Origin of the sequence: Actinocatenispora rupis (assembly GCF_016861975.1) — a bacterium.
GTDB classification, from domain to species: domain Bacteria; phylum Actinomycetota; class Actinomycetes; order Mycobacteriales; family Micromonosporaceae; genus Actinocatenispora; species Actinocatenispora rupis.
On sequence record NZ_BOMB01000007.1, the window covers coordinates 113,964 to 170,985 of the forward strand.

Here is a 57,022-nt window from a genome sequence, read left to right on the forward strand (position 1 = left end):
GCAGCCCCGCCACGTACGCCGCGAGCCGGACGAGCAGCGCGTCCGGCGTGTTCGCCGTCAGCAGCACCAGCCCGTCGCCGCGCGCCACGCCCAGCCCGCGCAACGCCCGCGCCGTCCGGTACGTGTCGGCGAGCAGCCCGGCGAAGCTCCACGTACGCCCGCCGGCGGTGAGCGCGGTGCGCCCGCCGTTCTGCTCGCCGAGCGCGCCGATCAGGTCCGTCACGTACCGGGCGGGCATGCGTACCTCCGAAAAAGCTAACAGTGTTCATTTAATGCCGTCAGCATAGCCGGTAGCGTGCGGCGCATGGCGGCGGACGCGACACGACCGGCCCGGCGGGGCCGGCCGCGCAAGGAGGAACCCGGGCTCACCGGCCGCGCCGTACTCGACGCCGGCCTCCGCCTCATGGACCGCGACGGCCTCGACGCCGTCACCATGCGCCGCGTCGCCGCCGAGCTCGACGTCCGCGCCGCCTCCCTCTACCGGTACGTCCGGAACAAGGACGAACTGCTCGCCGCGCTCGCCGACGAACTCTTCGCCGACCTCGACCTGACCCGCCACGTCCGCGCCGACTGGCCCGCCGCGCTCACCGCCATGGCCCACGACCTCCGCAGGTACCTGCTGGCGCGCCGCGACTCCGCCCGCCTCATCGCCGGCCGCTTCACCACCGGCCCGCACGGGCTGCGCAACATCGAGGCGCTGCTCGCCGTCCTCCGCGCCGCCGGCCTGTCCGACCACGACACCGCCTTCGCCGGGTACGCCTGCGTCACGTCCCTGTTCGGCCTCGTCGCCGCCGAACAGAACAGCGTCGCCGCCGAGGTCGCCGCCGGTACTCCCGCGCGGGAGTACCTGGACGGGCTGGCCGGGACGCTGCGCGCGATGCCCGCCGACCGGTACCCGAACGTCGTGGCGCTCGCCGACGAACTGACCGCGCCGGATCTCGCGCGCCGCTTCGACTTCGCCGTCGAACGCATGGTCGCCGGGATCGCCGACCTCGCCGATCGCTGATTTTGCCCCGATTTAGCCGTACGACAACGCTCGCCAGTCGCAGGCTTCGTTGCCCAGTGTGATCGCACGTGTCCGGAGGGGTGGCACGCGCGGTCCATCACGGCAGAGGAGTGTCATGAACCGACGTACCATCCGGCGCGGCCCGGCCACCGCGCGCCTGATCCTGCTGACCGCACTCGGCATCGGCACCGCGCTCGCGGCCGCCGGCTGCGCCGGACCGCACGCGTCCGCCGCATCCGCCGGGTACGCGGTGACCGCCGACGCGCTGCACCACGCCACGACACCCGGCGACCACCAGGCCGACCCCGCCACCACCGGTACGCTCGTGCACCCGGCCGCCCACCACCGGCACGCCGGCGCCCGGTCCGGGCACGCCGGCGCGAAGGCCCGGCACCCGCGCGGGGCGCACCACAACCGTTCCCGCCACCACCGGAAAACCGCCCACGCCAAGGGATCCCACCACAAAGCAGCGCACGCCCGGCACGGCAAAACCGCCCAGGCCAGGCCGGTCCACGCAACCCCGGCCGCGCACGGCACCCGGCACCACGCGGTGCCGGGCCACCGGAAAACCGCCCACGCCGCGCCGGTCCACGCGGTGTCGGGGCACCAGAAAAGCGCCAACGTCGCGCCGGTCCACGCCACACCGGCGGGCCGCAGTACTCGGAGCCACGCGGTGTCGGGGCACCGGAAAACCGCCCACGGCAAGGGAATCCGTACGGTCCCCGCACGGTCCGGTACGGCGGGTGCGGGCGCGCACCGTACCGGGGCGCACGTGACGCCGGTGCGGCCGCTGGTCGTGACGGTGCCGACGCTCGGCGGTCCGGTACGCCCGGACAGCCGGTTCGACGCGGCCGGTCTGCCGGTGGTGCTGCGGTACCGGCCGATGGCGCCGGCCGCCGGGACGATGGCGCCGATGGCGGGCTGAGCGGTCCACGCCGCCGGGCGGAACCGTCCGCCCGGCGGCGTACGCTGGGGTTCATCAACCCCGGTCCGATCCTGCCCCGGGGCATTTCTGCGTGCACGCCTGTCTGGGGGAGACACCATGAAGCTCGCCGGCCTGCTGTCCGCTGCGCTCGCCGATCCCGGTCTGCGCCGTGCGCGGGACGCGGCGCGGGCGGAGGGGCCCGCGGCCGAGGGGCTGGAGTTCACCGCCCCGCCGGCGCTGCGCCCGTTCGTGATCGCCGCGATCGCCGCGGAGTCCACCGCGATCGGCGACACCACCGGGGAGTACGCGGGGCGTCCGGTGCTGGCGGTGACCGCGACGGGCCGGGAGGCGGACGATCTGGCGGAGGCGCTGCGGGCGCTGCTGCCGCCGGACACCGTCGTGTCGTACCCGGCGTGGGAGACGCTGCCGCACGAGCGGCTGTCGCCGCGCAGCGACACGGTGGCGCGCCGGTTGTCGGTGCTGCGCCGGCTGGCGCACCCGGCGGCGGACGACCCGACACAGGGCCCGGTCCGGGTGGTGTGCGCGGCGGTGCGTTCGGTGTTGCAGCCGCAGTTGCGCGGGCTGGGCGACCTGGCGCCGGTGGAGCTGCGGCCGGGTGACGCCGCCGACCTGGAGGACGTGGCGCGCCGCCTCACCGACCTGGCGTACGCGCGGGTCGACATGGTGGGCTCGCGCGGCGAGTTCGCCGTCCGGGGCGGCATCCTCGACGTGTTCCCGCCGACGGAGGAGCACCCGCTGCGGGTGGAGTTCTGGGGCGACGAGGTGGACGAGATCCGCTCGTTCGCGGTCGCCGACCAGCGGTCGTTCGAGAAGACGGAGGGCGCGCGGCTGATCGCCGAGCCGTGCCGGGAGCTGCTCCTGACCGACGAGGTACGCGGTGCGGCGGAGCGGCTCGGCGCGGAGCATCCGGGGCTGGCCGAGATGTGCGAGAAGCTGGCGGAGGGCATCCCGGTCGAGGGGATGGAGTCGCTGACGCCGGCGCTGGTCGGGCCGGACAGCCTGGAGCTGCTGGTACAGACGATGCCGGCGGGCACGGTGGTGGTGGCGTGCGACCCGGAGCGGATCCGGGCGCGGGCGCACGATCTGGTGTCCACGTCGGAGGAGTTCCTGGCGGCGTCGTGGGCGGCCGCGGCGGCGGGCGGCGCGACCCCGATCGACCTGAACGCGGCGGCGTTCCACAGCCTCGCGGACGTACACACGGTGGCGACCGGGCTCGGCATGCCGTGGTGGTCGGTGAGCCCGTTCGGTGTGGTGGAGGCGGATGCGGCGCCGTCCATCGCCGACGAGCTGGCCGAGATCGACCCCGAACTGGCACCGTCCACTGTGGACATCGCGCCGGTGGACGCGGTGGCGCTCGGCGCGCAACCCGCCCCGCTGTACCACGGGGACGGTGCGGCGGTGCTGCGCGACGTCCGGCACTGGACCGCCGGTGGGTACGCGGTGGCGCTGGTGTTCGAGGGGCACGGCCCGGCGCAGCGCGCGGTGGAGCTGTTCCACGAGGCGGACCAGGGCGCCGTCCTCGTCGAGGCGATCCCCGAGCCGCCGGCCCCGCTGTCCCTCCTCGTCGGCACCGGCGGGCTGGAGCGCGGGTTCGTCGACGACACCGCGAAACTGGTGGTACTGACCGGAAACGACATCACCGGCGGCAAGGGCGCGTCCACCCGCGACATGCGGAAGATGCCGAGCCGGCGGCGCAACACCATCGACCCGCTGGAGCTGAAGCCGGGCGACTTCGTCGTCCACGAACAGCACGGCATCGGGAAGTACCTGGACATGGTGCGCCGCACGGTGAACGGCGCGGAGCGCGAGTACCTGGTGCTGGAGTACGCGGCGAGCAAGCGCGGGCAGCCGGGCGACCAGCTCTTCGTCCCGACCGACCAGCTCGACCAGCTCACCCGGTACGTCGGGGGCGAGCACCCGACGCTGCACAAGATGGGCGGCGCCGACTGGCAGAAGGCGAAGTCCCGCGCGCGCAAGGCGGTCAAGGAGATCGCCGCCGAACTGATCCGGCTGTACGCGGCGCGGCAGAACTCGCCGGGCCATGCGTTCGGCCCGGACACGCCGTGGCAGCGCGAGCTGGAGGACGCGTTCCCGTTCGCGGAGACGCCGGACCAGCTGGCGGCCATCGACGAGGTCAAGGCCGACATGCGCAAGCAGTACCCGATGGACCGGTTGATCTGCGGCGACGTGGGATACGGCAAGACCGAGATCGCGGTACGCGCGGCGTTCAAGGCGGTGCAGGACGGCAAGCAGGTGGCCGTACTGGTGCCGACCACTTTGCTTGCGCAGCAACACTTCAACACGTTCTCGGAGCGGATGGCGCAGTTCCCGGTGACGATCCGGACGCTGTCCCGCTTCAACACCGCGGCCGACACCGAGCAGACGCTGACCGGGATCGCCGACGGTTCCGCCGACATCGTCCTCGGTACGCACCGGCTGCTGTCGTCGAACACCCGGTTCAAGCGCCTCGGCCTGGTGATCGTCGACGAGGAGCAGCGGTTCGGCGTCGAGCACAAGGAGTACCTGAAGCAGCTGCGGACGCACGTCGACGTGCTGACCATGTCCGCCACGCCGATCCCGCGCACCCTGGAGATGGCGATCACCGGCATCCGCGAGATGTCGGTGATCGCGACGCCGCCGGAGGAGCGGCACCCCGTGCTGACGTTCGTCGGGGCGTACGCGGACAAGCAGGTGGCCGCCGCCGTCCGGCGCGAGCTGCTGCGCGACGGCCAGGTCTTCTACCTGCACAACCGGGTCGAGTCGATCGACAAGGCGGCCCGCCGGATCCGCGAGCTGGTACCGGAGGCGCGGGTCGCGGTGGCGCACGGCCAGCTCGGCGAGGAGCGGCTGGAGAAGATCATGCTGGACTTCTGGAACCGCGACATCGACGTGCTCGTGTGTACGACGATCGTCGAGTCCGGCATCGACATCCCGAACGCCAACACCCTCATCGTCGAACGGGCCGACATGCTCGGTCTGTCGCAGCTGCACCAGATCCGGGGCCGGGTCGGCCGCGGCCGCGAGCGCGCGTACGCCTACTTCCTGTACCCGGGGGAGAAGCCGCTGACCGAGCAGGCGCACGAGCGGCTGGCCACCATCGCGCAGCACACCGAGCTGGGCGCCGGCATGTTCGTGGCGATGAAGGACCTGGAGATCCGCGGCGCCGGGAACCTGCTGGGGGGACAGCAGTCGGGCCACATCGAGGGCGTCGGCTTCGACCTGTACGTGCGGATGGTCGGCGAGGCGGTGCAGGCGTTCAAGGGAGGCAATCAGGAGGAGCTCGACCATGCTTCCAGCGTCAAGGTCGACCTGCCGATCGACGCGCACCTGCCGCACGACTACATCTCCGTCGAGCGGCTGCGGCTGGAGGTGTACCGCAAGCTCGCCGAGGTACGCGACGAGGCCGCGCTCGACGAGGTGCGCGCCGAGCTGACCGACCGGTACGGGGAGATCCCGACGCCGGTGGAGAACCTGCTGCAGGTGGCGCGGTTCCGTTTGCTGGCACGGAGTTACGGGCTGACGGACGTGTCGCTCCAGGGCCGGCACGTGCGGTTCTCGCCGATGCCGCTGCCGGAGTCGAAGCAGCTCCGGCTGAAGCGGCTCTACCCGGACGCGACGTACAAGCCGAACCTGGATACGGTCAGCGTCAACCGTCCGTCGACCCGCCGGGTCGGTGGCGAGCCGATGCGCGACATCGCCCTGCTGAACTGGTGCGGCGAACTGATCACGTCGCTGCTCGACGTACCGGCCCCCGCCGCCACCACGTCCTGACCGCCGCCGGCCGGCCTTTCTGCGGCGTTCGCCGGGCACGTGCCGGTGGCGTCGCGGACGGCGCCGGTCACGCCGGTGGGGCGACCAGGCGGCGGGCCAGCGCGGCGGGCGTGCACCAGTCGACCGGGGCCGGCCCCGGCCGGGCGGTACGGATCGCGTCGGCGAGCGCGGCGGTCCGCGCGTCCGCGTCGACGGTCGTGACGAGGCCGAGCGCGGCGAACCGCTCGGCGTGCAGCCGGTCCACCGGGTTCGGCCCGCCCGTCACCGCCACCGTCGGTACGCCGGCGGCGACCAGCTCGGACAGCGCGCCGAACGTGGCGTTCGCGACGACCACGTCGGCGGCCCGGTGGTACGGGGCGGGATCGTCGACCGCGGTCGGCCCGGACAGTACGAGGAGTCGCGCGTGGCGTACCGGCAGGGCGGCGCGGACCCGGGCGGGCAGCGCGCCGAGCCGGTCCCGGTTGTGCGTCGTGACCGCGCCGGTCGTCACGACCACCACGTACTCCGCCGGGTCGAGGCCGAGCTGTCGCCGCGCCGCCGGCCGGTCCCCCGGGTACGGCTCGGCCACCGGGCCGGTGAACTCGACCCGGTCGGCGAGCGCCGCAGGGACGTCGTGCGCGGCGGCGAGATCCAGCAGTACCAGGCGGTCCGGGGTGGCGAGCAGCGCGTCCCGGTCGGGCGCCCCGATCTCGGCGAAGAACCAGTGGGTGAGCAGCACGCACGGCAGGCCGAGCGCGCGGCACAGCGACGGCGCGGCGAAGATCTCGTGCGCGACGACGAGATCGGTGCCGCGCCGGCCCCGCAGGTACGCGAGGACGCGGAGCGCGGCGGTCGGATCCTGGTCGTGCAGGTCGTCGATGCCGAGGTCGGCGCAGTCGACGCCGCGCCGGGTGCAGTGGTCCAGGCCGCTGCCGTACGAGGCGAGCCGGACCTCGGCGCCGAGCGTCCGCAACGCCGCCGCCACCCGTACGTCGGTGGCGGCGTGGCCGTGCCCGTGCCCGCGGGACAGGTACTCGATGCGCGTGGTCGTTCCCTTCGACGCCGGGCGTCGCCGCACGGCGCGCGGCTGAAACGCACACTTTTTGGACATTGTTCAACTGTGTCATTGTCCAACTGTCGAACAATGACACAGTTGAACAATGTGGCCGAGCGTAATCGTTCAGCTCGGTCAGGGCCGGGGGCTCCCCGACGGGAACCCCCGGCGGCGCGGTCAGCACCACCAGCATGCGGTGGCGTCACCGCAGTCGGGTACCAGTTCACCCTTCACCAGGGTCTCGGCGTTGCCCAGCAGTACGAGCTGCGGGGTTTCGTAGGTCTCCTCCTGCTCCTCCATCGTGGTCACCTCCCTCCGTGCTCGTCGTCCGGTGGCGCAACCACAGTTCCAGGACGACCAGCGCGGTGAGGTGGCCGATGTTCTGCCACTGACCCATCCGCGCGGCGCGCAGGTCCCGGAGTACCGGGTCGCGGTCGACGAGGCCGCGTTCGGCGACCTGCAGGCGGCCGTCGCCGAGGATCCGCGGCCATTCCCGGCGCAGTCCCTCGGCGGCGGACACGCTCAACGAAGCCTTCGTACGACGGGCGAGGATGCCGGCGGGCAGCACGTCGCGCGCCGCCTCCCGGAGTACGAGCTTAGTGATGCGGGTACCGTCGGCGACCCGCAGCTTGTGCTCGCCCGGTACGGACAGCGCGAGTTCGACGACGCGCCGGTCGTAGAACGGCATCCGCAGGTCCAGCCCGCGCGGGTGGAACACCCCGTCGTTGAGTACGGGTGCGACGGACGCGGCGCGGATCCACGCCAGCTCGTGCGCCCGCGACACCGGCCGTACGCCGAGGGTGGTGGTGTCGCGCCAGATCCGCTCGACCGCGGCGCGCCGGCGCGGGTCCGGCGTCACCCAGGGCGGCGCCGGCGGCCGGTACCAGTAGCGGTCGAGGTCGTCGGAGCCGCCGTCCCAGCGGATGCCGACCTGGCCGAGCAGCGGGCCGAGCGCGAGCTTGCGCAGCGCGGAGGAGTACGTGCGGTTCTTGAGGCCGGCGAGTTCTCGGCCGCGGCGCCAGGTGGCGGCGAGCCGGCCGCGGCGTACCAGGTCGGCGAGGAAGTGTTCGCTGCCCGCCCACAGCTCGTCGCCGCCGTGCCCGAACAGCACCGTCGTACACCCGGAATCCGTTGCGGCGTCGGCGAATCCGCGCGTCTCCGCGTACGCCGACCAGCTCACGAACGGTTCGTCCGGCACGGGCGCCGCCCCGCCCGGCGCGATGTCCTGGAAGTGCCAGCAGGCCGCGCCGTCCACGTCGACGGCGGTGACACCGAAGCGTTCCTCCGCCATCCGCCGGTACGCCCGCTCGTCGGCCTCGGTGCCCTCCCCGAACGCCAGCGACATCGCCGCGAACCCGGGCGCCGGCAGCCGGCCCGCGTCGGCGAGCCCGGCGACGAGACCGGTGACGGTGGACGAGTCGAGCCCGCCGGACAGCGTGCACATGACCTTCCCTGCCGACCGGCTCTGCGCGCGGACCGCGGTGGCGAGCGTGGCGCGCAGCTCCTCGCCCAGTTCGGCGACCGGTCCGCGGCGCTCGGGCAGGTCCTCGGGCCGCCAGTACCGCCAGGTGCGGGGGTGGCCGTCCGGCGCGACCGTCAGCGCTTCACCGCGCAGCAGCCGGTGCACCCCGGCGTACGCGGTGCGGTCGGACTGCAGCGGCGCGCCGGTCGGCAGGCACAGCGACGCGAGCAGGTAGTCGTCGTCCAGGTCGGCCCCGGGAGTACCGGCGAGGACCTGGCGGACGGTGGACGCGACGACGACCGTACCGGCGCGCGCGGACCAGAACAGCGTCCGGGACGCCAGGTGGTCGACCGCCCCGAACAGCCGGTCGCCGTCCCACACCAGCAGCGCGAACGAGCCGATCAGGTGCGTCGGGCACGCCGTACCCCACCGCCGGTACGCCGCTGCCACCAGCCGCGCGTCGGTCACCGGCCGGCGCGGGTGGACGCCGAGCACCGCGCGCAGTTCGGCGGGGTTGTCGAGCCGCCCCGCGAACGCGACCCGCAGCCCGTCCGCCGTCACCGGCTGCGCCTCGATCGTGTCCTCCGGCGTGGCGGGCAGTACCGCCGCACCGAGCCCGCAGGGCCCGTCGACCGCCGCCCCCGTCGCCAGGCTCCCCGGGTACCGGCCGGGCGCGGTGACGCGGTCGAGCAGCGCCGCGGGATCCCGGGCGAGTACGGCGGCGATCGTGCTCAACGGCCCACCCCTTCAGCTCACGGCGGTCAACAGGTCACACGTCGGCACGGCACGGCCGGCACGTCTCGGTCGGCGGTCACAGGCGGCACAGCACGCGGTAGAGCCGGTGGATCGGCTGGCTCTCGTTCAGGACCTCGTCGTCGACCTCGACCCAGGCGTGGAAGCGCATCGGCGCCGACCGGCTCACCCCGACGGCCATCGTCGACGGGACACCGTGCCGGCGCAGCACCGAGCACGTCGCGTACGACCGCTCCAGGCAGGCGGTGTCGAGCGGGAGCCGGCGTGCCGCGCGGGCACACTCGGCGGCGAGGGCGTGCACGTCCACGCCGTCGGGTACGGGCCCGGACGGGCGTGGCGGCAGCGCGCCGACCAGTGCGCGCCAGCCGCCCCGCTGCACCAGCCGCCGCCCGCGCATCAGCGCCGGGTACGCCCCGAGCGCGCTCACCGCGGTCCCGTGGACCGGGTCAACAGTCCGGCGGAGACGAGCTGGTCGACGAAGGTGGCGACGTCGCCGGCGGCGCGTTCGGCGGACAGGCCGTACCGGGCGGTGACGGCCGCGGCGGCGGCGGACGCCGAGCCGGTGTCGGCGAGTGCGCGCCAGATGACGCCCGCGCTGTTGTCGAGTCCGAAGATCCGACCGGTGCGGGTGTCCATGACGACCGACTGGGCCGCCTCGTCCGTCACGTACTGAACGTGCTCCGGCACTGCCAGCGACTCGTCCATGTCGGGAGTCTGGTAGAAAAAGGCCACACGAGTCAAGATCTCCCGTAAGAATTCGCCGCACGCGTCCGGCGGTACCCGGCGGCCGCGCCCGCACCGCCGCCGTTCCCGCCCACACATCGCGACCCGCCGCGCACGCCGGAACGCCGCACCACCGGAACGCCCCATCACCGGAACGCCGCGCCGCTGGAACGCTGCGCACGCCGGAACGTCGCGCGACGCCGGAACGTCGCGCCGCCGCGACGTACGCGCGCCGGAACGCCGCACCCCGGCGGTCAGTGCGGGGAGCCGACCGCCTCGCGGACCGGTTCGGCCGCCGCCGCGGGACTGTCCGATTCGGACAGTCCGAACCGGGAATGCAGCCACCGCAACGGTTTCGGCGCCCACCAGTTCGCCCGACCGGCCAGCCGCATGAACGCCGGTACGAGTACGCCGCGGACCAGGGTCGCGTCGACGAGTACCGCGAGGGCCAGGCCGATGCCGAGCATCTTCAGCATCGCGACGTGCGACGCGCCGAACGCCAGCAGCACCATGGCGATCAGCAGCGCCGCCGCGGTGATCAACCGCCCGGTACGTTGCAGCCCGGTGACCACGGCGGTCCGGTTGTCGCCGGACACCACGTACTCCTCGCGGATCCGGGACAGCAGGAACACCTCGTAGTCCATCGACAGGCCGAACGCGATGCAGAACATCAGCACCGGCACCGTCATGTCCAGGTACCCGGTGGTGATCGGGTGGCCGACCAGCCCGCCGAGGTGCCCGTCCTGGAACACGAACACCATCGCGCCGAACGTGGCGGTCAGGCTCAGTACGTTGAGCACGATCGCCTTCAGTGGCATCACGATGCTGCCGGTGAACAGGAACAGCAGCACGATCGTGGCGACCGCGATGATGGCGCCGGCGGCGGGCAGCCGGCCGGTCAGCGCGTGCTTCGTGTCGTACAGGGCGGCGGCCTGGCCGCCGACGAGCGTCTCCCCGCCCGGCGACGGTACGGCGCGGACGTCGGTGACGAGCCGCTGCCCGCCGTCGCTCTCCGGCGCCTTCGTCCCGACGACGGACAGCCAGGCGTCGCCGCCGTGCACGTACCGGGCGCTGGCCGGGGTGGGCGGCGCGACCCGGACGCCGTGGGCGTACGAGCCGGTCGCGGTGTCCACCCGGGCCACGTTGTCCACAGTGGACAGTCGCGCCGCGTACGCCGGCAGCGCGCTCGTCGCGGTGTCCCGGCTGACCACCGACAACGACCGGGTACCCGAACTGTCGAAGTCGTCGCGGAGCTGCTGCGACGCCTGCTGCACCGGCGCGCTGGCCGGCAGCTGCCGGTCGTCCACCAGCCCGAACGAGATGTGCCAGAACGGCGCGCCGAGCACGGCGAGCAGCACCACCACGCCCAGCCCGTACGGGACCGGGCGGCGCATCACGCGGGTCGCGAGGCCGTGCCAGAACCCGCTGTCCGCGCCCCGGGTACGACCGCGCCGCCAGCGGGCCAGCACGTCCCACCGGTTCACCCGGGTACCGAGCACGGCGAGCATCGCCGGGAGTACGAGGAGCGCGCCGGCCGCGGCGAGCAGCACCACCGACACCCCGCCGTACGCGAAGGACTTGAGGAAGTCGAGCGGGAACACGGCCAGCGCGGCCATCCCGAGCGCCACCGTCGCCGCCGAGAACAGCACGGTACGCCCGGCCGTGCGCATCGTCGCGACGATCGCCGCCGACACCGTCGCCCGGTCGCCCCCGCCGCCGCGCGCCGCCAGCTCCTCCCGGTACCGGGTGAGGATGAAGAGGCTGTAGTCGATCGCCAGGCCCAGCCCCAGCGCCGTCGTCAGGTTCAGCGCGTACGTCGAGACCGAGGTGACGTGCGTGAGCAGTTGCAGTACCAGCATCGTCGACACGATCGACAGCCCGCCGATGAGCAGCGGCAGCAGCGCCGCCACCACGCTCCCGAACACCAGCACCAGCAGCACCGCGGTCACCGGGGTGGCGATGGCCTCCGAGACCGCCAGGTCGTGCTGCGTCTGCTTGTTCAGCTCCGAGTACACCTGCCCCGCCCCCGCGTACGACAGGGTCAGCCCGCCGGCGTGCTCGTCCAGCTGCGGGGTCAGGCGCTGCGCGCCGGACATGATCGCGTCCTCGTCGCCGGACAGCCGCAGCAGGATCAGCCCCCGCGTACCGTCCGTCGACCGCATCGTCGACGGGTGCCCGGACGTCCAGTACGACTGCATGCTGGCGACGCCGTCGGCGTGCGCGGCCCACCGGGCCAGCCGGGTGGCGCGGCGAGCCACGGACGGGTCGTCCGGACCGCCGGCCCCGCGTACGACGACGATCAGGTTCGCGTCGCCGGCGTCGAAGTCGGACCCGAGCGCGTCCGCGGCACGCTGGGATTCCGAGTGCCGGTCGGTGAACCCGCCGCCGGACAGCTTGTCGGCCACGCCGCCGCCGAACAGCCCGGCGAGTGCCGCCGCCACCACGGCGACGACCAGGACCGTGAACCGGTGCCGGGCGAGCAGCCCGCCCAGTCGCGAGAGGATCATGCCTCGACGGTCCGCCCGCCGGCCCTGCCCCGCCTTGTACGTATCCGCTACAGCGTCGTGTGCTCCCTCACAGCCCGCGTCAGACCCACACCAGGTACTGGATCAGCGTCGACGGGTTGACGCCGAAGACGCTGCGGCAGATCCGGTTCATGTGCGCGGAGTCGGTGAACCCGGCCGCGTGCGCCGCCGACGTCAGGGTGCCGCCGTCGCGCAGCACCTCCACCACCTTCTGCAGCCGCGCCCACCGCACGTACGCCCGGTACGGCAGGCCGAGCTGTACCGCGAACAGGTGGCCGAGCCGGGACGCCGACAGCCCGACCTCGGCGGCCAGGTCGCGCAGCTCCACGCCGCTCGACAGCCGCGCCGGGATGAGTTCGGCGGCGCGGCGCAGCCCGGGGTGCAGCGGGGGCGCCGGCGCGGTCGGTTCCGAGGCGAGGGCGGCGATCACGGCGTCGACCACGCGTACGCCGGCCGGATCGTCCGGTTCGGGCGCCCGTACGACGTCCTGGCAGGGCTTGGCGGCCCGGATCCAGTCGGCGGGCCGCTCGTGGTCGGCGCCGAGCCGGGCGGCGAGGACCCGCCCGGCGGGACTGTCCGGGTCGACGATGGCCATCACCAGCCGCGCCGGCGTCGTCGCCTCCGACGGCAGCACCGGCTTCGCATGCGGTACGCCCGCGGGCAGGATCGCCGCGTTCGGCCCGTCCGGGCTCAGGCGTACTGCCTCGTCGGCGGCGCCGCGCAGCTCGACCTCGCCCGCGACGACGAGCACGATGCCGATCGCGATCGACGAGTGCATCGGGATGTCCCCGAGCGTGCCGTGGTACACCATTCGCCCGGGATTCATGTGTACCGATCCGGCCCATGACATGCCGTGATTCCACCATCCCGCCGCGGGGCGCACCCCGGTGGACCGGCCGTACGGCCGACGCGACAGACTTGACAACCGTGACCGAGCATTCTCGTACCCACCGGCGCGGCCGGCGCGTCCGCCGGGTCGCCGCCGTGCTCGCGCTGTCCGCCGCCATCGTCGGCGGGGCGACCGCATGCAACGTCCAGCCGGGTGCCGCGGCGTTCGTCGCCTCCGACCGGATCACGCAGAGCCAGGTCAACGACGTCTTCCAGACCGTGATCGACGGCTATCACAACCAGGTGCCGACCGACCAGTACGGCAGCATCCGCCGCAGCGTCGCCGCCACGATGGTCATGCACGACCTGGTCAAGCGGGTCGCGCACGACGAGGGCGTGACGATCCCGCCGGCGAACTACGCGCAGCTCGCGCAGGAGACCAACCTGCCCGAGTCGAACCCGTACGTGCGGTTGGAGGCCGAGACCCAGGCGGCCGTCAACACCCTGCGCAACGCGGCGAACGACACGCCGCCGCGCGAGCAGGACCTCCGCGACGTGTACGACTCGCTCGTCCGGCAGGGCCTCCAGGCGTCGTACGCCGAGATCAGGACGCAGCTGGTGGCGCAGCAGTCGGTGGCGAAGGCCGCCTCGCTGCGCGGCACGTTCACCGCGGCGATCAAGAAGTACAAGGTCGACGTCAACCCGCGGTACGGGGCGCTCGCGTACCCGCTGACCGCGGTGCAGGCCGGCCAGATCCGCGGCTACCTGCCCGTACAGCTGGGCAAGGGTTCGCCCGACGTGGTCACCGTGGTCAACCAGAACGCGATCGCGAGCTGACCCGTGTCCGGCCCGGACCCGAGCACCGAGCCGACCGGCGTGGACGTGGCGGGCCGCCGGATCGTCCTGCTGCACACGTCGCCGCGGCTGCCGGCCGGCCTGCTGACCGCGCGCGCGTGGGACCTCGTCCGCGCCCACCCGGTGTACGCCGCGGCCGACACCCCGCAGACCGGTGCGCTGCGGGCCGCGGGTGCCACCGTCACCGTCGTACCGGGCGGGCCGGCCGAGCAGGTGGACGCGCTGCTGTCGGCCGGCACCGACGTGGTCTGGCTGGCCGGGCCGGACGGTGACCTGTCGCTGGCCAGGATGCTCAGCGGCCGGCTGGTCGGGATGGCCGAGCCGCCCGTCATCGAGGCGGAGTACGGGTCGTGGGATCCGCCCGGCGCCCGGCTGCTCGACGTCGTCGCCACCATGGACACGCTGCGCCGCACCTGCCCGTGGGACCGCGAGCAGACCCACACCACGCTCGCGCCGTACCTGCTGGAGGAGACCTACGAGGCGTACGACGCGATCGAGTCCGGCGACCGCGCCCTGCTCCGCGAGGAACTCGGCGACGTACTCTTCCAGGTCGCGTTCCACGCCCGGGTCGCCGCAGACGCCGACGCCGGCGCGTTCGACCTGGACGACGTGGCCGGCGACCTCGTGGCCAAGCTCGTACGCCGGCATCCGCACGTGTTCGCCGACGTGACCGTCGCCGACGCCGGCGAGGTCGAGGCCAACTGGGACGAGATCAAGCGTGCCGAGAAGTCCCGCGACTCCGCCGTCGACGGCGTACCGCTGGCGCAGCCCGCGCTCCAGCTCGCCGCGAAGCTGCTGTCCCGCGTCGAGCGCGCCGGCCTGTCCGTACCGCCGACGGTGGCCACCGCCCCCGACCCCGACTCCGAACTGGGCGCGACGCTGTTCGAGCTGGTCACCGAGGCGCGGACGCGCGGCCTGGACGCCGAGGCCGCCCTGCGTCGCGCCGCCCTCCGGTACGCGGGGGCCGTCCGTGCGGTCGAGTCCGGTTCGGCCGAGCCGCCGGACACGCCGTAGTTTGCGTGCGCCGGCGCGATCCGGCGGGATAACTTGTGATCTCCTGGGTACCTCACCAGGTGACGTACTTTCCGCGGAGGCGGCATGAGCGACGAGACAGGGCAGGTGTCCGCCGACGGGCGGAGCCTGACCGACCGCCTGCACGGTACGGTCGGCCCCCCGCCGGACACGACGTCCGAGCCGTCCCCCGGCCCGCTCGACCGGGTGACCGAGCTGATCCGGCAGCGCCCCGTCGTCCTGATCGCCGCCGTCGCCGCCGGGTTCCTGCTCGGCCGGCTGGTGAAACGGGCGATCCGCGGCCGCTCCCACGACTGATCCGAGGTATGGCATGACCGTGACGCAGCCGAAGGCCCGACCGGTACACGAGGAGCCGGACCACGAGCCGGCGCTCGGTGAGGTCGTCGGCGACCTCAAGAGCGACGTGACCAGGCTGATCGGCGAGCAGCTCGCGATCGCCAAGATCGAGCTGAAGCAGGAGGCCGGCAAGGCGGGCAAGGGCGCCGGTGCGCTCGGTGCCGCCGGCTTCGGCGTCTACATGGTGCTGATGTTCGGCAGCCTCGCCGCGGTGTACGGGCTGGGCCACCTCATCGGGAACGGTTGGGCCGCGCTGGTCGTGGCCGGGGCGTGGCTGCTGTTCGCGGCCGTCGCCGGCCTCGCCGGCAAGCTGATGCTGGGCACGATCACCGGACCGAAGCTGACCATCGCGACCCTCAAGGAGAACCTGGAATGGGCGCGCAGCCTGAAGAAGTGACCCCGGAGCAGATCCGGGAACGGATGGCGGACACCCGCAGGTCCATGGAGAACAACCTCGACCGGCTCCGCGAGGCCGCCAACCCGCGGACGATGCTGACCCGTCAGCTCGCCGCCGCGCGACACAAGCGCGCCGGTGGCCGGACCCCTTTACCCGCCGGCGGCGCTTCGTCGGCGGACGACGGGGAGAGGGGCAACCCGGCCCGCGCCGCCGTCGACGCGGTACGGCACCAGATCGGCGCGCGTCCGATCGTGGCCGGGCTGGCGGCGCTGCTGATCGGGGCCGTGACCGCGGTACTGGTACCGGGGCCGCGTCGCCGTTGACGGCGCCGCTCGCCCGACTCGACCAGTACCAGCGGTCCCACCGGTGGCTGGGGTTCCCGGTGGCCGTGGCGAAGAAGTTCGGGCAGGACCAGGCGGGCAACCTCGCCGCCCTCATCTCGTACTACGCGTTCTTCTCGTTCTTTCCGCTGCTGCTGGCGTTCGTGACGGTGCTGGGCTTCGTACTGGCGGGCGACCCGGCGATGGAGCGCCGGGTGATGGGCACGGTGTCGGAGCAGTTCCCGGGGCTGGGGCAGGCGATCATGCCGGCGGGTCGGCCGCTGACCGGCAGCGGGTTCGGTCTCGCGATCGGTCTGCTGCTGGCGGTGTGGGCGGGGCTCGCCGTCGCGAACGCCGCGCAGAACGGGTTCAACACGGTCTGGCAGGTGCCGCTCGTCGACCGCCCCAACCTCCTGCACCGTACGGTCCGGAGCGTCGCGCTGGTCGCCGTCCTCGGCGTCAACATCGTCGTCACCACCGCCATCAGTACGTTGTCGTCCGGTGCGACGTCGCTGCACGTCGGCCTCGACATCGGCGCCCGTACGTTGCTGCTCGGCGCCTCGCTGGTGGTCAACGTCGCGCTGTTCAGCCTGGCGTTCCGGCTCCTGACGGTCCGCGAGGTCCGGTTCCGTACCGTCCTGCCCGGTGCGGTTCTCGCCGCGGTCGGCTGGCAGATCCTCCAGTGGTTCGGCGGCTACATCATCACCCGCCGGCTCTCCTCCTCCGCCACCACGTACGGCACGTTCGCGGTCGTGATCGGCCTGTTGACCTGGTTCTTCGTACTCGGGCAGCTCGTCCTGCTCGCCACCGAACTCAACGTCGTGACCGCCCGCCGGCTGTGGCCCCGCTCCCTGACCGGCCCGCCCACGACCGACGCCGACCGCCGCGTCTACCAGGGGTACGCGTCGATGCAGCGCCTCGCGCCGGGCGTCCGCGTCGTGGTCCACTTCGACGCGCCGACCGACACGGGCTGAACCGGACGCCGGCGTTGCGGTGATCACGCCCGTACGGGGGCGTGCTGATGGTGCCGCGCGCTGTCCCGCGCCGGTACCGTCTTATCCCATGTCGACCGACTTCCCGACCCTCGCCGTACGGATCGTGACCGCGCTGCTGGACCCGGTCACCGCGCACGACGCCGGCGCGCACGTGGCCGACGACGAGTTGCTCGACCTGTCCGCGTCCGCCGTCGAACGGCGCGTCGCGATGCTGCGCGACGCCTCGCATGCACTGTCCGAAGTGGACGAAGACGATCTGGACACCGACGACGCCGTCGACCACGCCATGCTCACCTCGGTCGTCGACGCGCGGCTGTTCCGCCTCACCGAGATCCGTGACCAGGAGTGGGATCCGCTGGTCCACAACCCCGGCCCGCTGCTCGACGCCCTCATCTCCCGGGAGTACGCCCCGGCCGCGGACCGGCTCACCCACCTCGCCGCCCGCCTCGCCGCCGTACCGGACGCGCTCGCGACCGCCCGCGCCGTCCTCACCGACTCGCCCCAGCTCCACGTACGCACGGCCATCGGCCAGTTCGCCGGCGTCGCCGCCCTCGTACGCGATCAGGTTCCGCCGCTGCTCGCCACCGAACCGGGACTCGCCGACAAGGTCGAACCGGCCCGCGCCGCCGCGCTGTCCGCGCTCGGCGAGTTCGTCGACTGGCTGACCGCCCGCGCCACCGACGTCGGCCGCGACCCGCGCCTCGGCCGGCGGCTGTGGGAGGCGAAGCTCTGGCACACCCTCGACACGCCGCTCAGCGCGGCCGAGGTCGACCGGCGCGCCCGGGCCAACCTGGACCGCGTCGCCGACGCCCTGCGCGAGACCGCCGCGCAGCTCACCGGCGGCCCCGCCACCGACGCGACCGTCCGCGCCGCCCTCGCCGACGCCGCCGCCCGGCGCCCCGACGCCGGCGGCATCGTCGAGACCGCGCGTGCCGCGCTGCGCGAGGCCACCGCGTTCGTCGACCAGTTCGAACTCGTCTCGACCATGCCCGACGACCCCTGCGTCATCCGCGAGATGCCCGAGTACCAGCGCGGAGTCGCCGCCGCGTACTGCGACGCGCCCGGCCCGATGGAGCAGGCCAACCTCCCCACCCTGTACGCGATCGCCCCGCCCCCGGCCGACTGGACCGCCGACCGCGTCGAGTCCTTCTACCGCGAGTACAACGACCAGATGGTGCGCGACCTGACCGTGCACGAGGCCATGCCCGGGCACTACCTCCAGCTCGCGCACGCCCGCCGCTACGGCGGCACCACCCCGGTACGCGCCGTCTTCGCCAGCGGCACGTTCATCGAAGGCTGGGCCGTCTACGCCGAGGAACTCATGGCCGACCACGGCTTCGGCGGCCTCCCCGTACGACTCCAGCAGCTCAAGATGCAGCTCCGGATGACCCTCAACGCGATCATCGACCAGGCCATCCACTGCGACGGAATGACCGAGGACGACGCCCTCGCGCTCCTCGCCGACCGCGGCTTCCAGGAAGAGGGCGAAGCCGTCGCCAAGTGGCGCCGCGCCCTCCTCACCTCCACCCAGCTCTCCACCTACTTCGTCGGGTACTCGGAGATCGCCGCGCTCGCCGCCGTACGCCCCGCCGACACCGACCTCCGCGCCTGGCACGACGCGATGCTCGCGCACGGCTCCCCGTCCCCCCGCCACCTCCACACCCTCCTGGCCACCCCCTGACCCCGGACACGAAGCGACCCGCCGCCCCTCGTGAGGGCTGGCGGGTCGCAAGAGCGATGCGGGCGACGCTGCCCAGCTGTCTGTGGTGCCTCAGTTCGTCTCCGAGGCGACGAACCGACGCCATGCTCTTGAACTCACGACCAGCATGGGGCCAGCAGGATCCTTGGAATCACGAACCGCGACGCGCTCTCCAAGATCCATGACCTCGATGCAGTTCCCGCTGGCGTTACTGCGACTGCTCTTACGCCAGACAGGCACAGTCGGTCTCCCTTGCGGCATTCCGGCCTCCCAGCATCACCTTCCGCCGACGCCTTGGCCCACCCTGTGGGGCACACGCCAAGACGACCGGACGGTCCCAAGAAGGACACGATACCGGCTACGACCAGGAATTCCGATCTAGATCACCGTGGGTGAACTACCCCTCCCCGAGGTCGGTGGCCACCTTGTTCATTAGTGCAATCGACTCGGGCTCGGTCAGTGCGAGCTCCGTGAGGTCGGCGTAGATCTTTCGGTACATGCCCAGTATCTCGCCATTGTCGCGCAGTGTGACATCGCGTGGCGCGGCGTCGAACTGGACGACCGGAGGATCGGCCGGGTCGTTGAATTCGAGGATCTCGAACGGACCGTTCATGCCGGGATGGCCGCCGGTCGCAAAGGGAATCACCCGGATCGTGACGTTGTCCAGCTGCGCGACCTCGGCAATACTCGAGATCTGATCGCTCATGACTTCTGGCCCACCGACCACACGGTGCAGCGCCGATTCGTCGAGCACGACGTTGAGCTCCGGCGGATCGTCCCGATCGAGTACCTGGCGCTTGCGGGCCATTCGGAGTTCGACAAGTCGGTCGACTGTCGTTTCGTCGAGCTCGGCGGAGGCGGTCCGTTCGAAGATCTCCCGTGCGTAATCCTCGGTCTGCAGGAGTCCCGGAAGGATGAGTGAGCAGTAGTAGTTGAGGCTTGTCGCGTCGGTCTCATATCCCAGGAAGTCCGCGTATTCGGAGGACGGCACGATGTCGCGGAAAGCGGACCACCAGGACGACTGCTGTCGCGCACTACGGGCGAGTTCGATGAAGAACGTGCGGCGCTCTGTTTCGTTGACTCCGTAGAGGTCGAGCAGGGCCTTGAGGTCGTTCGTGGAGACACCGACCTGGCCGGCCTCCAAGCGGATGATCTTGGATAGCGACCAGTCCATCTTCTTGGCGACCTCGGCCTGACTCTTCCCGGCCCGCTCCCGCTCCTGTCGCAGTTCGGTGCGCAGGCGCCGACGCACCAGTGGGCGCTGGCCAACGGGCATCGCTACTCCTCGATGAGTAAGCGGCTAGGTAGCATTTGGTCCTGCCGCAGATTGACATGTGGACCAGATGCTAGCGTTCCCTTCCGTCGGACTGGGCCGAAGGTGGTCAATTCGTCACCTCCAGCCCGAAATCCGAATGATCGTTAAGGCCGGTCAGTGGTTGTCGACGCGGCTCTCGCGGGCGCGCGTGACGGCTCGGAGGATCTGGTTGTAGACCCTTTCGTTCTGGCTCCAGAGCAGCAGTACGGTGTGGCCGCGGTACTCGGCCCACAGCTCGTACGGCTTGGGCCGGAGGCGCCGGACCGCCAGGGTCGCCGCGATCGCGAGGAAGAAGACCGCGACGAGGGCCAGGCTGATCAGTACGCTGCCGATGCTGGCGCCGCCGTAGCTGCCGAGCAGGACCGACAGGGTGGCGACGGCGCCGAGGCCGCTGGCGGCGACGGTGACGGCGGTGGTGGCCCGCGGTGCGTCACCCCGGGCCTTCCGGAGCTGGGTGAGGTCGTCCAGCGGGTACCGCCGGCGGTGGACGACCAGCTCGTGGCTGGTGATCTGGATGCCGCCGTGGTTGTAGTAGGTGGTCATCGCGGCCTCCCTCCGGGACCTGCGTGGTCGAGGAAGAGGCCGGTCGGGGCTTCGAATGACCATGGTGGTGGGGGTACCATTCATGGCTAGCTCCTCCGTTCCTGGCGAGGCACGGTCCGAGCGACCTTTGGGCGGTTTCCGATGGCAGTCGGGGCCGCCCACTTTCTTGCCCTGCGGAGGGTTCCCTCCGATTTGAGTATGGCTCGTCGGACGGCAAATGGGAAGAGTCAGGGCGCCACGTGGCAGATTGTCTCGACGCGTCGTGCCGAGATGCGCCCTGCAGACACGCGGTCTGCGCCGGGCTCCCTGCGGAAACGCGGATCGTCCCGCTGCTGTCGGCGAGTGGCGGCTCGACGAAGGGCGGTGTGGTGTGGGGCATGATGCCGGCGGCGCCCGGGTACGTGGCCGGCTGCGCGCAGTCGGCCGTTGTACGCCCGATTAGTCAGATCTTGGACAGACGGGCGATCTACTACGGAGAGTCGCCGATCAGTCGGCCGTGGGGGCGGTGCGGCGGTCGTCGATCCGGGCCGTACGACTGGGGCCGAAGGGGTGGCCGAGCGCCTCGGGCTGGTAGTCGACGAGGCTGGCGTCGACGCGGTGGCCGCCGACCGTACCGGTGAAGCTGGCGAGGGCGCCGGTGCCGGTGATGCAGGACCGGAACGACCCCGGTACGTCGACGCAGGTGACGGACTGGCCGGCGAGCGCGCCGGTGGAGCGCGCGAGGCGGGTCGACGGGTCCTCGGCCGCGCGCATGAGCAGCGTCAGGACCTGTTCCGCCGGGATGAACCGGTGGGCGGACGCGGCGTCGATCGCGTCGACGTCGGGCACCGTCTTGGCCTGCGTGGTCGGGCGGTCGTCGAGGGTGCAGACGGTGGGGGTGCAGCGGACGATCGTGGTACCGGTCCGGACGTACCGGCCGGTGGTGAAGGTGTAGGCGATGCGCTTGGGCTCGCCGTTGACGGTGACCGTGGCGGTGCTGCCGTCGCCGAGCCGGTACGTCGCGGTGTAGGAGGTCGCGTCGTGGTGGTCGAGCCGGGCGGCCAGCGCGTTCACCAGTTCGGCGCGACCGCGCAGGTGGTACGTCGTGCCGGCGGCGCAGCCGGTGAGCGTGACGGCGGCCAGCGCGGCGGCGGTGAACAGCGCGGTACGACGACCTGGAGCGGACATGTCGACAAGATTGACCCAGGTGTCCACCGTTGCGCAAACACCGCCCCGGCCGGTACGCCCGGCGAGGCGGTTCGGGCGGGCGGTGCGGCGCTGGCTAGGCTCGCGAGTACGACCGACCGCAGTGTGGCGGCAGGCCAGGAAGCGGCCCGGGGCGGCCGTACCGGCCGACGGCCGACGAAGCACGCACATGAGGAGCGAGGCACGTGGCAACGATTGAGGGCATCGTCGCGCGCGAGATCCTGGACTCGCGGGGCAACCCGACGGTCGAGGTCGAGGTCGGGCTGGACGACGGCGTGGTCGCGCGGGCGGGCGTACCGTCGGGCGCGTCGACCGGGCAGTTCGAGGCGCTGGAGCTGCGCGACGGGGACAGGTCGCGGTTCGGCGGCAAGGGTGTCGAGCAGGCCGTCGAGAACGTGAAGGAGGTCATCGCGCGCGAGCTGGTCGGGCACGAGGCGTCCGAGCAGCGGCTGATCGACCAGGTGATGCTGGACCTGGACGGCACGCCGACGAAGAGCAAGCTGGGCGCGAACGCGATCCTCGGCGTGTCGCTCGCCGTGGCGCGGGCGGCGGCCGACTCGGTGGGGCTGCCGCTGTTCCGGTACCTGGGCGGGCCGAACGCGTACCTGTTGCCGGTACCGATGATGAACATCCTGAACGGTGGGGCGCACGCCGACTCCAACGTGGACATCCAGGAGTTCATGATCGCGCCGATCGGGGCGGCGAGCTTCCGCGAGGCGGTGCGCTGGGGTTCCGAGACGTACCAGGCGCTGAAGAGCGTGCTGAAGTCGCGGAAGCTGTCGACCGGGCTGGGCGACGAGGGCGGCTTCGCGCCGGACCTGCCGTCGAACCGGGACGCGCTGGACCTCATCGCCGAGGCGATCGAGAAGGCGGGCTTCACGCCGGGCCGGGACATCGCGTTCGCGATGGACGCGGCGGCGACGGAGTTCCACCGCGACGGGGCGTACCAGTTCGAGGGCAAGGCGAAGAGCGCCGAGGACATGGCGGCGTACTACGCGGAGCTGCTGGACGCGTACCCGATCGTGTCGCTGGAGGACCCGCTGTCCGAGGAGGACTGGGCCGGCTGGCAGCACCTCACCAGCGAGGTCGGCGGCCGGGTGCAGATCGTCGGTGACGACCTGTTCGTGACCAACCCGGAGCGGATCGCCCGCGGCATCAACGAGGGCGCGGCGAACGCGGTGCTCATCAAGGTGAACCAGATCGGTTCGCTGACGGAGACGTTCGACGCGGTGGACCTGTCGCACCGCAACGGTTTCCGTACGATGATGAGCCACCGGTCCGGCGAGACCGAGGACACCACGATCGCGGACCTGGCGGTGGCCGTGGGCTGCGGGCAGATCAAGTCGGGTGCGCCGGCGCGTACCGACCGGACCGCGAAGTACAACCAGCTCATGCGGATCGAGGAGGAGCTGGACGACGCGGCGCGCTACGCCGGGGCGGACGCCTTCCCGCGGTTCGCGCGCTGAGCGACGGGAGAGTGTGATGGCGCAGCGCGGCAGGTCGGGATCCGGCAGTGGTCCGGGGCGGCGGCAGCCGTCCGGCCGCCGCGCTGCGCCGTCCCGGCGTACCCGGGACACGGCGGCGCGCCCGGGTGCGTCGCGGCGCACCGGGGCGCAGCGTACGAGGGCGCCGCGGCCGGGTGGCCGGTTCACCGGTCGGGCGGTGGTGCTGGCGCTGGTGTTCGTGGCGCTGATCCTGGCGTACGCGTACCCGGTGCGGACGTACCTGAGTCAGCGGGCGCAGATCGCGCAGCTGTCGGAGAGTCAGGCGGCGCAGCGCAGGCGCATCGCGGACCTGCGCGACCAGCGCGCCAAGTGGAACGACCCGAAGTACGTGGAGGCGCAGGCCAAGGACCGGCTGCGGATGGTGCGCCCCGGCGACAAGGTCTACGCGGTGTACGGCGACACGACGCCGAGGAAGTCCGGTGGCGGCTCCGGTACGCGGGTCCGTTCGGAGGGCCCGTGGTACGCGAAGATGTGGTCGAGCGTGCAGGGCGCCGACCGGAGCGCCCGGTGAGCGTCGACGACGCCGACGTGGCCGCGATGTCGGCCCAGCTCGGCCGGCCGCTGCGAGGTGCCCGCGAGGTCGCGCACCGCTGCCCGTGCGGCAACCCGGACGTGGTGGAGACCAGCCCGCGCCTGCCGGACGGTACGCCGTTCCCGACGATGTTCTACCTGACCTGTCCGAAGGCTGCCGCCGCGGTGAGCCGGCTGGAGTCCGCCGGGCTGATGCGGGAGATGACCGAGCGGCTCGCGGACGATCCGGACCTGGCCGCGCGGTACCGGGCGGCGCACGACGACTACCTGCGGCGGCGCGAGGCGCTCGCGCACGTACCGGAGATCGCGGGGGTGTCCGCGGGCGGGATGCCGACCCGGGTGAAGTGCCTGCACGTCCACGTCGGGCACGCGCTGGCGGCCGGGCCGGGCGTGAACCCGTTCGGCGACGAGGCGCTGGCCGCGCTGCCCGACTGGTGGGCGGACGGCCCGTGCGTGACACCGGGCGGGTCGGCGGCCACCCCGCGCCGCGGCGGCACACCCCGGCGTACGCCGGGCACCGGTCGGCCGGTGGACCGGGACGGCGAGGAGGCGCAGCGGTGAGCGGAAACGACGGGGACCGGGTCGCGGCGATCGACTGCGGCACCAACTCGATCCGCCTGCTCGTCGCGGACCGGAGCGGATCGGACCGGAACGGCGCGGAGCGGAGCGGCGGGGACCGGGGCGGTGACGGCCTGACCGACGTGGTCCGGCGGATGGAGATCGTCCGGCTCGGCGAGGGCGTCGACCGGACGGGAATGCTTGCGCCGCAGGCGATCGAGCGTACCCGGGTGGCGTTGGTGGACTACGCGGAGCAGATCCGCGCGCTGGGCGCCACGAAGGTGCGGATGGTGGCGACGAGCGCCAGCCGGGACGCCGGGAACGCGGCGGACTTCCGGGCGATGGTGCTCGACGTGCTGGGCGTACCGCCGGAGGTGATCAGCGGCGACGAGGAGGCTCAGCTGTCGTTCGCCGGTGCGGTGGCGGGACTGCCGGCCGACCTGGCCGCGCCGTACCTGGTGGTGGACATCGGCGGCGGCTCGACCGAGTTCGTCGTCGGTACGGACCGGGCGGAGAGCGCGGTCAGCGTGAACATCGGCTGCGTCCGGATGACCGAGCGGCATCTGCGCGCCGATCCGCCGACGGCCGAGCAGGTCGCTGCCGCCGAGGCCGACATCGGCGCGGTGGTCGAGGGCGCGCTGGCCACCGTGGCCGCGGACCGGGCGCGGACTCTCGTGGGCCTGGCCGGCTCGGTCACCACGGTCGCGGGCATCGCGCTGGACCTGCCGGAGTACCGGCCGGAGCGGATCCACCACGCGCGGATCGGGCGCGACCGGATCGCGGAGATCAGCGCGCGGCTGCTCGGCGAGACGCACGACGAGCGGATGGCGATCCCGGTCATGCACCCCGGCCGGGCGGACGTGATCGGCGCCGGCGCCCTGATCCTGCGCATCATCGCCGACCGCACCGGCCTGTCCCCGGTGGTCGCCAGCGAGCACGACATCCTCGACGGCATCGCCCTCTCGATCTGACCTACCCGGTATGGTGCCGCGCCGCGTCCGGTCGTCCGTGCCGTGTCCGGCCGGCGGTGCGACGGCGGTGCGTCCGGTCGGGTCGTACCGGCGGGTCGTGGGCCGGGCGGGCAGGATGTGGGCGTGGTGGAGATCGAGCGGACCGCGCACGGCAGTCACGTACGTCCGGGGACGGGCTGGCCGGGCGACCCCGCCGACGCCGGTACGCCGGTGGCGGTGGACGCGGCGGACACCGTGACGCTCGCGGCGGGTGCGGTGGACGTACCGGGGCTGGACGGGCGGGTGTCGGTGTGCCGGGCGTGCCCGCGGCTGGTGTCGTGGCGGGAGCGGGTCGCGGTGGAGAAGCGCGCGTCGTTCGCCGACCAGACGTACTGGGGGCGGCCGGTGCCGGGGTTCGGGCCGGCGGACGCGCGGATCGTGATCCTGGGGCTGGCGCCGGCGGCGAACGGGGCGAACCGGACGGGTCGGATGTTCACCGGCGACCGTTCCGGCGACGTGCTGTACGCGGCGCTGCACCGGGCGGGGCTGGCGAGCGCGCCGACCGCGACGTCCGCCGACGACGGGCTCACCCTGTACGGCACGCGGATCTTCTCCGCGGTGCGGTGCGCCCCGCCGGCGAACAAGCCGACGCCGGCCGAGCGGGATGCCTGCCTGCCCTGGCAGGTACGCGAGTTCGAGCTGCTGCGGCCGTCGGTACGGGTGGTGCTGGCGCTGGGCAAGTTCGCCTGGGACGCGTACTGGCGGATCGGCGCGGCGGGGCTGGGTGAGCCGGTGCCGCGGCCCCGGCCGGCGTTCGGCCACGGCGCCGAGTACGTGGGCGAGACCATCACGTTGTTGGGTTGTTACCACGTCAGCCAGCAGAACACCTTCACAGGCACGCTGACGCCGACGATGCTGGACCAGGTACTCGCCCGGGCCCGGGAGCTGGCTTCCTGATCCGGGCGGTCGGCCGGTCGGACACGGGGGTGACATGGGTCGACGCCTGCTCCGGTACGTCCCGGTCGCGGTGGTGGTGCTGCTGCTCGCGGTGGCCGCGGTCGCGGCGAACGCGAACGGCCCGAGGCTCGGCACCGCCGCACCGCACCAGATCGTCCCGACCGTGCAGCCCGACCCGTTCCCGACGAACGCGATCCCGCCGCCCCGCGCGCATCCCACCTCGTCCGGCGTGAACGTGCCGATCATCGCGTTCGTGGTGGTCATCGCGCTGGTGTACGGCGCGGTCATGCTCTACCTGATGCTCGCGCTGCGGGACGGTCTGGTGTTCCGCCGGCGGGACCGGCGGGAGCCGGCGGAGGAGCCGCACGAGCCCGGCGCGCCGACCGCCGACGAGGTACGCGCGGCGATGGAGCGCGGCCTGGCCGAGCTGATCGACGGCGACGACCCGCGGGCCGCGGTGATCGCGTGCTGGCTTCGGCTGGAGGCGGTGGCCGGGTCCGCCGGCCTGGACCGGCGGGAGTCCGACGTACCGGGGGATCTGGTGGCGCGGATGGTGCGGGGGATCGCCGACGGTCCGCGGCTGACCGGGCCGGCGGAGCGGGCGCTGAGCGAGCTGGCCGACGTCTACCGCCGCGCGCGGTACGCGCCGCACGCCGTCGGCGAGGCCGACCGGGACGCCGCGCGTACCGCGCTGGACCGGTTGATCGCGGAGCTGTCGCCGCGTCCCGGGGTGCCGTCGTGAGCTTCTCGTACGGGAACATGATGTCGCCGGGACGGCGGGACCGGCTGCTCCGGCCGTACCGGCCGCTGCGGGTCAGCTGGCAGTGGCTGGTGGGCGTGCTGGCGCTGGCGGCGATCGGCGGCGACGTGGCCTGGCGCGTCCTCGCGTACGCGGGGCTCGCGGTGCCGTACGGGACGACCGACGCGCTGATCCTCGCGGTGTTCCTGGCGTACCGGGTGGCGGTGGCGGTGCAGGGGCCGCCGGATCCGTTGCCGCCCAACCTGATGCCGCCGACGAGCGAGACGCCGGACCGGCCGTTCGTGGGCGCGCGCCGCTGGGAGGACCGGCTGGCGTGGACGCACGACGACGCGGTCAGCTTCGACCGCACCGTACGGCCGCGGCTCGCGTCCATTGTGGACGAACGGCTGCGCTACCTGTACGGGGTGGGCCTGGCGGGCGACGGTCCGGGCGGCGTCGAGAGGGTACGCGAGCTGCTCGGTGGTGGGGGCGGCGTGCCCGGCGGTGACCTGTGGACGTTCCTGACCACCGAGACGGCGCGGGTGCCCCGGGTGGCCGAGGTCGCCGCCGCGGTCGATCGGATGGAACGGCTGTTCCGCGAGTGAACGGCCACGATGCTTGGGGCGCAACGGATCCGCGGTGCGCGGCGCCGACGACGGGAGGTACCTGGTGAGTGCGGAGCAGGTCGTGGCGGAGGCCGAGCCGCTGCCGGTCGGGGAGACCGGGGCGCTGGCGCGGCGGGTGCTGGACGCCGTCGGCACGGTGGTGGTGGGCAAGCGGGACGCGCTGGAGCTGGTACTGGCCGGCATCCTCGCCGGTGGCCACGTGCTGCTGGAGGACTTCCCGGGGCTGGGCAAGACGCTCGCGGCGCGGTCCTTCGCGCAGGCGCTCGGGCTGGGCTTCCGCCGGTTGCAGTTCACGCCCGACCTGCTGCCCGCCGACGTCACCGGCTCCTTCCTGTACGACCAGTCCACCGGGGACTTCGAGTTCCGCCCGGGGCCGGTGTTCACGAACCTGCTGCTCGCCGACGAGATCAACCGGACGCCGCCGAAGACGCAGGCCGCGCTGCTGGAGGCCATGCAGGAGAAGCAGGTCAGTGTCGAGGGCACCACGTACCCGCTGGAGCCGCCGTTCCACGTGCTCGCCACGGCCAACCCGATCGAGTACGAGGGGACGTATCCGCTGCCGGAGGCGCAGCTGGACCGGTTCCTGCTGCGCGTGTCGTTCGGCTATCCGAGCGCCGACGACGAGTGGGGCGTGCTGCGCAACCGGATGACGCGCCGCCGCGAGGAGGCGGAGGTCGAGCCGGTGGTGGACGCGCCGACGCTGCGGGCGATGCAGGCGACGCTGGAGACGGTGGCGGTGGAGGACTCGATCGGGCGCTACATCGTCGACCTGGTCACCGCCACCCGCGACCACCCCCAGGTACTCGTCGGCGCCTCGCCGCGCGGTTCGCTGGCGCTGATGCTGTGCGCCCGCGCCCGCGCCGTCCTGAACGACCGGGACTACGTCGTACCGGAGGACGTGAAGGCGTTCGCGACGCCGGCGTTGACGCACCGGATCTCGCTCAAGCCGGAGGTGTGGCTGCGCCGGATCGAGCCGGCGCACGTGATCGACCAGGTGGTCGCGGCGACGCCGGCGCCCGCCAGCGGCGCCCGCCCCACGTACCAGAGTTCCACTGTGGACGGTGCGGATTCGGTGCGCCGCTTCGGTTCCGGGGGGCAGCGCTGAGCGGCGACGTCGGGCTGTTCGCCCGCGCACAGGACAATCCGCGGCCGCCCACGCCGGGCAGCGCGCCGGTGCTGCGCGCCCCGGACGAGGACTCCCCGGTGTACGACTGGGTGCCGACGCGGGCGCTGCGCCGGGCGGTCGGCGTCCTGTTGGTACTGCTGATCGCCGGTGCCGTACTCGGCCGCGTCGACCTGGTGGTGCTGGCCACCCCGTTCGCCCTCGGTACGGCGTGGGGCCTGTCCCGGCGGCCCCGCCTGCTGCCGACCGCCGAACTGGTGGTGCACGGCGACGTGGCCGGCGAGGGCGGCACGATCACCGGGCGGGTCGCCGTCGACAACCCGGACCGGGCGCCGCTGACCTCGGTGACCGTCCGCACCCGGCGCAGCGAGTGGCTGCGGTTCGCGCACGGCACCGGCACGTACGTGACGACCGTGGCGGGGCACGGCGGTACCGACGTGCTGCTGCGTGGGCGGGCGCTGCGCTGGGGCCGGCACCGGATCGGCCCGGTCGACGTCCGGGCGTACGCGGCGGACGGGTTGCTGCGCAGCCGTCCGGTGCGGGTGCCGGGCCACCCGGTGCGGGTGTACCCGGTGTCGTACCCGTTCGACGCGGCGGACGCGATGCCGAAGGCCGCGGGCATCGCCGGTACGCACCGGTCCCGCCGGCCGGGCGAGGGCGGCGAGCTGGCCGGCGTCCGGCCGTACCAGCCGGGGGACCGGCTGCGGCGGGTGGACTGGCGGGTGTCGCTGCGCAACCGCGAGCTGTACGTCAACGCCACCCTGTCCGAACGGGACGCCGAGGTGGTGCTGGTGCTCGACGTGCTGCACGAGGCCGGGCGGTCCCGGCCGGGGCAGCCGAGCGTACTGGACACGGTCGTCCGGGCCACCGCCTCGATCGGCGAGCACTACCTGCACCGCGGCGACCGCGTCTCGACCCTGGAGTACGGGCCGGCGATGCGGTTCCTGCGACCCGCCACCGGGCACCGGCAGTACCTGACGATGTTGGAGTGGCTGCTGGACGTGCGGGTGCTGGCGGCGGGCGCGACGCCGACCTCCCGGCTGCTGTCGCACCGGACGCTTCCGCCGAACGCGCTGGTGCTGTTCCTGACCCCGCTGCTGGACGACAACTCCGCGACGGTCCTCGCCGCGATGGCCCGCGCCGGGCGGTTCGTGCTCGCCGTCGACTGCCTCCCCGACGGCGTACGGCCGGACCGGGTGAGCGAGTGGACCGACCTGGCGTACCGGGTGTGGCGGATGGAGCGGGAGAACCTGGTGGGCCGGCTGCGAGAGGTCGGCGTACCGGTGGTGCCGTGGCGCGGTACCGGCAGCCTGGACGAGGTGCTCCGGGACGTGACCCGGATGGCCGCGGCGCCCCGGGCGGTGCTGCGGTGATCTCGCCCCGGACCGAGGACCTGCTGCGACGCGGCGCCGCCGCGGTCCGGCGTACCGCGCCGGGGCCGATGCTGTTCCGGCTGACCGCGCTGCTCGCCGGGATCGCCGCGCTGGTGCTGGCGCTCGCCGGACCGATGCGCACCAACCCCTGGTCGTACGTGGTGGCGGTGGCCGTCGCGCTGATCCCCGCCGTACGGCCCGGCACGCCGTGGGTGACCGTCCTCGAACTGCTCGCCGCCGGCCTGTGGGTGTTCGGCGCGCTGGTGGCCGGCGACGCGCACGGCACCGCCGGCGTCCTGGCCCTCGCCGCCCTGCTGTACGTGCACCACTCGGCCTGCGCGGTCGCCGCCGTCCTGCCCGTCGACGGCCGGCTCGGGCCGGGCGTGCTGTTCGGCTGGCTGCTGCGTACCGGGTCGGTGGTGCTCGGCACCGTCGTGCTCACCGTGCTCGTCGTCCTGTTCCTGCCGCCCGCCGGTACGGGTCACGGCGGCGCGCCGCTGCCCGCGCTGGGCCTGCTCGCCGCGGTCGCGGTCGGCGTGGCCGTGGCGTACCTGCTGCACCGCCGGCGCTGAGCCGGTGACGGAGACCTCGGGCAATCGGCGGGCGTGTCGCCCCGATCCGGACTAGCGTCGATCGCGGTACCGGACCCGGTGGTACGGGAGGCGCGGCGATGGCGCAGCGGATTCTGGTGGTCGGCGGCGGGCAGCTCGGGCTGGAGTTCGCGCTCCGCCTGTCCCGTAAGGTCAGACCCGGCGAGGCGGAGATCACCGTGGTCGATCCGCACTCGCACATGACGTACCAGTCGTTCCTGCCGGAGGCGGCGGCCGGCAGCATCGAGCCGCGGCACGCGGTGATCCCGCTGCGGCGGGTGCTGCGGCGCTGCCGGATCATCGGTGGCACCGTCACCCGGATCGAGCACGCCCGCCGCCGCGTCACGGTGCAGCCGCTGATCGGCCCGGACCGCGAGCTGACGTACGACCAGCTGGTGGTGGCGCCCGGCGGGATCACCCGCACGGTGCCGGTGCCGGGGCTGGCCGAGCAGGCGGTCGGGTTCCAGAGCATCGGCGAGGCGATCTGGCTGCGCAACCGGGTGATCGACCGGCTCGACGTGGCCGCGGCGACCACCGACCCGGCGGTCCGCGAACGCGCCCTCACGTTCGTCTTCGTCGGCGGGGGGTACGCGGGGGTCGAGGCGCTGGCCGAGCTGGAGGACATGGCCCGCGACGCGGTGGCGTACTACCCGGAGCTGTCGGTGTCGCAGATGCGCTGGGTGCTGGTCGAGGCGGCGAACCGGATCCTGCCGGAGGTCGACCTGGACCTGGCCGAGTACACGGTGCGTGAGCTGCGCGCCCGCGGGCTCGACGTCCGGCTGTCGGTACAGCTCAAGTCCTGTGTGGACGGTCATGTGGTGTTGAGCGACGGCAGCGAGTTCGAGTCGGACACGATCGCGTGGACGGCCGGGTTGAAGCCGAGCCCGATGCTGCGCGACACCGACCTGCCGCTGGACGAGCGGGGCCGGCTCACCTGCCGGGCCACGATGCAGGTCGTCGACGCGGACGGCGCGGTGCTGCCGGACGTGTGGGCGGCCGGCGACAGCGCCGCCGTGCCGGACGTGACCAGCCCCGATCCGGGCGCGCTGTGCGGCCCGACCGCCCAGCACGCCGTACGGCAGGGCCGCCGGCTCGCCGCGAACATCCTCGCCGTACTCCGCGGCGGCGAGCCGACCGAGTACCGCCACGCGTACGTGGGGAGTGTGGCGAGCCTGGGGCTGCACAAGGGCGTCGCCCAGGTGTACGGGATCAAGGTGCGCGGCTGGCCCGCCTGGTTCATGCACCGCACGTACCACATGAGCAAGATCCCGACGCTGAACCGCAAGGTGCGGGTGGTCGCCGACTGGACGCTCAACCTGGTGCTGCGCCGGGAGACCGTCGCTCTCGGCGAGCTGCACGAGCCGCGCCGCCGGTTCGAGAGCGCCGCCCGCTGACGCTCCGCTGGCCAGGTACCGGTCAGTTGCCGGTGCCGTTGGCGATGGCGGCGAGCTGCGGCAGCAGCCACGGGGCGATGACCTGCTGCACGCCCGCCGGGGTGAAGTGCAGGCCGTCGCTGCGTACCTGGAGGCCGTCGACGGTCCAGGTGAAGCGGCCGTTCGGGCAGACCAGGTGGTTGAGGTCGAGCACGGTGGCGTGCTTCTGCCCGGCGACCGACCGCAGCAGCCGGTTCCAGGCGTCGACGCGGCCCGGCTGGTCCTCCGGGTACAGCGAGCCGTCGGGCTGCTCGGCCCGGTGCGTGTACGGCGCGGTCAGCAGCACGACCCGCGCGCCGTGCGAGCCGGCGATGCCGACGGCCAGGTCGAGCTGCTTCGTCAGGTACGCGTCGTACCCGGGCTGGCCGACGTGCTGGTACTTCCCGGCCAGCCGGCGGTCCATGAGTTCCCACCGGTCGAGCAGGATCACCGACACGTCCGGGTCGTCGGTGACGCCGCCGCGCCAGCGGTTGGGCCAGTTGGTACATCCGGGGTAGTTGGTGTGCGGGCTGCCGAGTTCGAGGATGTCGGGCAGGGTGGCGATGCCGCAGCCTTCGAGCGAGTGCACGTTGACGGTCAGTCCCGGGTGCGGCGGCAGGTAGGTGCCGAGCGTCCACGACACCGAGTCGCCGAAGATGTCGATCCGCGGCTCGGTGCCCGGTTTACGACCCTTCCGGTGTACCGGGGCGACCGGTGCCGGCGACGCGCTGCGTACGACGACGGGCCGGGCGTCACGGTTCTGCGCGGCCTGCGCCGGCGCCGTCGGCAGTGCCGTGTTGGCGGTGGCGACCAGCGTGACCGCGGCGACCGCGGCCATCCCGGTGAGTACGCCGGCGGGGGCGAGGCGGCTGCCGCGGTGGAACAGCCGGCCGCGCCGGATCGGCAGCTCGACCAGGAAGTACGAGGCGGTCGAGACCGCGAGCGTCACCGCGCACCGCAGCGCGAACAGGCCGAGCCCGCCGAACCCGGCGCGTTCGGCGGTGAGCAGGACGAACACCGGCCAGTGCCACAGGTACACGCCGTACGAGATCTTGCCGAGCGCGACGACGGGCGGGCGCGACAGTACCCAGGCGGTGGGGGAGCCGGGGGACACCACGGCGTGCGCGATGACCACGGCGACGGCGACGGCGATCGCGGCGAACCCCAGGTGGTACTGCCAGTTCGTGGCGCCGGTGGCGTGCGTGGTGCCCCAGGCGAGGCCGGCGACGGCGAGCACGGTCAGCGCCCCGAGTACGGGGTGGCGTTCGTCGGCGCGGTGCCGGCCACCTGCCAGCCGGCGGTACAGGATGATGGCGAGGCCGCAGCCGACGAGCAGCGCCACCGCCCGGGTGTCGGTGCCGTAGTACGCGCGGCTGGAGTCGGTGGCGCGGTAGAGCACGTCGGCGAGGACGGTGGAGACGATGCCGCCGCCGGCGCACGCGGCGAGCAGCAGCCAGCGGCGGCGCAGCGGATCGGCGTGCCGGCGGGTGACGCCGATCAGGATCGCCACCATGACCAGCGGCCACACCAGGTAGAACTGTTCCTCGATGCCGAGCGACCAGGTGTGCTGCAACGGCGACGGCGTGGCGGTCTGCGCGAAGTAGTCGCTGCCGCGGAAGATCATCCGCCAGTTCGCCACGTACAGCAGGGCGGCGATCGCGTCGCCGCGGACCGGCGCCATGTCGCCCGGCGGCAGCAGCCACCGCGACGCCGGTACGACGACGGCGACCATCAGCAGCAGCGCGGGAAGCAGCCTTCGGGCGCGGCGCCCCCAGAACGCCGGCAGCCGGATCCGGCCCGTCCCGGCCACCTCGGTCAGCAGCAGCGACGTGATCAGGAACCCGGACAGGACGAAGAACGCGTCGACGCCGAAGAAGCCACCGGGCAGCCAGGTGAGCCCACCGTGGAACACGAGCACGGCGGCCACCGCGAACGCACGCACCCCGTCCAAAGCCGGCCGGTGCGTGAAACCCCCAGACATACCCCGCTACTCTGCCGCGCTACCAGGGGGTACGTAGCCGTTTGCCCGAACCCGTGCGAATCCGGGCGACGCGCTCCAAGCTACACCGCGCCCCGCTCCGGCCACGGAGCGAAGCGGTCAGCGCACGGCAAAAACTGCGCTGCCCGGTACGGCGCGCGACGCGCCGGATCGTCCGCGGACCGGCCCCGTACCTGCCAGTCTGGGGACATGACGGATGCGGAACGCGTGGACGTGGTCGTACTCGGGCTCGGGGTCGGTGGGGAGGAGGTCGCCGGGCGGCTCGCCGCGGCCGGACTGTCCGTCGTCGGCGTCGAGCGGCGTCTCGTCGGCGGCGAGTGCCCCTACTACGCGTGCGTACCGACGAAGATGATGGTGCGGGCCGCGGATCTGCTCGCCGAGGCGCGGCGCGTCGACGGCATGGCCGGACACGCCGACGTACGCCCCGACTGGACGCCGGTCGCGCACCGGATCCGCGCCGAGGCCACCGACAACTGGAACGACCAGGTCGCCGTCGACCGCCTCGTCGGCAAGGGCGCCCGGTTCGTGCGCGGCGACGGGCGGCTCGTCGGGCCGAAACGCGTCGCCGTCACCCCCGCCGACGGCTCCGGCGAACGGGTCTACGACGCCGGCACCGCCGTCGTACTCGGCGCCGGTACCGATCCCGCCGCACCGCCCGTCCCCGGCCTCGCCGACACCCCGTACTGGACGAACCGGCAGGCCGTCGAGGTCACCGAACTCCCCGCGTCCCTGCTCATCCTCGGCGGCGGCCCGATCGGCTGCGAGTTCGCCCAGATCTTCGCCCGCTTCGGAGTACGCGTGACCGTGCTGGAGGCCGCCGACCGGCTGCTGCCCGGCGAGGAACCGGAGTCGTCCGCGCTCGTCGCGCAGGCCCTGTCCGACGACGGCGTCGAGGTACGCGCCGGCGCCAAGGTCGAGCACGTCACGTACGACTGGCGCGGCTTCACCGCCCGTACCTCCGCCGGCGAACTCACCGGCGGCCGGCTGCTCGTCGCCACCGGCCGGCGTACCTCCCTCGACGCGCTCGGCATCGGCGCCGCCGGCCTCGACCCCGCCAGCCGGCTCCTCCCCGTCGACGACCACATGCGCGCCACCGACGGCCTCTACGCCGTCGGCGACGTCACCGAACACGGCGGATACACCCACATGGCCATGTACCAGGCGGACATCGCCGTACGTGACATCCTCGGCGAAGGCGGCTTCACCGCCGACTACCGCGCCGTCCCGCGGGTCACGTTCACCGACCCCGAGATCGGCGGCGTCGGCCTCACCGAAGCCCAGGCACACGCCGCCGGCCTCGACGTACGCGTCGGCACCGCCGACCTCGCCGCCTCCGCCCGCGGCTGGATCCACAAAGCCGGCAACGCCGGACTCATCAAACTCGTCGCCGACCACGACCGCGGCGTACTCGTCGGCGCCACCTCCGCCGGGCCCTGCGGCGGCGAAGTCCTCGCCGCCCTCACCCTCGCCGTACACGCCGAGGTCCCGCTCGACCGGCTCGCCTCCATGATCACCGCGTACCCCACGTTCCACCGCACGATCCCCACCGCCCTCGCCGCACTCGGCTGACACCAACATCACAGGGTCGCTACGGCCGGCCCCCCACCGCCCACGGATACGGTGAAGCCACGCCCGGATGGTGGAACAGGCAGACACGGCCGCCTTAAAAGCGGCTGCCGCAAGGCGTGCGGGTTCGAGCCCCGCTCCGGGCACGTCCGATGGGGTGGACTCTGTCCGCGGAGTACGCGGACCGGCATCGTCCTTCATCGCCCTGGGGGCGCGGCCCCCAGACCCCGCGCCGGCGGGGCTTCGCCCCCCGGCACCCCCGGTGGCGGTTCTGCTCTCTCGCGTGCTGTGCTTCGCCCGTCGGACTTCGCGGTGCTGTGCTTCCCCGTGCTGTGCTTCGCCCGTCGGACTTCGCGGTGCTGTGCTTCCCCGTGCTGTCCTTCGCCCGCCGGACTGCACGGTGCTGTGCATCCTTGTGCTGTGCTTCGCCCGTCGCGTTCACGGGGCTTGGATGGGTTGCGGGGCAAGGGTTCTGTGGCGGGTCGCCCGATGTGGGTGGGGGTTCGGTACACCAACGCGAGAGTGGCGCGGGGCGGCCGGCGGGGTGGTGGGCGCGCGGGGCCGGGGGATTTCGGTACTAGAAAAGTAGCAGGGGGTGGGGGGTTTGGGTATCGGGTGGGCGGGCGAGTGCGGGACGGCGGGGGCGTGGATAGGTTGCGGGGCATGGGGATCACGGCGGATGCGGCGGGTACGTGGCGGTTGGGGGACCGGGTCGTCCGGCGGATGGGGTTCGGGTCGATGCGCCTGACGGCGGATCCGGACCGGGAGCGGGCGATCGGGGTGGTGCGGCGGGCGGTCGAGTTGGGGGTCGACCACATCGACACGGCGGCGTTCTACGTGTCGCCGGGCGGGACGTTGGGGGTGGGCACCGGTCCGGTGCGGTACGCGGCGGAGCTGGTACGGGCGGCGCTGGGGCCGTACCGGGAGGATGTGGTCGTCGCGACGAAGGTGGGGCCGGCGATCCGGGAGTCGGGGGAGTTCTACGAGGCGACGACGGCGGCGGAGCTGCGGGCGCAGGTGGAGGAGAACCTGCGGCTGCTGGGCCGGGACCGCCTGGACCTGGTGAACCTGCGGATCGTACGGCGGCCGGGACGGGACTCGGTGGCGGAGCGGTTCGGTGCGCTGGCGGCGATGCGCGACGAGGGGCTGATCCGGCACCTGGGCCTGTCGAACGTCCGGGTGGACCATCTGGACGAGGCGCAGGCGATCGCCCCGGTGGTGTGCGTGCAGAACTCGTACGCGGTGGATCTGCGGCGGGACGACGAACTGCTGCGGGTGTGCGGGGAGCGCGGGGTGGCGTTCGTGCCGTTCTTCGCGCTGGCCGGGTCGGCGCGGGAGGCCGGCACGTTCGACGACCACACCGATCCGGTACGCGAGGTCGCGGCGGCGCACGGCATCACGCCGCACCAGGCGCGGCTGGCCTGGACGCTGCACCAGGGGCCGCACGTGCTGGCCATCCCGGGTACGGGGGACGAGCGGCACCTGGCGGACAACGTGGCCGCCGGTGCCGTACGGCTGTCGGACGAGGAGCTGTCCCGGCTCGGTTGAGCCGGGCGCGGGCCGTACAGTCCACAGTGGACAGTACGGCCCGCGTCGCCGGGACCGGCCCCCGTCAGCCGGTGACCGGGTCGGCGAGTGCGGGGATGCCGTTGCCTGGCAGCGTGATGCCGGTGACCGCGCCGGGGCGGTCGGTGTCCAGTCGCAGCAGTCGCATCGGGCCACCCTTGACCTGCGCGAACATCACCGCGGTGTGGTCGTTCGCCCAGGTCGCCGCGTCCCAACCGGCGTAGCCGGGCCGGATCCAGCCGTGCGTGGCGAGCGTCCACCGCCCACCCTTCCGGTACCCGTCGCCGACCGGTCGGTACGTGACGTAGCCGGTGGTGTCGGCGGCCAGGACGACGCCCGTCGGCGAGACGATCACGCCGAGCAGTGCCCCGGTACGCGTGCAGCCGCCGGTGGTGAACCCGTGATCGGGGTCGATCCGGGTCAGGCACTGCGATCCCGCGGATCCGGTGCGGCCGACCAGGGTGCGGCCGTCCGCGGTGAGCCCGTCCACGCTGTACAGCGGGTGGCCGGCGGTGGGTCGGTAGTCGCCGTGGTCCGGCCGCCACAGGTCGTACCGGCTGCCGGTGGTGGACATGGACCGGACGAGGACCACCGCCCCGTCGGTACGGATCAGCGTCGGTACGACGAGGCCGCTCGGTACCCGGGTGGTGTGCACGTCGGTCAGCCGGTCCCCGGACAACCGAGCCACGGTCAGGCTTCGCTTGGCACCGAAGGCGATCCGAGTACCGGAGGGGTCGGTGACGAGCTGTTCCTGGTGGCTGGCGAGCTTGTGCCGGGCGCCGGTACGGTCGAGGTGCCAGAGGTCGCCGTCGAGGTCGAGCACGATCCAGCCGCCGTCGCGGGTCGCGTGGATCACGTTGATGTCGGCGGGTACGGCCAGCCGGGCGCCGCTCGTCGTGTACACGGACCAGCCGAGGGCGACGTCGACGCCGGCGCGCGCGCCGACCTGCTGCGGCCGGGCGGGTGGCGCCGAGTGGTCGGTGTGCCGGCCGGGCAGCCAGATGCCGAGCGCGACGAGCGCGACGGCGACGACCGCGGCGATGGGTCCGAGTACGAGGGCGCCGCGGCGCCGGCGGGCCCCGCGTACGGCGGCCTCGGTCACGTCGTACTGCTTGGCGTCGTTGGCGGCGTCGTCGAGCAGGGACTTCAGCGTGTCGCTCATGCCTGTACCTCCGAGCCGTTGTGCAGCAGGTCGGCGAGCTCCGGCGCGACGGCGCGGAGCTTGGCGAGTGCGTGGTGGGTCTGGCTCTTGACGGTGCCGACCGAAACGCCCAGCTCGGCGGCGACCTGTGTCTCGGTCATGTCCTGGTAGAACCGCAGGACGACGACGGCCCGCTGGCGCGGCGACAGCTGCCCGAGCGCCCGGACGACGACGATGCGCCGCACGGTGGACTCCGCCGCGTCCGGCACCGACCCCTCCGGTACGTCCGGCACCGGGTTCTCGGGTCGGCGGCGTCGCCACCGCCAGCCGGAGATGTGGTCGTGCACCATGATCCGGCGCACGTACGACACCGGCTGGTCGTACCCGGAGATCCGGGGCCAGCGGGCCGCGACCTTGGTCAGCGACGTCTGCAGCAGGTCCTCCGCCGCGTGGTGGTTGCCGGTCAGCAGGTACGCGAAGCGGGACAGCTGCCCGCCGTACGCGCCCATGAACTCGCGGAACCCGTCGTATCGACTCATCCGCACCTCCCTCTCGCCGGGTCCACACGCCGGCACCCCACCACACGGTTGTATCGGCCGATCATGTACGAGGTTGGTCTAGCCCATTCTCGCACGGGCGGTACTGCGTTGCGGCGGTCGCGCGGTGCCCTGATTCCCGCGTGACTGGGGGTTGTTCCGCGTTCGGGCGGGAGTTTTCTGGGAGAGAGGTCTTGCCTGGCGAGTACCTGCTTGGTTCTATAGGACCGTACCAACCGGTGAGCTGCGTCGGACGCGGCCAGCGGACTGCACCGGGTGGCGCGGGCCGGCGCCGGGTCGGGCGCCGATGACGGGCGCCCCGAAATCGTCCACTGTGGACTCACTGACTGGAGGCGCACCATGCAGCGTGCGATCAGACGGTGGACCGTACTCGCGGCCGCGGCCGTCGGTACGGTCGCGCTCGTCGCGGTGACCGCGGCACCCGCCGCGGCCGCGCGGCACGGCAAGCCCCACGCCGGGTACGACGTGGCGCACGGCAAGAGCTACACGGTGTCCGTCGGCGTACCCGACGCGGAGCGGCACCAGACCGAGGAGTCCGCGTACCCGGACCGGGCGAAGTACCTCACCGACGGCGCGCTCGCCGCCGGTACCGACTTCAGCTCGCCCGGCTGGGTCGGGTACCTCCAGCAGGTCTCGCGCACGGTGACGCTGGACCTCGGCGACACGAAGACGATCGACTCGCTGTCCACCGACTGGCTGTTCTACGGCAGCGCCATGGTCTGGCTGCCCGGAACCGTCCGGTACTCGCTGTCCACCGACGGGCAGACGTACCGGGTGGCGGGGGAGGTCGCCGGGGACAACACCGGCGTGACCAACCAGCACCGGCAGGTGTCGCTGTCCATCAAGCCGACCTACGCCCGGTACGTGCGGGTCACGTTCGACACCAACGGGTGGACGTTCCTCGACGAACTCACCGTCATGGGCACCGACGGTGTGCGCAACGGATCGGCCGCGCCGGGCGGTGCGGTGGACACGCCGGTCGCCGGGTGCGACCAGACCGGCATGAGCTGCGCCGGTACGTTCCTGCCGCAGGGCACCGCGCAGACCGGCGGCGTGAGCGACATGTACCTGGCGTACACGTACGACACGCACGGGTCGGACGCGGCGGTCGGCACCTGGTCGGCCGACGAGCTCAAACCCGTACTCACGCACGTGAACGGGCAGGGGCAGTCGGACGACTGGATGTTCGACACGGTGCTGTTCATGGCGGGTGGCGCGGACTACCCAACGAAGGCCGACTGGGACGACATGCTCGACCGGGTCTTCGCGCCCGGCAGCGACGTGGCCGCGCTCGACCAGGCCGCCGGTACGGCGCAGGCGACGCTGGGCGACCGTACCGTCCGGGTGGTGCTCGCCATCCCCGACCCGGTCGACTCGGCGGCCGCGCCGTGGGGCACGCTCGACGGCACGACGATCGACCTCAACCCGGAGCGCGTCGGCCAGGCGACCGCGGACGCCAACAACGCCAAGGTCGTCGACTGGTACGTGCAGCAGGCGACCGCGCGGTTCAACGCCGGCCCGCACAGCCACATCCAGCTCGCCGGCTTCTACTGGATGAACGAGGCCATCGCGCCGAACTCGTCCGAGCAGGTCGTCGCCCAGCACACCGCGGCGACCCTGCACGCGCAGGGCCGGAAGTTCTACTGGATCCCGGCGTACCAGTCGCCCGGTTTCCAGCACTGGCGCGAGTACGGCTTCGACGCGTCGATGCAGCAGCCCAACTACTTCTTCTCCGACGGCATCCCGCCGGGCGATCCGTCCAGACTGGACGGTGCGCTGGACCTGAGCCGGTGGTCCGGTCAGGGCATGGAGGTCGAGGGCGACTCGGCGATGCTCACCGACGCCGGAGCCCGGCAGAAGTTCCTGGAGTACCTGTCGAGTTTCCAGGCCGCCGGCGCCGACCGCGGCATCTGCGGTTGGTACTGGGGCACGAAGTCGGTGCTCGCGCAGACCGTGACCAGCACCGACCCGGACGTCCGCGACACGTACGACGCGGCGTACCGGTTCATCTCCGCTTCCCGTTGAGCGACAAGCGAAAGGGCACCCCATGAGGCGAGTACTCGCCGGAGTCGCCGCCGTCGCGGTCGTCGCCGCCGCCCTCTCCGCGTGCTCCACGAGCCGCGGTGGGAGCGGCGGTGCGACCTCGACCATCACCGTCAACGCCGACGGTGCCGCGGCCCCCACGTTCACCCGCAACTTCAACCTGGTCAGCCCGGCCGGCAACGTTCCGGCCGCGACCTACATGTTCTACGAGCCGCTGGTACGGGTCGACGTGCAGCACGGCAACGTGGTCAAGCCGTGGCTCGCGAAGGCCTGGTCGTACGGCGACGGCGGGCGGACGCTGACGTTCCGGCTGCGCGACGACGTGACGTGGTCGGACGGAAAACCGTTCGTGGCAAAGGATGTCGCGTTCACGTTCGAGATCCCGGTGCGGAACCCGAAGCTGGGCGCGGCGCCGATCGGCTTCTCCTCGGTGGCCACCCCGGACGAGCACACCGTCGTCGTCACGTACCCGAAGCCGGCCTACCACGACCTCTCCGCGTACGCGACGCGGTGGATCGTGCCGGAGCACCTGTGGGCCGGGAAGAACCTGGCGTCGTGGACGAACCCGGACCCGGTCGGCACCGGACCGTACACGCTGGCGTCGTTCAGCCCGCAGCAGATCACCCTGTCCGTACGGAAACACCCGTGGCAGGGCGCCTTCCACGGCGTACGCACGGTGCGGCTCCGCTCGTACGCCAGCGAGAGCACGATCCAGCAGGAACTGCTGAAGAACACGCTGACGTGGTCGACGATCACCTGGCAGGACGCGAAGAACGAGTTCGTGGCCAAGGGGAAGGACAACCACTACGGCGGGTTCGCCGAGAGCGGCTCGACCGGCCTGCTGTTCAACTGCCAGCAGGCGCCGACCAGCGACGTCAACGTCCGGCGCGCCCTGTACGACGCGGTCGACCCGGCCGCGCTGATCTCGCTGTTCGACAACGGGGCGACCCCGCCGAGCCCGACCGGGCTGGCGCCGGCGACCTGGAACCGTTACCTGGCACCGGAGTTCCGCGACCGGACGCACACCGCGGACCCGGCGAAGGCGCGCAAGGAACTGGCCGCCAGCGGCTTCACCGTACGCGGCGGCAAGCTCGTCAAGGGCGGCAAGGCGTACCCGGTGCGGTTGACCGTGGTCAGCGAGTACACGGACTGGAAGGCGCGGGCTCCGGGCATCGTGCAGGCGTGGAAGAAGGTGCTCGGGCTGGACGCCACCGTCGCCGAGATCCCCGCCAGCCAGTACGCGGCGCACCAGACCGAGGGCGACTTCACCGTGCTGTACGGGTTCCTCGCCGGCGGTACGGACATCGTCAACGCGCTCAACCCGGTTCTGAACAGCGCGCTGTCCGCGGACGGGAAGCCGGCGACCGGCGACTTCTCCCGCTACCGCAACGCGCAGGTGGACAAGCTGCTCGCCGACATGGCCGGTACCAACGACGAGGCCGCGCTGCGCACCGCCGCGTACGCCGTCGAGCGCGCGGTCGTGCGGGACGTGCCGTTCGGGACGCTGAACGGCAACGCCGACGGCATCGAGTACAACGCGACGGACTGGGGCGGGTGGCCGGATCCGGCGTCCGCGGACCACCAGCCGCGCATCACCGGCCCCGACGGGGTCCTCACCATGCGGGACCTGACCGCGAAGCACTGAGCACGACCACCCCCACCGGACCGGTGCCCGCCACGGGCACCGGTCCGTCCACTGTGGAAGGAGCGCCATGCGCAACCCGCTGTCCATCCAGCTCTACACCGTCCGCGACGGCGTCGACGCCGACCTCCCCGGTACTCTCGCGCGGCTCGCCGCGATCGGGTACGGCGCGGTCGAACCGTACGACATCACGACCGACCCGCACGGCCTGCGCGCCCTCGTCGACGACCTCAAGCTCGTCGTCTCCAGCACGCACGCCCCGGTACTGACCGACAAGCGGGACGACATCCTCGCCGCCGCCGGCATCGTCGGTACCGACACGGTCATCGCGCCCGGCATCACCGCCGAGCACTGGACCAGCCCGGAGGACGTCCGGTCCATCGCGGACCGGCTCAACGAGGCCGCCCGCGCCGCCGCCGACCACGGCGTACGGATCGGCTACCACAACCACTTCTGGGAGCTGGAGTACACGATCGGTGGGCGGCCGGCGCTGGAGTCGCTGGCCGACTGGACCGACCCGGCCGTCTTCCTGGAGATCGACGTGTACTGGGCGGCCACCGCCGGCGTCGACGTACCGGAGCTGCTGACCCGGTTGGGCGACAAGGTGCGGTACCTGCACGTCAAGGACGGCCCGGCGACGCGTACCGGGCCGTGGACCGCGGTCGGCGCCGGGGTGGTCCCGATCCCCGAGATCCTCGCCGCCGCACCGGATGTCGAGTGGCACGTGGTGGAACTCGACGAGTGCGCCACCGACCTGTACGAGGCGCTCGCCGAGAGCCACGCGTACCTGACCCACTGAGCGGGCGAGGGCCCGCCGGACGCGTGCCGGCGGGCCCTGAGAGGTCCCAACAGAAAGGACTGTCGGCGCCGGGCGGACTCAGGACGACGCTGCCGGCGTTGTCGGCACAGTCGCATACAACACCGGTATGCGACTGCACCTCCGCCTTGGCAGCCCCGCCCTGAGCCTCGCCAGCCATCCGACGCCTTTCTGTCAGGACCTCGTGTCGTGTCAGCCGACGGTGACGGACCAAACGTGCAGCGCCGGTGTCCACAACGTACGGGTGCCGACCGGCGGCAGCGTGACCGCTGCGACCGTACGGCCCGGGTCGAGCGGGACCGTGTGCAGGAAGACGTCCGCGTGGTGCGGTACCTGGCTGCCCTGGTAGTTCCGGTACTCCGTGGTGACCGCCAGCGTCGCGTCCGCCGGCACCGGCCAGACCGTCCAGTCCGGGTCGTCGACGGTGAACGAGGTCGTCGACCCGTCCGTGTACGTGACCGTGCCGGTGCCGGACAGCGGCCCGAAACTCGAACTCGTCAGCAGCCCGAGCCGGGATCCCTTGCCGGACAACGCGATCGTCTGGCCGTTCGCGAGCGCGTTGTCCGGTCGGGCCGGATCCGTTGCGGGCCAGGTGAAGTGCAGCCCGCCGGCCGTCACCGTTCCGCCGGGTGTCACGCCCGCGGCGGCGAGCGCCTGCGCGGAGAACGTCGAGCCGGACCCGTCGAGACCGCCGTCCAGGTTCGGCGGGTCGGTCTCGGCGTCGTCGGTGATCCCGACGTTGTCGTACGCCGCGGCCAGGTCCGGGTACGGCACGCTCGCCCGTACCGTCAGCGGCTCGTACTGCCGGGTCACCCCGTCGGCATGCGCCGTGTACGACACCGGGATCGCCGTCGTACCAGGCGATCCGGCGTCCGCGGTGACGGTGAGGCGGGCCGTGGCCGTACCGCCGGCCGGGACGGTCAGGGTGCCGTGCCGGGGCGACACGGTGACGGCGGTGTCGCCGACCGACCAGTCGACGCGGACCGGCCGGGTCGTCGCGCCGCGTACGGTGAGCGCGGTGTCCCCGGGCACCACCACCGCGGTCCGGCTCAACGAGGCCGAAACCGGCTCCGGTACGTCAAAGCCATGCCGCGCCAGGCTGCGCGCCGTCCCCTCCGCAGTCCGGTACGTGGTGTCGGCGACGGCGAGGTAGTGCCCGCCCGCGCCGACGTCCGGCCGTACCCGGAAGGTCGCGGTGACGGTCCGGTGCGCCGCGACCGTGCCGAAGTCGGTGCGGCCCGTCGCGGTCGCGTCGAGCTCCGCACTGTCCTCGGTGGACAGTGCCGCCAGCCCGAGGCGTACGTCGTGCACCGGGTCGTCGCCGGAGTTCGTGAACGTGGCGGTCATCGTGCCGGATCCCAACGCCACCACCGTGTCCGGCCCGTCCACTGTGGACCTGCCGGGTCCGGCACCGGTCTCGAACCGGATCTCGCCGACGTTCGTGTGCCCGCCGTCCGGAGACACGTACCGGAGCCACCGGTACGGTGTGGTGTCGGCGACCGGCAGGATCCGCCAGTCCGCCGTCGGTCGCCACTCGACCGTGGCGAGGGTGTGGCAGCCGCTGGTCGGCCCGTCGGTGCAGCCCTCGAACCGTCCGCCGACCATCGTCAGCGTCGGCTGCACGTCGTTGCCGCGCGGCACGAACGCGATCCGGTCCACCGGCGCGGCATGCCCGGCACCGAGATCGATGCCCACGTACCCGCCGTCCGCGGCGGCACCGTCCACGTACGTGCCCGGGTCGCCGTCGAACGCCGGCGCCGGGTCGGCCACGTTGCCGTACACGGATCCCTTGAGCGGCACCACATCCGGCGTGATCGGGTTCGGCGGCCCGGGCGGTGGGCCGACCCGGTCCGCGGCCTCCTCGAACGCGAACACCGACGGGTACTCCCGGTGCCCCGGCCCGTGCCAGGTCGTCTCGGCCAGCACCTCCAGCGGCCGCTGCGCGAACCAGTCCGGGTACGCGTCGGAGGTGTCCGCCAGGTCGTCGTTGAACAGCGAGACCTCGTATCCCCAGAGCCTGTCGTCGTGCACGTAGTCGTACGAGGTGTACATGGTCGTGGTGTTCGCGACCCACCAGTCGCCCGGCGGTTTCGTCGGTACCACGTAGAAGTCCGGGTCGGGGGAGGCGACCACCTGGTACCCGGCGTCCAAATAGGACCGTGGCGTGGCGCCGTACCACGCGTCGATCAGGATGTCCTTGTCCGGGGCGATCGTCGCGCCGCCGATGTAGTCCCACCAGTTCCACATCTCCGGCGTACGACCCATCGCGGTGACCGCGGCGGCCAGCCGGTTCTGCCAGGCCACGATGACGTCCACAGTGGACCGGTACCCGTGCGCGGTGGCGTAGTCGACGAGTTCCGGGCACGCCTTCTGCTGGTCCACTCCCGCGTACTCGTCGCCGCCGATGTGCAGGATCGGCGAGTTCGGGAACAGTGCCGTCCACTCGCGGAGCAGGTCGGTGACGACGGTCAGCGCCGCGGGCTTCGTGACGTTCAGGTTGCCGATGTCGGCCAGCGACCGGCAACCCCAGGCCAGCGCGGGCATCCGCGCGGTGAGCTGGTTCGAGTGCCCCGGCACGTCGAACTCCGGGATCAGCGTCACGTGGTAGCGCTCGGCGTACGCGACGATCTCGCGGATCTGCGAGACCGTGTAGTGCCGGTCGCTCACCAGACCCGGATACCTCGCGCTCGGCACCCGGATCGCGTACGAGTCGGTCAGGTGCAGGTGCACCACGTTCATCTTGTGCCACGCCGCCGTACGCAGGTGCCGTTCGACGTCGGCGACGGAGTAGAAGTGCCGCGCCGGGTCGAGCAGGTACCCGCGGTGCCGGTAGTCGGGGGCGTCGGTGGCGGCGCCGCGCGGCAGGGTGGTGTGGCCGGGCGCGAGGCGGAGGATCTGCTCGACGGTCTGCTCGGCGTAGAACGCGCCGTCGGAGTCCGCGGCCGAGATCCGTACGGTGGCGCCGATGTCGAGCCGGTACGCCTGCTTCGGGGTGTCGGCGGTGGACAGCACGATGTCGCCCGCGCGGGCCGTCCCGGTCACCACGGGCGGCCGGACCCCGGTGACCGCCGCGAGGTCGTCGGCGAACGTACCGGCGTCGGCGCGGATCCGTTGTGCCGCAGGGCCTGTCCAGTCGAGCACGATCCGGCTGCCCGCGGTCACCGCGGTACTCCCGGTGCCTCCGGTCCACCGCGCGAGGCTCGGTACGACGGCGGGTGCGGGGTTGGTGTCGGGGGCGGCCGACGCGGGTGCGCCGGCGACGGAGGCGGCCAGTACGGCGGCGAGCAGTGCGGCCACGGTGCCGCGGGCACGGTGTCGGGTCACGGTCGTCTCCCTCGGCTCGGTCTCGCGGTTGGTACGGTCCAATGATCGATTTGGTGATGCAGGGCTCTCGACATGAACCGGCACGATAGCTACGCTCACGCCAGCGAACAAGAGGTTGGTATGGACCAACTGCCGGATGGGAGGCCGATGTCGTGAGCGAGGCTCTGGTCACCGCCGGGACCGCGCCGGGCGGCGCGCGCACCGGCGGACGGGTGACGCGCCGGCTGGTCGCCGGCCGACTGCGCTACCTGCTGCGGCGACTCGGCTTCTACCTGTTCACCGGCTGGGCCGCGATCACCATGAACTTCGTACTCCCGCGCTTCATGCCCGGCGACCCGGGAGACGCGCTGCTGCGCGGAATGCAGCGGCAGACCGGCCAGGTGCCGACCCCCGAACAGATCGCCGCCGTCCGCACGTTCTACGGCGACCCCACCCACAACCTGCTCGCCCAGTACGGCCGGTACTGGTGGGACCTGGCGCACCTGCGCCTCGGCACCTCGCTCAGCCAGTACCCGACGCCGGTGTCGCACCTGGTCGGCGACGCGCTGCCGTGGACGATGGTGCTCGTCGGCGCGACCACCCTGCTCGCCTGGGTACTCGGCACGCTGCTCGGCGCGTACATGGGGTGGAAGCCGGGGAACCGGTTCGACTCGGTCTTCGCGCCGGTGACCACGTTCGTGCACGCGATCCCGCCGTTCTGGCTGAGCCTGCTCGCCCTGTACGTCTTCGGCTTCGTCCTGGGCTGGTTCCCGCTGTCCGGCGGGTACGACCCGTCGGTGCCGTTCCGGCTCAACAACGTGTGGTTCCTGCTGTCGGTACTGAAGTACGGTGCGCTGCCGGCGATGACGCTCATCTTCATCGGTTTCAACGGCTGGCTGTTCTCCATGCGCAACGTCATGGTCACCACGGTCAGCGAGGACTACGTGCAGCTCGCCCGCGCCAAGGGCCTGTCCCCGACCCGCGTACTCCTGAAGTACGCGGCGCGCAACGCGTTGCTGCCCAACGTGACCGGGCTGGCGCTCGCGATCGGCGGCGTCATCGGCGGCGTCCTGCTCACCGAGATCGTGTTCACCTATCCGGGCATGGGATACCTGCTGTTCCAGGCGTTGCAGCAGCACGACTTCCCGGTCATGCAGGCGATCTTCCTGCTGATCACGCTGACCGCGCTGGCCGCGAACTTCATCGCCGACTCGCTGTACGCGCTGCTCGACCCGCGTACCAAGGAAAGGGGGTGAGCCGGTGATCGGCGGGATCCTGCGGAGCGCGAAGGTCCGGTTCGGGCTCGCGCTGTTCGGATTCTTCGTCCTGGTGGCCGTCGTCGGCCCGTGGGTGACCGGATCGCTGTGGGGCGTGTCGGCCACCGCGATCGACTACCACCACCTGCACGCCGCGCCCAGCGCGCTGCATCCCTTCGGTACCACGGGAACCGGGCAGGACGTGCTCGCGCAGCTCGTCGTCGGGGCGCGCGGGTCGGTCGCGGTCGGCCTCAGCTCCGGCATCCTGGCGACCGTACTGGCCGCGCTGGTCGGCGTCACCGCCGGCTTCCTCGGCGGGCGCGCCGACCAGGTGCTGACCGTACTCACGAACCTGTTCATCACCATGCCCAGCTTCGCCGTCATCCTGATCGTCGCCGGGTACGTCCAGGGCGCCTCCTGGCTGGTGATCGCGTTCCTCATCGGCATCTTCGAGTGGCCCGGCGGCGCCCGGTACCTGCGCGCGCAGACCCTGATGCTGCGCAACCACGACTCCACCGTCGCCGCCCGGATGCTCGGCGAGAACCGCCGCCGGCTCATCGTCGCCGAGGTGATGCCGCACCTGACCGGGATCATCTCGGCGATGTTCCTGCGGGCGGTCGTCGCGGGCATCTTCGCCGAGGCGGCGCTCGACTTCCTCGGCATCGGTTCGGCCGACACGATCAGCTGGGGCACCATGATCTCCGTCGCCCAGGACCAGAACGCCATCGTCCGCGGGTACTGGTGGTGGTTCGCGCCGCCGGGACTGTGCATCGCGCTCATCGGTACCGCGACGGCGCTGGTGAACTTCGGGCTCGACGAGATCACCAACCCGCGGCTGCGTACGGCGAACCCGGCGGCGGTGCGGCGGTTCGAGCGGGCGGCCCGGCGCCGCGCCCGTACGGTGCGGGAGGTGGCGGCGTGAGTACGACGGCGCAGTCGACGGCGCCGACCGGCCGCCGCGGCCGTACGCTCGGCCCGGTCCTGCTCGACGTCCGCGGGCTGTCGGTGGACTACCTGACCACTCACGGCCCGGTACGTGCCTGCGCGGACGTGTCGCTCACCCTGCGCCGGGGCGAGATCCTCGGCGTGGCAGGCGAATCCGGCTCCGGCAAGTCCACCCTCGTCACCGCGCTCACCCGGTTGCAGCGCCCACCGGCGGTCACCGCGGCCGGCTCCGTGGAGTACCGGCCGGTGGAGGGGGAGCCGGTCGATCTGGTGACGCTGTCCGAACGGCGGCTGCGCCGGTTGCGCTGGCGGGACCTGGCGATCGTGATGCAGTCCGCGATGGACTGCCTGAACCCGGTGATGCGGCTGGGTGCCCAGTTCGTCGACGTGATCCGGGAGCACGACCGGTCGATGTCGACGAGGGCCGCGAAGGCGCGCACCGCCGAACTGCTGCGGATGGTCGGCATCCCGGCCGAACGCGCCGCGAGCTACCCGCACGAACTGTCCGGCGGGATGCGCCAGCGGTCGCTGATCGCGCTCGCGCTGGCCTGCGATCCGGCGCTGGTGGTGATGGACGAGCCGACCACCGCGGTCGACGTGGTGATGCAGCGGCAGATCCTGGCGCAGCTCGTCGCGCTCCAGCAGACGCTCCACTTCGCCATCGTGTTCGTCACGCACGACCTCTCGCTGCTGCTGGAACTCGCCGACCGGATCGCCGTCATGTACGCCGGGCGCATCGTCGAGATCGGCTCCGCGTACGACATCTACCGCTCGCCGCGGCACCCGTACACGGAGGGGTTGCGGACGGCGTTCCCGCCGCTGCGCGCGCCGGTCCGGCGGATGACCGGGATCCCCGGCGCACCACCGGATCTGGCCGACCTGCCGCCCGGCTGCGCGTTCGCGCCCCGCTGCCGGTACGCGACCGACGACTGCACCACCGCCGTACCGGCGCTGCGTCCGGTGGGCGCGCAGCACGTCGCGTGCGTACGGACCGAGGAGGCGGACGATGCCCGGTGACCAGCCCGTACTCGAAGCGGTCGACGTCGGCAAGGAGTTCCCGGTGCACGACCGGTTCGGCGGATCCCGTGCGGTGCGGGCGGTCGAGCACGCGAACCTGGCGCTGTACCCGGGTCGGATCACCGCCCTGGTCGGCGAGTCCGGCTCCGGCAAGACGACGCTCGCCCGGCTGCTCGCGCTGTTCCACCCGCCGACGTCGGGCGAGATCCGGCTCGACGGCTTACCGGTGACGGCGGCGACGCCGCGCGGCGAGTACCACTCGGCGGTGCAGCTGGTCTTCCAGGACCCGTTCGCGGCGCTGAACTCCTTGCACCGCGCCCGGTACATGCTGCGCCGCGCGCTCCAGTTGCACGGCCGGGGCGGCAGCCGGGCGGAGGTCGAGCGGGCGTCGCTGGACCTGTTGCGCCGCGTCAACCTGACGCCGCCGGAGCGGATCCTCGACAGCTTCCCGCACCAGCTGTCCGGCGGGCAGCGGCAGCGGCTGGTGATCGCCCGCGCCCTCGCCGTGCAGCCCCGCGTACTCCTGGCCGACGAGCCGATCTCGATGCTCGACGTCTCCATCCGCCTGGACGTACTGAACCTGCTGGCGACGCTGCGCGACGAGCAGGGCCTGGCGATGCTCTACATCACGCACGACATCGCCAGCGCGCGCTACCTCGCCGACACCGTGCACGTCATGTACGCGGGGCAGACCGTGGAGGGTGGACCGCGGGATTCCGTTATCCTGCAACCGAAGCACCCGTACACGAGGCTGCTGCTGGACTCGTCGCCGGATCCGGCGCGGTCGATGGCGGACGGCGCCGACGACCCGTTCGCCGGCGTCGCCGAGGCCGGCGAACCGCCCAACCTGGCCGATCCGCCGCCCGGCTGCCGGTTCCACCCGCGCTGCCCGTTCGCGATGGACGAGTGCCGGCGCGAGTTCCCGGCGCGTACCACGTTCGCGGACGGCGGCTGGGCGCACTGCTGGCTGCACCGCAAGGGCCGTACCGGAGAGCTGCTCGCGGACGTCGCAGTGTCGTGAATCCCTTGTGGCCCAACCACTTTCGAAGAACCTTCGACCCCACCGGCACCGACGGTACGCGGACCGGCGCCGCGTGCGCACCACACGTACCTGGAGGATGCATGGACACCGCGGCGACCGTGAAGGCCCTCGACGGCGGGCTGATCGTCTCCTGCCAGGCCCCGCCCGGCCACCCGCTGCGCGACACGGCGCACCTCGCGGCGGTCGCCGAGTGCGCCCGCGACGGCGGGGCCACCGGGCTGCGGCTCGACGCCGACGACGTCGCCGAGGTACGCCGGCGCACCGTCCTGCCGATCATCGGGATCCGCAAGCACGTGCGCGTCGGCCGCCGCCCGCTCATCACCCCCACGTACGAGGACTGTGTGCTGCTCGCGGCGGCCGGCAGCGACATCGTCGCGGTCGAGGCGACGGCGGAGAGTCCCGGCGTCGACGCGTTCGCCGACCGCGTCGCCCGCGTCCACACCGAACTCGGCGTACCGGTGATGGCCGACGTGGCCACCCGAGACGAGGGGCTCGCGGCCTGGGACGCCGGCGCCGATCTCGTCGGCACCACGCTCTCCGGGTACACGGCGGGCTCGGCCGGCGCCGACGGACCGGACCTGGACCTCGTCGAACGCCTCGCCGCCGACGGCGTACGGGTCGTACTGGAGGGGCGCGTCAGCGAACCCGCCCAGGTACGCGCGGCACTGGACCGCGGCGCGTACGCGGTGGTGGTCGGCAAGGCGATCACCGACCCGCTCGCCACCACCGTCCGCTTCGCCGCAGCCAGCGGCCGGCGGCCGTGACCCGCACGCCGTGGTACGCGCGCGGCCCGGACGCAGCCGTCAGTCGCGGGTGATGGCGAAGCGCAGGTCGTAGCGGTCGCCGCGGTACACGGTGGTGGTGGCCTCGACCGGCCGGTCCCGCTCGTCCAGGCCGATCCGGTGCACCCGCAGTGCCGGCGAACCGGGCGGGCTGCTCAGCAGTACGGCGTCCGCGTCGCCGAGTACGACGGCCTGCACCACCTGCTCGGCCCGCACCACCCGCAGCCGGTACCGCTCCGCGAGGAGCTCGTACAGCGAGCCGGTGTGGTCGGCGTCGAGGAGGCCGGGCACCCGGGCCGCCGGCAGGTGCACCGTCTCCAGGCAGATCGGGTCGCCGTCGGCGAGCCGTACCCGGAACATCCGGACGAGCGGGGTGTCCGGCGTGACGGCCAGCTCGTCGGCGAGCGTGCCGGCCGGTACCTCGTTCGCGGCGAGGAGCCGGGAGCCGGGTGTGAGCCCGCGGGCGACCATGTCCTCCGAGAACGAGGTGAGCGACAGCGTCTTCGAGATCGTCGGCCCGGCGACGAACGTGCCCGACCCCTGCACCCGGTACACGACGCCGTCGGCGCGCAGCGCGTCCAGCGCCTGCCGCACCGTCATCCGGCTCACCTGGTACGTGGCGGCCAGGTCCCGCTCGGTGGGCAGCGCGGCGTGCGGCTGCCGGGTGGCGATGTCGGCGAGCAGCGCCCGACGCACCCGCTCGTACTTGTGGACCGTGCCCTGCTCGGACACCCGTGCCATGATCGGCTTCCCCTCAGGATCGTTCTCGCTGGGTGTGGCCGGTGGACCGACCTGCCCATTGTCCAACCGTCCGGGTGGCGTCACCGCGGGACCACCGGCCACCCGCCGTCGGCCGGACCGAGCGCGAAGTCGACCTCGAAGGTACGGCGCCACGGCAGCCGGACCGTACCGGGTGCGATGCGCAGGCCGCGACCCCACGGCGCCGCCGCCAGATGCTCGCCGAGCGCGTCCGCGAGCCAGGACTCCGCGTCGGCCAGCGTCCCGCCGTCGAGCCGCGCGACGTCCGCCCCGCCGAGGCGCCGCTCCAGCCGCCCGCGTACGCCGGCCTGGTAGCCGCCGTCCTCCAGCAACCGGTGTGCGACCAGCCGCCGGTGCGCGTCCTCGTCCCCGCGTCCGGTGGTACGTCCCGCGTACCGGGCCAGCGCGTGCGCGACCGCCGTCCCGATCGTGTTGCCTGCCGTGTTCCACCCCGCGTACGCCGCCAGGTCGTACGGGTCGGCCGCCGCGGTGAGCGCGTCGAGGAGTACCGGGTCGGCGCCGTTGGCGTACCGGGTGTCGGCGACGGCCACCAGCCGCCCGTCCCGTACCAGCCGGGCCGCGAGCGCCGCGACGGGCCCCACCGCGGCCGGGTCGGGGTCGGGCCGGAAGTCGCTGTGCCAGCCCGGACCGCCGGGCGCGGGCGGGTGCAGGACCAGGTGCACGTCGGCGTCGCCGGCCGTGACGACCGTGCCGCCGGCGGCGCGTACCTGGCGGGCGGCGGTCACCGACACCGGCACGTTCTCGTACGGCGCGACCCGGTCGGCGCCCGGCACCGGGCAGTGCACCCGTACCGTCGGCGCGAGGCCCGCGGCGCCCAGCACCGCGCGGGCCACGAGTACCGAGCCGACCTCGTCGGCGCCCGGATGGACGTGCACCCGGTCGTCGGCGCCGAGCGCGTCGATCCAGTGCCGCAGCCAGCCCTCCTCCAGCGTGCCGGCCGCCCACTCGGCGGTGTCGTCGCTGGTCACGAGCAGGGTGCTGAGGACGCCGGTGGCGGCGAGCCGGACCGCGTCGAGGTTCGCCGCGTGGTTGCGCAGCCGCCGGGTGAGGAAGTCGCGCCGCACCTCGTCCGGTACCGCGGCGCGCAGCTCGGCCAGCCGCGTGCCGTCGTGCCCGGCGTACCGCCGGTGCAGTGCGCCACCGAGCGCGTGCAGCTCGCGGCCGTACCGCGGCCAGTAGTCAGGTTCCTCCGCCCCGTGGTACGAGTCGGACGCGCGCAGCACCGTGGACACCGCGAGTACGGGCAGCTCGGGGCGCTCCCGGCGCAGGTCGGCGAGGACGGACCAGCGGCCGAGCGCGTCGGCGGTCGGGTGCCCGCTGGTACGCGACGCGATCAGCCCGCCGTACGCCAGCGTGTCCAGGCACGCGACGACCGCGTCCGCCGCACCGGCCTCGTCCCGTACCCAGTCGGTGAGGGCGTCCGGGTCGGCGGGTTCGCGGGCACGGCCGAGCAGCGCGGCCGGCGGCGCCACGCATCGCGCGCCGGCGACGGCGGCGACCATCGCGGGCAGCGTCACGTTCACCGGCCGGTCGTCCAGCGGTACGAGCAGGATCCGCACCCCACGCCCCTCGCCATTTTGGTCTAGCCCATTCGACTCCACCCTAGAAACGCTTTCCCCACAGCGTCAACAAAACTCTGCCACAACCCAGCCACCGCCCACCCTCGTTTGGTACGTACCGAAATCGGTGGACGCGCGCGGGCTGGTGGCGTTGCGTCGTACGTCGGGGACGGTCCGTGCGGGCGGAACGGCGTCCCGTCGCGGGCCGGTACCCTTGCTGGCAGCGGCGGTCGGCCCACGGGTCGGCGGCCGCGGCCACACCCACGAGGAGGCGGCGTTGCGAAGCTCGAACCCGATGCTCAACCGCATGCTGCGGACGGCCGTCCGGGACCGGGTTCCCGCCGGCCAGGCCCAGCCCCAGTACGGAGCCCCCCGGTACGGCCAGCCCCAGTACGGGGCACCGCAGTACGGGCAGCGGGGCTACGGCCAGCCGCAGACCCCGTACCCGACGACGCCCGGCATGGTGGCGCCCGAGGTACGCCCGATGACGCTGGACGACGTCGTCATCCGCACGATCGGCCTGCTCGTCCTGACCGGCGCGGTCGGCGCGCTCAGCTGGGTGGCGCTGCCGATGACCGGCGCGCTCGCCGGGCCGCTGCTGGCCGTGGCCGTGCTGGCCACGTTCGGCGTGGCGCTGTTCTCGTGGTTCCGCCCGATCACCAACCCGGCCGTCATCGCGGTGTACGCGGTGGCCCAGGGCCTGCTGCTCGGCACGGTGAGCCGCGTCTTCGAGCAGTTCTACTCGGGCATCGTGCTCCAGGCGGTGGTCGGCACGTTCGGGATCTTCGCCGTGATGGCGGTGCTGTACAAGTTCCGGGTGCTGCGGGCGACGCCGATGTTCGCGAAGGTCGTCATCGGCTCCCTGGCCGGTCTGCTGGTGCTCGGCCTGTTCAACGGGATCATGGCGGCGTTCGGCCACAACCCCGGCCTGGTGGAGTACTCGGTGAACGGCCGGGTCGGCTGGCTGCCGATCGTGTTCACGTTGGCCTGCATCGTGATCGGCGCGCTGACGTTCGTGCTCGACTTCGCCGCGGTCGAGGAGGGCGTCCGGGCCGGCGCCCCGCAGAAGTACGCCTGGTACTGCGCGTTCGGCCTGCTCGCCGGCCTGATCTTCCTGTACTGGCAGATCCTGCGGATGCTCAGCTACCTGCGCCGGTGACCGCGCTCGACCTGGCGACCGCCGTCCGCCGGCTCGCGGACGGCGTCGCGCACTGGACCCCGTCGGCGTGGGCGGCCGGTACGCCGCGCCGCGCCGACGTACTGCACGAGCTGGTGCAGCGGCTCGCCGATCTGGGCGCGGACTCCGAGTCGCGGGCGCACGTACCGGTGCCGCGGCTGGACAACGACCTGGCCCTGCCGGACCAGCTCCGGGTGGTCGCCGCCGACCTGCTCGCCGCCGACCCGCCGGCCGACACCCGCACCGCCGCGCACTCCGCGGTACGTCAGGCCAGCGGTGCGCTGCTGCCCTGACGTACCGCCGGATCGGCTCAGCTGAGCCGTTCCACCACCATCGCCATGCCCTGGCCGCCGCCTACGCACATGGTCTCCAGGCCGTACCGCTTGTCGTGCCAGGCCAGGTTGTTGAGCAGGGTGCCGGTGATCCGCGCCCCGGTCATGCCGAACGGGTGGCCGACCGCGATGGCGCCGCCGGACACGTTCAGCTTCTCCAGCGGGATCCCGAGCTGCTGGTACGACGGGATGACCTGGGCGGCGAACGCCTCGTTGATCTCGACCAGGTCGATGTCGTCGATGGTCAGGCCGGCGCGGGCGAGCGCCTGCCGGGACGCCTCGACCGGGCCGAGGCCCATGATCTCCGGCGACAGCGCGGACACGCCGGTGGACACGATCCGCGCCAGCGGCGTGAGCCCGAGTTCGGCGGCCTTGGTGTCGCTCATGACGACGACCGCGGCGGCGCCGTCGTTCAGCGGGCAGCAGTTGCCGGCGGTGACCCGGCCGTCGGGCCGGAACACCGGCTTCAGCCCGGACACGGCCTCCAGCGTCGTACCGGCGCGCGGGCCGTCGTCGCCGTCGACGACCGTACCGTCGGGCAGGGTGACCGGGGTGATCTCGCGGGACCAGAAGCCCGCCTTGATCGCCTCCTCGGCCAGGTTCTGGCTGCGTACGCCGAACTCGTCCATCTCGGCGCGGCTCACCCCGTACGCCTCGGCCAGGTTCTCGGCCGTCTGCCCCATCGCCAGGTACACGTCGGGCAGCTCGCCGTCGGCGCGCGGGTCGGTCCAGTCCGGCTGGCCGCCGCCGGCCCGCAGCGTCGACCGCTCGTACGCCGCGGCGAAGCGCGGGTTCTGCCAACCGCCGCCGACCAGTGCCTGCGCCTCGGCGGGCAGCGCGTCGGAGTTGCCGCGGCCGTACCGGGAGACGCACTCGACGCCGGCGGACAGGAACACGTCGCCTTCGCCGGCCTTGATGGCGTGGAACGCCATCCGCGTGGTCTGCAGGCTGGACGCGCAGTAGCGGGTGACGGTGGCGCCGGGGAGCCGGTCGTACCCGAGGAGGACCGAGACGACGCGGGCCATGTTGAAGCCCTGCTCGCCGCCGGGCAGCCCGCAGCCCAGGTACAGGTCGTCGATCAGCTCGGGGTCGAGCTGCGGGACCTTGTCCAGCGCCGCCCGGATGATGGTCGCGGCCAGGTCGTCCGGCCGTACGTCGCGCAGGGAGCCCTTGACGGCCCGTCCGATCGGCGACCGCGCCGTCGCCACGATGACTGCTTCTGCCATACCCCGCACGTTACTACCCAGTAGCCTCGGGTGCTGCCGTCGGCCCGGACTCAGCGCGTGGAGCCGTGCAGCGCCGCGACCGCCGGGTACAGCGCGTGCGACCAGATCCGGTACCCGTCGGCCGACGGATGGAAGCCGTCCGGGCACAACATCCCCGGATCCGCCCGGAACACCGTCCCCGTCG

General features: G+C 72.8%; 51 protein-coding genes, 1 tRNA gene and 1 pseudogene (2 of these 53 only partly in view). 34 read left to right on the top strand and 19 right to left on the bottom strand.

What is annotated here, in order from left to right; translation table 11 throughout:
- Positions 1-238, bottom strand: partial view of an AMP-binding protein gene (locus tag Aru02nite_RS06105; protein ID WP_203655574.1) — the beginning only. The gene continues 1,250 nt to the left of window position 1, outside the view; the window shows 238 of its 1,488 coding nt (coding positions 1-238); the start codon lies at positions 236-238; its stop codon lies beyond the left edge, outside the window.
- Positions 239-304: 66 nt separating this feature from the next.
- On the opposite strand from Aru02nite_RS06105, the gene Aru02nite_RS06110 reads away from it, so the two are divergent.
- The 3 genes from Aru02nite_RS06110 to mfd all read left to right on the top strand — a co-directional run bounded on the left by Aru02nite_RS06110 (position 305) and on the right by mfd (position 5,723).
- Complete coding sequence (locus Aru02nite_RS06110; protein ID WP_203655575.1) at positions 305-1,006, top strand: TetR/AcrR family transcriptional regulator; 702 nt, start codon at positions 305-307, stop codon at positions 1,004-1,006.
- Between the two features lie 115 nt (positions 1,007-1,121).
- Positions 1,122-1,931: a hypothetical protein gene (locus Aru02nite_RS06115; protein WP_203655577.1), complete on the top strand. Its 810-nt coding sequence runs from the start codon at positions 1,122-1,124 to the stop codon at positions 1,929-1,931.
- Between the two features lie 117 nt (positions 1,932-2,048).
- On the top strand, positions 2,049-5,723 hold the full coding sequence (mfd, locus tag Aru02nite_RS06120) for a transcription-repair coupling factor (protein WP_203655579.1): 3,675 nt from the start codon (positions 2,049-2,051) through the stop codon (positions 5,721-5,723).
- Positions 5,724-5,790: 67 nt separating this feature from the next.
- Here mfd and Aru02nite_RS06125 read toward each other — a convergent pair whose 3' ends face one another.
- The 6 genes from Aru02nite_RS06125 to Aru02nite_RS06150 all read right to left on the bottom strand — a co-directional run bounded on the left by Aru02nite_RS06125 (position 5,791) and on the right by Aru02nite_RS06150 (position 13,045).
- Positions 5,791-6,780: a hypothetical protein gene (locus Aru02nite_RS06125; protein WP_203655581.1), complete on the bottom strand. Its 990-nt coding sequence runs from the start codon at positions 6,778-6,780 to the stop codon at positions 5,791-5,793.
- 199 nt (positions 6,781-6,979) lie between these two features.
- Positions 6,980-8,953, bottom strand: a complete 1,974-nt coding sequence (locus Aru02nite_RS06130; protein ID WP_203655583.1) for an asparagine synthetase B family protein — start codon at positions 8,951-8,953, stop codon at positions 6,980-6,982.
- Positions 8,954-9,029: 76 nt separating this feature from the next.
- Entirely contained in the window at positions 9,030-9,398 is a 369-nt protein-coding gene (locus Aru02nite_RS06135) for a lasso peptide biosynthesis B2 protein (protein ID WP_203655585.1), read from the bottom strand.
- Complete coding sequence (locus Aru02nite_RS37150; RefSeq protein WP_203655587.1) at positions 9,395-9,676, bottom strand: PqqD family protein; 282 nt, start codon at positions 9,674-9,676, stop codon at positions 9,395-9,397. The genes Aru02nite_RS06135 and Aru02nite_RS37150 overlap by 4 nt, the downstream gene beginning before the upstream one ends.
- A 272-nt stretch (positions 9,677-9,948) precedes the next feature.
- The gene (locus tag Aru02nite_RS06145; protein WP_239076432.1) at positions 9,949-12,201 is read right to left on the bottom strand and encodes an MMPL family transporter; all 2,253 of its coding nucleotides are present in this window, start codon (positions 12,199-12,201) and stop codon (positions 9,949-9,951) included.
- Between the two features lie 79 nt (positions 12,202-12,280).
- Complete coding sequence (locus Aru02nite_RS06150; RefSeq protein ID WP_203655589.1) at positions 12,281-13,045, bottom strand: helix-turn-helix domain-containing protein; 765 nt, start codon at positions 13,043-13,045, stop codon at positions 12,281-12,283.
- Between the two features lie 101 nt (positions 13,046-13,146).
- Between Aru02nite_RS06150 and Aru02nite_RS06155 the strand changes: the two genes are divergently transcribed.
- From Aru02nite_RS06155 to Aru02nite_RS06185, 7 genes are all read left to right on the top strand, one after another.
- Positions 13,147-13,884, top strand: coding sequence for a hypothetical protein (locus tag Aru02nite_RS06155; protein WP_203655590.1), 738 nt, complete (start codon positions 13,147-13,149; stop codon positions 13,882-13,884).
- 3 nt (positions 13,885-13,887) lie between these two features.
- A complete protein-coding gene (locus Aru02nite_RS06160) occupies positions 13,888-14,916 on the top strand; it encodes a nucleoside triphosphate pyrophosphohydrolase (protein ID WP_239076433.1) in 1,029 nt (342 codons plus the stop codon).
- 84 nt (positions 14,917-15,000) lie between these two features.
- Positions 15,001-15,231 (top strand): hypothetical protein, encoded by a 231-nt coding sequence (locus Aru02nite_RS06165; protein ID WP_203655591.1) that lies wholly within the window; start codon positions 15,001-15,003, stop codon positions 15,229-15,231.
- Between the two features lie 13 nt (positions 15,232-15,244).
- The gene (locus tag Aru02nite_RS06170) at positions 15,245-15,667 is read left to right on the top strand and encodes a phage holin family protein (RefSeq protein WP_203655592.1); all 423 of its coding nucleotides are present in this window, start codon (positions 15,245-15,247) and stop codon (positions 15,665-15,667) included.
- The gene (locus Aru02nite_RS06175) at positions 15,664-15,990 is read left to right on the top strand and encodes a DUF3618 domain-containing protein (RefSeq protein WP_203655593.1); all 327 of its coding nucleotides are present in this window, start codon (positions 15,664-15,666) and stop codon (positions 15,988-15,990) included. Before Aru02nite_RS06170 ends, Aru02nite_RS06175 begins: the two co-directional genes overlap by 4 nt.
- The gene (locus tag Aru02nite_RS06180; RefSeq protein WP_203655594.1) at positions 15,987-16,961 is read left to right on the top strand and encodes a YihY/virulence factor BrkB family protein; all 975 of its coding nucleotides are present in this window, start codon (positions 15,987-15,989) and stop codon (positions 16,959-16,961) included. Before Aru02nite_RS06175 ends, Aru02nite_RS06180 begins: the two co-directional genes overlap by 4 nt.
- 88 nt (positions 16,962-17,049) lie before the next feature.
- The gene (locus Aru02nite_RS06185) at positions 17,050-18,663 is read left to right on the top strand and encodes a DUF885 domain-containing protein (protein WP_203655596.1); all 1,614 of its coding nucleotides are present in this window, start codon (positions 17,050-17,052) and stop codon (positions 18,661-18,663) included.
- Positions 18,664-18,753: 90 nt separating this feature from the next.
- Here the strand turns inward: Aru02nite_RS06185 and Aru02nite_RS06190 are convergent, their stop codons facing one another.
- The 4 genes from Aru02nite_RS06190 to Aru02nite_RS06205 all read right to left on the bottom strand — a co-directional run bounded on the left by Aru02nite_RS06190 (position 18,754) and on the right by Aru02nite_RS06205 (position 21,706).
- Positions 18,754-18,942 (bottom strand): DUF397 domain-containing protein, encoded by a 189-nt coding sequence (locus Aru02nite_RS06190; RefSeq protein ID WP_203655598.1) that lies wholly within the window; start codon positions 18,940-18,942, stop codon positions 18,754-18,756.
- A 136-nt stretch (positions 18,943-19,078) separates the two neighbouring features.
- The gene (locus Aru02nite_RS06195; RefSeq protein ID WP_203655599.1) at positions 19,079-19,957 is read right to left on the bottom strand and encodes a helix-turn-helix domain-containing protein; all 879 of its coding nucleotides are present in this window, start codon (positions 19,955-19,957) and stop codon (positions 19,079-19,081) included.
- Positions 19,958-20,110: 153 nt separating this feature from the next.
- Positions 20,111-20,539 carry a DUF6232 family protein gene (locus Aru02nite_RS06200; RefSeq protein ID WP_203655600.1) on the bottom strand — a complete coding sequence of 143 codons (429 nt, stop codon included), beginning with the start codon at positions 20,537-20,539 and terminating at the stop codon, positions 20,111-20,113.
- A gap of 486 nt (positions 20,540-21,025) precedes the next feature.
- Positions 21,026-21,706: a hypothetical protein gene (locus Aru02nite_RS06205; protein WP_203655601.1), complete on the bottom strand. Its 681-nt coding sequence runs from the start codon at positions 21,704-21,706 to the stop codon at positions 21,026-21,028.
- 203 nt (positions 21,707-21,909) lie between these two features.
- On the opposite strand from Aru02nite_RS06205, the gene eno reads away from it, so the two are divergent.
- The 11 genes and pseudogenes from eno to Aru02nite_RS06260 all read left to right on the top strand — a co-directional run bounded on the left by eno (position 21,910) and on the right by Aru02nite_RS06260 (position 32,070).
- The gene (gene eno / locus Aru02nite_RS06210) at positions 21,910-23,190 is read left to right on the top strand and encodes a phosphopyruvate hydratase (RefSeq protein WP_203655602.1); all 1,281 of its coding nucleotides are present in this window, start codon (positions 21,910-21,912) and stop codon (positions 23,188-23,190) included.
- A 16-nt stretch (positions 23,191-23,206) separates the two neighbouring features.
- Positions 23,207-23,740, top strand: a complete 534-nt coding sequence (locus tag Aru02nite_RS06215) for an FtsB family cell division protein (protein WP_203655603.1) — start codon at positions 23,207-23,209, stop codon at positions 23,738-23,740.
- A 26-nt stretch (positions 23,741-23,766) separates the two neighbouring features.
- A pseudogene (locus Aru02nite_RS06220) lies at positions 23,767-24,216 on the top strand (DUF501 domain-containing protein); the annotation flags it as partial.
- A 101-nt stretch (positions 24,217-24,317) separates the two neighbouring features.
- Positions 24,318-25,289 carry a Ppx/GppA phosphatase family protein gene (locus Aru02nite_RS06225; RefSeq protein WP_203655604.1) on the top strand — a complete coding sequence of 324 codons (972 nt, stop codon included), beginning with the start codon at positions 24,318-24,320 and terminating at the stop codon, positions 25,287-25,289.
- 210 nt (positions 25,290-25,499) lie between these two features.
- On the top strand, positions 25,500-26,225 hold the full coding sequence (locus tag Aru02nite_RS06230) for a uracil-DNA glycosylase (protein WP_203655742.1): 726 nt from the start codon (positions 25,500-25,502) through the stop codon (positions 26,223-26,225).
- A gap of 34 nt (positions 26,226-26,259) precedes the next feature.
- Positions 26,260-26,967 carry a DUF4129 domain-containing protein gene (locus Aru02nite_RS06235; RefSeq protein ID WP_203655606.1) on the top strand — a complete coding sequence of 236 codons (708 nt, stop codon included), beginning with the start codon at positions 26,260-26,262 and terminating at the stop codon, positions 26,965-26,967.
- Positions 26,964-27,569 (top strand): hypothetical protein, encoded by a 606-nt coding sequence (locus Aru02nite_RS06240; protein ID WP_203655608.1) that lies wholly within the window; start codon positions 26,964-26,966, stop codon positions 27,567-27,569. Before Aru02nite_RS06235 ends, Aru02nite_RS06240 begins: the two co-directional genes overlap by 4 nt.
- A gap of 82 nt (positions 27,570-27,651) precedes the next feature.
- The gene (locus Aru02nite_RS06245; RefSeq protein WP_203655743.1) at positions 27,652-28,695 is read left to right on the top strand and encodes an AAA family ATPase; all 1,044 of its coding nucleotides are present in this window, start codon (positions 27,652-27,654) and stop codon (positions 28,693-28,695) included.
- Positions 28,696-28,766: 71 nt separating this feature from the next.
- Positions 28,767-30,086, top strand: a complete 1,320-nt coding sequence (locus Aru02nite_RS06250) for a DUF58 domain-containing protein (RefSeq protein WP_373324851.1) — start codon at positions 28,767-28,769, stop codon at positions 30,084-30,086.
- Positions 30,083-30,658, top strand: coding sequence for a hypothetical protein (locus Aru02nite_RS06255; RefSeq protein ID WP_203655610.1), 576 nt, complete (start codon positions 30,083-30,085; stop codon positions 30,656-30,658). Before Aru02nite_RS06250 ends, Aru02nite_RS06255 begins: the two co-directional genes overlap by 4 nt.
- A 98-nt stretch (positions 30,659-30,756) precedes the next feature.
- On the top strand, positions 30,757-32,070 hold the full coding sequence (locus tag Aru02nite_RS06260; RefSeq protein ID WP_203655611.1) for an NAD(P)/FAD-dependent oxidoreductase: 1,314 nt from the start codon (positions 30,757-30,759) through the stop codon (positions 32,068-32,070).
- Positions 32,071-32,092: 22 nt separating this feature from the next.
- On the opposite strand, the gene Aru02nite_RS06265 is transcribed toward Aru02nite_RS06260, so the two are convergent.
- Positions 32,093-34,069 (bottom strand): acyltransferase family protein, encoded by a 1,977-nt coding sequence (locus Aru02nite_RS06265; protein WP_203655612.1) that lies wholly within the window; start codon positions 34,067-34,069, stop codon positions 32,093-32,095.
- A 207-nt stretch (positions 34,070-34,276) separates the two neighbouring features.
- Between Aru02nite_RS06265 and Aru02nite_RS06270 the strand changes: the two genes are divergently transcribed.
- The 3 genes from Aru02nite_RS06270 (at position 34,277) to Aru02nite_RS06280 (ending at position 37,201) form a co-directional block, all read left to right on the top strand.
- A complete protein-coding gene (locus tag Aru02nite_RS06270) occupies positions 34,277-35,656 on the top strand; it encodes a dihydrolipoyl dehydrogenase family protein (protein WP_203655613.1) in 1,380 nt (459 codons plus the stop codon).
- 61 nt (positions 35,657-35,717) lie between these two features.
- Positions 35,718-35,799, top strand: a tRNA-Leu gene (locus Aru02nite_RS06275).
- A 517-nt stretch (positions 35,800-36,316) separates the two neighbouring features.
- Positions 36,317-37,201, top strand: coding sequence for an aldo/keto reductase (locus tag Aru02nite_RS06280; protein WP_239076434.1), 885 nt, complete (start codon positions 36,317-36,319; stop codon positions 37,199-37,201).
- Positions 37,202-37,265: 64 nt separating this feature from the next.
- Here Aru02nite_RS06280 and Aru02nite_RS06285 read toward each other — a convergent pair whose 3' ends face one another.
- Both Aru02nite_RS06285 and Aru02nite_RS06290 read right to left on the bottom strand, forming a co-directional pair.
- Positions 37,266-38,381: a hypothetical protein gene (locus Aru02nite_RS06285; RefSeq protein WP_203655614.1), complete on the bottom strand. Its 1,116-nt coding sequence runs from the start codon at positions 38,379-38,381 to the stop codon at positions 37,266-37,268.
- Complete coding sequence (locus Aru02nite_RS06290; protein ID WP_203655615.1) at positions 38,378-38,899, bottom strand: SigE family RNA polymerase sigma factor; 522 nt, start codon at positions 38,897-38,899, stop codon at positions 38,378-38,380. Before Aru02nite_RS06290 ends, Aru02nite_RS06285 begins: the two co-directional genes overlap by 4 nt.
- Positions 38,900-39,256: 357 nt before the next feature.
- Here Aru02nite_RS06290 and Aru02nite_RS06295 point away from each other — a divergent pair, with 357 nt between their 5' ends.
- The 3 genes from Aru02nite_RS06295 to Aru02nite_RS06305 all read left to right on the top strand — a co-directional run bounded on the left by Aru02nite_RS06295 (position 39,257) and on the right by Aru02nite_RS06305 (position 43,401).
- Positions 39,257-40,942 (top strand): DUF4855 domain-containing protein, encoded by a 1,686-nt coding sequence (locus Aru02nite_RS06295; RefSeq protein WP_203655616.1) that lies wholly within the window; start codon positions 39,257-39,259, stop codon positions 40,940-40,942.
- A gap of 22 nt (positions 40,943-40,964) precedes the next feature.
- Positions 40,965-42,605: an ABC transporter substrate-binding protein gene (locus Aru02nite_RS06300; protein ID WP_203655618.1), complete on the top strand. Its 1,641-nt coding sequence runs from the start codon at positions 40,965-40,967 to the stop codon at positions 42,603-42,605.
- Positions 42,606-42,672: 67 nt separating this feature from the next.
- Positions 42,673-43,401 carry a sugar phosphate isomerase/epimerase family protein gene (locus Aru02nite_RS06305; protein ID WP_203655620.1) on the top strand — a complete coding sequence of 243 codons (729 nt, stop codon included), beginning with the start codon at positions 42,673-42,675 and terminating at the stop codon, positions 43,399-43,401.
- A gap of 210 nt (positions 43,402-43,611) precedes the next feature.
- Here the strand turns inward: Aru02nite_RS06305 and Aru02nite_RS06310 are convergent, their stop codons facing one another.
- Complete coding sequence (locus Aru02nite_RS06310) at positions 43,612-46,743, bottom strand: beta-N-acetylhexosaminidase (protein ID WP_203655622.1); 3,132 nt, start codon at positions 46,741-46,743, stop codon at positions 43,612-43,614.
- A gap of 152 nt (positions 46,744-46,895) precedes the next feature.
- On the opposite strand from Aru02nite_RS06310, the gene Aru02nite_RS06315 reads away from it, so the two are divergent.
- The 5 genes from Aru02nite_RS06315 (at position 46,896) to Aru02nite_RS06335 (ending at position 51,746) form a co-directional block, all read left to right on the top strand.
- A complete protein-coding gene (locus tag Aru02nite_RS06315) occupies positions 46,896-47,978 on the top strand; it encodes an ABC transporter permease (RefSeq protein WP_239076436.1) in 1,083 nt (360 codons plus the stop codon).
- A gap of 4 nt (positions 47,979-47,982) precedes the next feature.
- Positions 47,983-48,900, top strand: a complete 918-nt coding sequence (locus Aru02nite_RS06320; RefSeq protein ID WP_203655624.1) for an ABC transporter permease — start codon at positions 47,983-47,985, stop codon at positions 48,898-48,900.
- Positions 48,897-49,940: an ABC transporter ATP-binding protein gene (locus tag Aru02nite_RS06325; RefSeq protein WP_239076438.1), complete on the top strand. Its 1,044-nt coding sequence runs from the start codon at positions 48,897-48,899 to the stop codon at positions 49,938-49,940. Before Aru02nite_RS06320 ends, Aru02nite_RS06325 begins: the two co-directional genes overlap by 4 nt.
- Positions 49,930-50,961, top strand: a complete 1,032-nt coding sequence (locus Aru02nite_RS06330; protein ID WP_203655626.1) for an ABC transporter ATP-binding protein — start codon at positions 49,930-49,932, stop codon at positions 50,959-50,961. Before Aru02nite_RS06325 ends, Aru02nite_RS06330 begins: the two co-directional genes overlap by 11 nt.
- Before the next feature lie 101 nt (positions 50,962-51,062).
- Complete coding sequence (locus Aru02nite_RS06335) at positions 51,063-51,746, top strand: N-acetylmannosamine-6-phosphate 2-epimerase (RefSeq protein WP_203655628.1); 684 nt, start codon at positions 51,063-51,065, stop codon at positions 51,744-51,746.
- A 39-nt stretch (positions 51,747-51,785) separates the two neighbouring features.
- Here Aru02nite_RS06335 and Aru02nite_RS06340 read toward each other — a convergent pair whose 3' ends face one another.
- Both Aru02nite_RS06340 and Aru02nite_RS06345 read right to left on the bottom strand, forming a co-directional pair.
- Positions 51,786-52,505, bottom strand: a complete 720-nt coding sequence (locus tag Aru02nite_RS06340) for a GntR family transcriptional regulator (protein WP_203655630.1) — start codon at positions 52,503-52,505, stop codon at positions 51,786-51,788.
- A gap of 80 nt (positions 52,506-52,585) precedes the next feature.
- Positions 52,586-54,103 (bottom strand): DUF4127 family protein, encoded by a 1,518-nt coding sequence (locus Aru02nite_RS06345; protein ID WP_203655632.1) that lies wholly within the window; start codon positions 54,101-54,103, stop codon positions 52,586-52,588.
- 307 nt (positions 54,104-54,410) lie between these two features.
- On the opposite strand from Aru02nite_RS06345, the gene Aru02nite_RS06350 reads away from it, so the two are divergent.
- Together Aru02nite_RS06350 and Aru02nite_RS06355 are read left to right on the top strand one after the other, a co-directional pair.
- Positions 54,411-55,262 (top strand): Bax inhibitor-1/YccA family protein, encoded by an 852-nt coding sequence (locus Aru02nite_RS06350; RefSeq protein WP_239076442.1) that lies wholly within the window; start codon positions 54,411-54,413, stop codon positions 55,260-55,262.
- Positions 55,259-55,573, top strand: a complete 315-nt coding sequence (locus tag Aru02nite_RS06355) for a hypothetical protein (RefSeq protein WP_239076443.1) — start codon at positions 55,259-55,261, stop codon at positions 55,571-55,573. Before Aru02nite_RS06350 ends, Aru02nite_RS06355 begins: the two co-directional genes overlap by 4 nt.
- Positions 55,574-55,590: 17 nt before the next feature.
- On the opposite strand, the gene Aru02nite_RS06360 is transcribed toward Aru02nite_RS06355, so the two are convergent.
- Together Aru02nite_RS06360 and Aru02nite_RS06365 are read right to left on the bottom strand one after the other, a co-directional pair.
- A complete protein-coding gene (locus Aru02nite_RS06360; RefSeq protein ID WP_203655633.1) occupies positions 55,591-56,838 on the bottom strand; it encodes an acetyl-CoA C-acetyltransferase in 1,248 nt (415 codons plus the stop codon).
- Between the two features lie 50 nt (positions 56,839-56,888).
- Positions 56,889-57,022, bottom strand: the end of a protein-coding gene (locus tag Aru02nite_RS06365; RefSeq protein WP_203655634.1) for an SGNH/GDSL hydrolase family protein. Its footprint extends 646 nt past the window's final position; 134 of the gene's 780 nt are visible here — the last part of the coding sequence; its start codon lies off the right edge, out of view — the gene reads right to left on this strand; it ends in the stop codon at positions 56,889-56,891.

Excerpts from the sequence above, each read along its gene's own strand:
- Aru02nite_RS06110 (WP_203655575.1), top strand. The coding sequence starts at position 305 with ATGGCGGCGGACGCGACACGACCGGCCCGGCGGGGCCGGCCGCGCAAG.
- Aru02nite_RS06115 (WP_203655577.1), top strand. The coding sequence starts at position 1,122 with ATGAACCGACGTACCATCCGGCGCGGCCCGGCCACCGCGCGCCTGATC.
- mfd (WP_203655579.1), top strand. The coding sequence starts at position 2,049 with ATGAAGCTCGCCGGCCTGCTGTCCGCTGCGCTCGCCGATCCCGGTCTG.
- Aru02nite_RS37150 (WP_203655587.1), bottom strand. The coding sequence starts at position 9,676 with ATGGACGAGTCGCTGGCAGTGCCGGAGCACGTTCAGTACGTGACGGAC.
- Aru02nite_RS06145 (WP_239076432.1), bottom strand. The coding sequence starts at position 12,201 with ATGATCCTCTCGCGACTGGGCGGGCTGCTCGCCCGGCACCGGTTCACG.
- Aru02nite_RS06150 (WP_203655589.1), bottom strand. The coding sequence starts at position 13,045 with ATGAATCCCGGGCGAATGGTGTACCACGGCACGCTCGGGGACATCCCG.
- Aru02nite_RS06165 (WP_203655591.1), top strand. The coding sequence starts at position 15,001 with ATGAGCGACGAGACAGGGCAGGTGTCCGCCGACGGGCGGAGCCTGACC.
- Aru02nite_RS06170 (WP_203655592.1), top strand. The coding sequence starts at position 15,245 with ATGACCGTGACGCAGCCGAAGGCCCGACCGGTACACGAGGAGCCGGAC.
- Aru02nite_RS06185 (WP_203655596.1), top strand. The coding sequence starts at position 17,050 with ATGTCGACCGACTTCCCGACCCTCGCCGTACGGATCGTGACCGCGCTG.
- Aru02nite_RS06190 (WP_203655598.1), bottom strand. The coding sequence starts at position 18,942 with ATGCCGCAAGGGAGACCGACTGTGCCTGTCTGGCGTAAGAGCAGTCGC.
- Aru02nite_RS06195 (WP_203655599.1), bottom strand. The coding sequence starts at position 19,957 with ATGCCCGTTGGCCAGCGCCCACTGGTGCGTCGGCGCCTGCGCACCGAA.
- Aru02nite_RS06200 (WP_203655600.1), bottom strand. The coding sequence starts at position 20,539 with ATGACCACCTACTACAACCACGGCGGCATCCAGATCACCAGCCACGAG.
- Aru02nite_RS06205 (WP_203655601.1), bottom strand. The coding sequence starts at position 21,706 with ATGTCCGCTCCAGGTCGTCGTACCGCGCTGTTCACCGCCGCCGCGCTG.
- Aru02nite_RS06215 (WP_203655603.1), top strand. The coding sequence starts at position 23,207 with ATGGCGCAGCGCGGCAGGTCGGGATCCGGCAGTGGTCCGGGGCGGCGG.
- Aru02nite_RS06235 (WP_203655606.1), top strand. The coding sequence starts at position 26,260 with ATGGGTCGACGCCTGCTCCGGTACGTCCCGGTCGCGGTGGTGGTGCTG.
- Aru02nite_RS06260 (WP_203655611.1), top strand. The coding sequence starts at position 30,757 with ATGGCGCAGCGGATTCTGGTGGTCGGCGGCGGGCAGCTCGGGCTGGAG.
- Aru02nite_RS06265 (WP_203655612.1), bottom strand. The coding sequence starts at position 34,069 with ATGTCTGGGGGTTTCACGCACCGGCCGGCTTTGGACGGGGTGCGTGCG.
- Aru02nite_RS06270 (WP_203655613.1), top strand. The coding sequence starts at position 34,277 with ATGACGGATGCGGAACGCGTGGACGTGGTCGTACTCGGGCTCGGGGTC.
- Aru02nite_RS06280 (WP_239076434.1), top strand. The coding sequence starts at position 36,317 with ATGGGGATCACGGCGGATGCGGCGGGTACGTGGCGGTTGGGGGACCGG.
- Aru02nite_RS06285 (WP_203655614.1), bottom strand. The coding sequence starts at position 38,381 with ATGAGCGACACGCTGAAGTCCCTGCTCGACGACGCCGCCAACGACGCC.
- Aru02nite_RS06290 (WP_203655615.1), bottom strand. The coding sequence starts at position 38,899 with ATGAGTCGATACGACGGGTTCCGCGAGTTCATGGGCGCGTACGGCGGG.
- Aru02nite_RS06295 (WP_203655616.1), top strand. The coding sequence starts at position 39,257 with ATGCAGCGTGCGATCAGACGGTGGACCGTACTCGCGGCCGCGGCCGTC.
- Aru02nite_RS06300 (WP_203655618.1), top strand. The coding sequence starts at position 40,965 with ATGAGGCGAGTACTCGCCGGAGTCGCCGCCGTCGCGGTCGTCGCCGCC.
- Aru02nite_RS06305 (WP_203655620.1), top strand. The coding sequence starts at position 42,673 with ATGCGCAACCCGCTGTCCATCCAGCTCTACACCGTCCGCGACGGCGTC.
- Aru02nite_RS06330 (WP_203655626.1), top strand. The coding sequence starts at position 49,930 with ATGCCCGGTGACCAGCCCGTACTCGAAGCGGTCGACGTCGGCAAGGAG.
- Aru02nite_RS06335 (WP_203655628.1), top strand. The coding sequence starts at position 51,063 with ATGGACACCGCGGCGACCGTGAAGGCCCTCGACGGCGGGCTGATCGTC.
- Aru02nite_RS06340 (WP_203655630.1), bottom strand. The coding sequence starts at position 52,505 with ATGGCACGGGTGTCCGAGCAGGGCACGGTCCACAAGTACGAGCGGGTG.
- Aru02nite_RS06350 (WP_239076442.1), top strand. The coding sequence starts at position 54,411 with ATGCTGCGGACGGCCGTCCGGGACCGGGTTCCCGCCGGCCAGGCCCAG.
- Aru02nite_RS06360 (WP_203655633.1), bottom strand. The coding sequence starts at position 56,838 with ATGGCAGAAGCAGTCATCGTGGCGACGGCGCGGTCGCCGATCGGACGG.